A 57,171-nucleotide genomic window follows, 5' to 3' on the forward strand; every position below is an offset into this window, starting at 1 on the left:
GGGACATCGTCAAGCGCCAGCCGCTGCCCGGTTACCGGCTGACGATCGAGCAGTGCCTCGGCGGTCCGGAAATCCTCTCCTTCGTGCCGACCGATCCGGATTCCCTCGGCATCCCGCGCCGCCGTCGCCGCGCCAAATCGCACCCTGGGGATAAGCTGTGAATCGCCTCGTGCTATCAGGGACCGGCACTATCGTGCCATCGGGGACCGGACTCTCGTGCTATCAGGGACCGGAATCGTCGATTCCTCGCGCTGAATCAGCAGCTTGCGAGCCCCGTAACTTATCTAACCTAGATTCCTACGGAATCTTTCTAACGCGACCGCGTTTTTCGGCCGCTGTGGACGAGTCCCCGATCGCCGGGAGACCGTCATGATCGTGGCGCTGCTCAACCAGAAGGGCGGCGTCGGCAAGACGACGCTCGCCCTGCATCTGGCCGGTGAATGGGCTCGCCGTGGGCAGCGTGTCACACTGGTCGACGCCGATCCGCAAGGCTCAGCGCTCGACTGGTCGCAGCAGCGCGCCCGGGAAGGGCTGGAGCGGCTGTTCGGTGTCGTGGGTCTGGCCCGCGATACGCTCCACCGAGAAGCCCCGGAGCTGGCGCGCGATGTCGACCACGTCGTCATTGACGGACCGCCGCGCGTCGCCGGCCTGATGCGCTCGGCGCTGCTTGCTGCCGATCTCGTGCTGATCCCGGTGCAGCCGTCGCCGCTCGATGGCTGGGCGTCAGCCGAAATGCTGGCGCTGCTCGGCGAGGCGCGCATCTATCGCCCGCAGCTCGCCGCACGCTTCGTGCTGAACCGCTGCGCCGCTCGCACGATCCTGGCCCGCGAGACCGCCGAGACGCTGGCGGATCAAGACCCGCCTTTGCTCTCGACCACGATCGGCCAGCGCATCGTGTTTGCCGACGTCGTGCAAACCGGTCGGCTCGCCGCCGAGCAGGACGAGGATTGCCCTGGCGCGCGCGAGATCACCGCGCTCGCGGCGGAAGTGGCGAGGGTCGGTGCATGAGAGAGCGGTCCTCCAAGCGCAGCTTTGCGGCACGTCCTGCCGATCCCGAAGATTGGATCAAGGCGCCCGACCGCCATTCCCCCCGGTCTCACCCCATCGAGGATTTCTCGGCGCGGCTGACGATCGACGTCACCGCCGACATGCGGGGCCGCATCAAAATCGCCGCCTTCCAGCGCGGCCAGACCGTCGCCGACATGCTGCGCGCGCTGTTCGAGCGTGAATTCCCACCCCCGTCAGGAGAAGGACAATGACCGGCCTTGTCGCCGCGCCAATGCGCTTCGGCCGTGCTGCCGCCGAGCCGCCGCCCGAAGCTTTCACCCAGGTCGAACTCGTCTGGATCGAGAAGCAGACCGAGCACTGGATTCGCTTCGGTCGCGAGCGGCGCGAGCAGATCCTCGACCGCCGCCGCCGCATTCTCTTCTTCCCTCCAGGCAGCGTTCTCGCGCTGGTGCGCTGGGCGGCGAACGAGCACGGCACCGTGGTCTCGCGCCTCGACATCCTGCGCACGGTCGAGTGCGACGCGCCGTGTCAGACCGTCCCGACGGTGACGCCCGGCGCAGAGGTCCTGCTGCACGTCGATGGCTGGCCGAAGGTGGAGCGCATGCTCCAGCTCATCGACGCCATCGAGGCGCGCGGCATCGACCCGATCGAGGTCTCGCCGGACCATTGGCGCCATGTCCACAACCGAATGACCGTCGGCGAAACGCCGCGCACTTATGGTCCGCGCCAGCACCGCGCCTTTCTCCTGCGCCGGGAGATCGGCGCATGACCCGGCTCTCCTACGCCATCATCACGACGGCGGCCGTCTCGCTTATCGGCGTGGCTTCGATCGCCTCGTTCGCGCCGCGCCTGATCTGGAACGCGTCCGCCAGCACGCCGGTCGGCTTCTACACGATCGGCGATGTGGGCGCGGTCGACGTGACCGATCTGGTGGCCGTAGACGCGCCCGAGCCGCTCGCAACCTTCCTGTCCGATGGCGGCTACCTGCCGCGCGGCGTGCCGCTTCTGAAGCGCGTCGCTGCGGTCCCGGGTCAGCGCGTTTGCCGGACCGGGCTCGCCATCACCATCGACGCCGTGCCGATGGGCGACGCGCTCGATCGCGATCGTCGCGGTCGCCCGCTCCCGGTGTGGCAGGGCTGCCGCTCGGTCGCGGCCGGCGAACTGTTCCTGATGAACTGGCAAGTCCGCGACAGCCTCGACGGTCGCTATTTCGGCCCGCTCCCGGCCTCCGCCGTGATCGGCCGGGCCACCCCTCTCTACACCGACGAGGACGGCGATGGCCGCTTCGTCTGGCGCGCGCCGACGCGGTGACGGCACGCCCATGACCCTGTCCACCGCAATCTGAAGGAGACGACCAATGCCCGTGATCGGTCAATTCATACGCGAAAATGACGGCTTCATCGGCCACCTGACGACGCTGTCTCTGCACCAAGACATCATCATCGTCGCGGCCGAACCGTCCGATGCGGAGAACGCGCCAGACTTCCGCGTCCATGTGCTCGACACCAACAGCAACGAGACCGGCGCGGAGATCGGCGCCGGCTGGAAGCGCACCGGCGAGAAAGCTGGCGAGTACGTATCGCTGCAACTCGACGATCCGACCTTTGAACATCCGATCCGCGCCAACCTGTTTCAGTCGGCCGACGACAAATCCGCCTGGGGCCTGCACTGGAACCGCCCGCCGAAGCGCGGCGAGCGGGACTGAGCGATGTCCGCTGCCCGCATTCAACCTGTCGTCGGGGGGAGGATCGCCCTCCGACGTACAACCTTCCTCCTCCTTTCCGGCCTGTTACTAGCGATGCCGGTAACCGGCCCCGCCAGCGCGCAACAAACGCCGGCAGAGCGGTCGTCGCAAAGCGATCCGTACGCCACCTACATCACCGAGGCCGCACAGCGTTTCGGCGTTCCTGAAACGTGGATCCGTGCAGTGATGCGCGTCGAAAGCGCGGGCGATGTGCGCGCGATATCGTCGGCCGGCGCGATGGGTTTGATGCAGGTCATGCCCGCCACTTGGGCCGAACTCCGCGTCCGGCATCGGCTCGGCGGCAATCCCTACGACCCGCGCGACAACATCCTGGCCGGCGCGGCGTATTTGCGCGAGATGCACGATCGCTACGGTTCGCCCGGCTTCCTGGCGGCCTATAACGCCGGTCCCGGTCGTTACGAGGAGTATCTCGCCGGCCGACCATTACCTGCCGAAACGCGCGCCTATGTCGCCGCGCTCGCCCCCGTTGTCGGCGGCGGCGAACTCGCCGGGCCCGTCAGGGTGGCCGCGGCCGATCCGCTCGCATGGACACGGGCGCCGCTCTTCGTCGTGCAGTCGGCCAGCAGCGCGACTGCAACGCCAGTGCGTCGCGGAAGCGCGCCCGGCGACGCCGCAACGACCGATCCGGCGCGCGATCAGGGCGCGATCGCATCCCAACCCGATGGGCTTTTCGTGGCGCGCAATGCCTATGGAGGCCCCCGATGACGGCGTTCGTGCCGGATCGCACCATAGCGTGGTCTCGCGGACGGAAGGCGGTCCGGGAAGAAGGAGCAGTCAGCACAACCGCACGATGGCGAGATAAAAGCGCGCGAGGTGCGGCTGGGTGCGGTCGTGTGTTTTCAAAGACTTATTCCGCGTCCGCGCGAGGTGCGCCTGATCGGCACAGCCTGCGCTTTCGCGATTTCCGCAAGAATTTCGGCGGCTTCGCGCGATGTGCGGGGCCTCGGCCATGAGCGGCGAGGACGATTTCCGCATCCGGCCTGGTCGCATCCGCTCCACCCGGGCTCAGCAGGCGCGGCCCTTCATCGCGCAGGCCTTGGCGGCCGCGCAGCGGGCCGGCGGCAGCATCTCCCGCTCCGGCAAGATCAGCTCGGGCAACCGCTCGCGGTTCGGGCGCGGTCAGCGCGCGACCGTCCAGGCCAACCGGCTGCTCACCAGCCGATCGCGCAACACGGTGATCAAGACGCGAGTCGTCCGTCATGGCGCTCGGACCGCGCCGCTCAGCGCGCACCTCAGCTATCTCAAGCGCGAGGGCGTGACCCGGGATGGAGAGAAGGCGCGCCTGTTCGGTCCCGAGACCGAGGACGCCGACCCGAAGGCCTTCGCCGAGCGGACCCATGACGATCGTCATCATTTCCGCTTCATCGTCTCGCCCGAGGACGCCACGGAGATGTCCGACCTCAAGGCCTACGCCCGCGACCTGATGGGGCAGATGGAAAAGGATCTCGGCACGAAACTCGACTGGGTTGGCGTCGATCATTGGAACACCGACAATCCCCACGTCCACATTATCCTGCGGGGTCGGACCGACGACGGCCAGGACCTCGTCATCTCCCGCGACTACATCAAGGAAGGCATGCGCGCCCGCGCGCAGGAACTCGTCACCCAGGAGCTAGGGCCGCGGACCGACCACGAGATCCGCCGCAACCTTGAGCGGCAGGTCGGCGCAGAGCGCTGGACCAACCTAGACCGCCAGCTTTCGCGTGATGCCTATCGCACCGGCGTCGTCGACCTCGCCCCGCATCCCGACCGCCAGCCGGACGAATTCCATGCGATGAAGGTTGGCCGCTTGCGGAAGCTGGAGACGCTCGGCCTTGCAGATCAGATCGGCCCCGGCCAATGGGTCGTCTCGGATAACGCCGAGGCGACGCTGCGCGAGCTGGGCGAGCGCGGCGACATTATCAAGCGCATTCATCGCGGCCTGAGCGAGCGCGGTATCGAACGCGGGGCGGCCAGCTATGTGCTCGCCGGCGAGAGCCTCGACGATCCCGTCATCGGTCGGCTGGTCGATCGCGGCCTCGACGACGAGCTGAAGGGGACAGCCTACGCCGTGGTCGACGGCACCGACGGGCGCACCCATCACATCAAGCTTCCCGATCTCGACGCAGCCGGCGACAGCGCCCCAGGTTCGATCGTCGAGCTGCGCAAGTTCGACGACGCGCAGGGCCGTCGCCGCGTCGCGCTCGCCGTCCGCTCCGATCTCGACATCGAGCGGCAGGTTCATGCGACCGGCGCCACCTGGCTAGACCGGCAGGCGATTGCCCGAGACCCGGTCGCGCTTGGCGGCGGCGGCTTCGGCGCCGAGGTGCGTCAGGCGATGGACCGCCGGGCTGACCATCTCATCAGCGAAGGGCTCGCCGAGCGGCAGAGCCGGGGCGTCAGTTTCTCGTCGGGGCTGATCGAAGGGCTGCGCCAACGTGAGGTCGAAGCGCTGGGGCAAAAACTCGCGGTCGAGACCGGCCGGCCATTCTCGAAGGCTGGAGCGGGCGAGTATGTCGCGGGCACCTACCGCCAGCGCTTCGCGCTCGCCTCCGGCCGCTTCGCCATGATCGACGACGGCCTCGGCTTCCAGCTCGTCCCCTGGTCGCCATCCCTCGAACGCCACGTCGGCCAGCACGTATCCGGCATCTCGCGCGGGGCCGGCGGCGTCGACTGGAGCTTCGGTCGCAATCGCGGCCTCGGCATGTAGCCCAACCTAGACAAGGAGTGCCCGCCATGTCGGCGACGAAAATCCTCTGGGGCCAGATCCTCACCGTCTTCCTGATCGTGCTGATGACGACCTGGGGCGCGACGCAGTGGACCGCCTATCGTCTGGGCTTTCAGCCTCAGCTCGGCACCCCCTGGTTCGAGTTGGCGGGCTGGCCGATCTATTATCCGCCTTCCTTCTTCTGGTGGTGGTACTTCTACGACGCCTACGCCCCGCCGATCTTCGTCGAGGGCGCCTACATCGCCGCGTCGGGCGGGTTCATCTCCATCGCGGTCGCGATCGGCATGTCGGTGTGGCGCGCGCGCGAAGCAAAGAATGTCGAGACCTATGGCTCTGCCCGTTGGGCCCGGCCTGACGAGGTGAAGGCCGCGGGCCTGCTCGGCCCGGATGGCGTCGTGCTCGGCAAGCATGATCGCGACTATCTTCGTCATGACGGCCCAGAGCATGTGCTGTGCTTCGCGCCGACCCGCTCCGGCAAGGGCGTCGGGCTCGTCGTGCCATCTCTGCTGACCTGGCCGGGCTCGGCAATCGTTCACGACATCAAGGGCGAGAACTGGACGCTGACCGCCGGCTACCGCGCCCGCCATGGTCGCGTGCTGCTGTTCGATCCGACCAACGCGAAGTCAGCCGCGTATAATCCGCTGCTCGAGGTGCGGCGCGGCGAGTGGGAAGTCCGCGACGTGCAGAACATCGCCGACATCCTCGTCGATCCGGAAGGCTCGCTCGAGAAGCGGAACCACTGGGAGAAGACATCGCATGCGCTCCTGGTCGGTGCGATCCTGCATGTCCTCTATGCAGAGGCTGAGAAGACCCTGGCCGGCGTCGCCGCATTCTTGTCCGATCCGAAGCGGCCGATCGAGTCGACGCTCGCGGCGATGATGAAAACCGCCCATCTCGGCGAGGCCGGCCCGCATCCCGTCATCGCCAGCGCGGCCCGCGAGCTGCTCAACAAATCCGACAACGAGCGGTCCGGCGTGCTGTCGACCGCGATGTCGTTCCTGGGCCTGTATCGTGATCCCGTCGTCGCCGAGGTCACCCGCCGCTGCGATTGGCGCATCGCCGACATGGTCGGCGGCAAGCATCCGACCACGCTCTACCTCGTCGTGCCGCCTTCCGACATCAACCGGACCAAGCCGCTCATCCGTCTCATCCTGAATCAGGTCGGGCGCCGGTTGACCGAGGACCTGCACGCCAAGGGCCAGCGCCATCGTCTGCTGCTGATGCTCGACGAGTTTCCCGCGCTCGGCCGCCTGGACTTCTTCGAAAGCGCGCTTGCCTTCATGGCAGGCTATGGCCTGAAGGCCTTCCTCATCGCGCAATCGCTGAACCAGATCGAGAAGGCCTACGGCCCGAACAACTCGATCCTCGACAACTGCCATGTTCGGGTGAGCTTCGCCACCAATGACGAGCGAACCGCCAAACGCGTTTCGGATGCGCTCGGCACTGCCACCGAGATGAAGGCGATGAAGAACTATGCCGGCCATCGTCTGTCGCCCTGGCTCGGCCACATGATGGTGTCGCGCTCGGAGACCGCACGGCAACTGCTCACGCCGGGCGAGATCATGCAGCTCCCGCCGTCGGACGAGATCGTCATGGTCGCCGGCATTCCACCGATCCGCGCCAAGAAGGCGCGCTATTACGAGGATCGCAGCTTTCAGGAACGCATCCTGACGCCGCCCGCACTCACCAAGCCGACAACCGCGAGGGCCGACGATTGGAGCACGCTCGCTTTGCCCGAACGCCCTGTGCTGAACACGCCCGTCGCCGCGGAGGATGCAGGAGATGATGATCCCACGGATTCGGAGCGGAGGCACCAGCCTGAGCTGAGCCGCACCAAGACAGTCGAGCGTAAGCCGGTCATCGAGAACGAGTTCGAGATCGATCCTCGCGATGAAGTCGAGGAGGACGCCGCTCGCCTCAGCCGCATGACCCAGACCATGCGCCAGGTCGCTCGACAGGCGTCGCTGGATCCGGGCGACGGCATCGAGCTTTAGGAGGCGCCGATGAGCAAGCCTCCGAAGAAGCAGCGTCTGTCCGTCTATCTCGATCCGGACGTCATGAAGGCGCTCGCTGTCCATGCCGCGCGGCGCGACGTGTCCCTTTCGCTGGTCGCCGAGGCCGGCATCGCGTCTTTCCTATCACCCGACGCTGCGGAGCGGCAGGAAGCGGCGACGACAAAGCGGCTCGACCAGCTCGACCGGCGTATGGCGCGCATGGAGCGCGATCTCGGCATATCGGTCGAGACGCTCGCCGTATTCATCCGCTTTTGGCTGACGTCCAATCCGCCCTTGCCCGAGCCGGCCCAGCTCGCGGCGCGCGCCAAGGCGGGGGAGCGCTATGATGCCTTCGTGACCGCGCTCGGCCGTCGACTCGCAACAGGACCGAAGCTCAGACAGGAGATTTCGGAAGACATCCCGCCCGCGCGCGACGCGGAATAATCATTGACGCGCGCGCCGCAAGTATTCGAGCGTTCCGCCGTTCTCCTGTCTTTGTACGCCACAGTACGACTACCACATGACGGTTGTTGTCAGGCCATGATTTCTGCCTCTTCTACTCATCCCCGATCCAGGGCCGCACATCGCGGACCCGCAAGAGAACGGGGACGACGTGGCGGCAACTCACCAGAAATCGGAAGCGATTCTTCGCGGTGCGCGAATGCTGCGCACAGCCCTCGGGTCTGCGATCGCCACGTTTCTGGAAGATCCCGCGATCGTCGAGGTGATGCTCAACCCCGATGGGCGGCTCTGGGTCGACCGGCTGTCGGAAGGTCTTTCCGATACGGGTGAACGACTGTCGCCCGCCGATGGCGAGCGCATCATTCGCCTGGTCGCGCATCATGTCGGCGCCGAGGTGCATCCCGGCGCTCCACGCGTTTCGGCCGAGCTGCCCGAAACAGGAGAGCGGTTCGAAGGGCTGTTGCCCCCGGTCGTTTCCGCGCCGGCCTTCGCGATCCGCAAGCCCGCCGTCGCGGTGTTCACCCTGGACGACTATGTGGCGGCCGGGATCATGTCGGCTGGTCAGGCCGAAACCCTCCGTCAGGCCGTTGCCGACAGGCGCAACATTCTCGTCGCCGGCGGCACCTCGACCGGCAAAACCACGCTCACCAACGCTCTGCTTGCCGAAGTCTCGAAGACCTCGGATCGCGTGGTCCTGATCGAAGATACGCGCGAGCTGCAATGCGCTGCGCCCAATCTGGTGGCGATGCGGACGAAGGACGGCGTCGCCTCGCTCTCCGATCTGGTCCGCTCTTCGCTCCGCCTGCGGCCGGATCGCATTCCGATCGGCGAGGTCCGCGGCGCCGAAGCACTCGACCTGTTGAAGGCATGGGGCACCGGGCACCCAGGCGGCGTCGGAACGATCCATGCCGGCACCGCGATCGGAGCGCTGCGGCGTCTCGAACAACTAATCCAGGAAGCCGTCGTCACCGTCCCGCGCGCGCTGATCGCCGAGACGATCGATCTGGTCGCCGTGCTCTCCGGCCGCGGCGCCTCGCGTCGCCTAGCCGAACTCGCCCGCGTCGAAGGTCTCGGCCCTGAGGGCGACTACCGCATCACCCCCGCAAGCCAGCCCTCCGCAGGAGACCCGTCATGATCAAACACGCTTTGCGTATCCGCCGGCACATCGCCTCAGCGGTGTGCATGATTTTTCTTTCGCTCGCTTTGGCACCCGCCGCCCACGCTTCGGGCTCGTCCATGCCCTGGGAGGCGCCGCTTCAAAAAATCCTCGAATCGATCGAGGGGCCGGTCGCGAAAATCATCGCCGTTATGATCATTATCATCACTGGTCTGACGCTCGCGTTCGGCGACACGTCGGGCGGCGCCCGCAAGCTGATCCAGATCGTGTTCGGCCTGTCGATCGCGTTCGCGGCGTCGAGCTTCTTCCTGTCGTTCTTCTCGTTTGGCGGCGGGGCGCTCGTTTGATGGCTGACGGCGCGGATCATGGCGGCGAGCTGCCGGGCTTCTCCGTTCCCGTGCACCGGGCGCTGACCGAGCACATCCTGCTCGGCGGCGCGCCGCGTTCGCTCGCCATCCTCAACGGCACGCTGGCGGCCGCGCTCGGCCTCGGCCTTCGCCTATGGCTAGTCGGCCTCGGGCTTTGGGCTGTGGGGCATTTCGCGGCGGTCTGGGCGGCCAAACGCGATCCGCAGTTCGTCGACGTCGTGCGCAAGCATCTGCGCGTCCCCGGCCACCTGTCGGTCTGAGGGAACGACGCGATGATGAACCTTGCCGAATATCGTAATCGCAATACCCGGCTTGCCGATTTCCTGCCTTGGGTCGCCCTGGTCGGCGAAGGCGTCGTCCTCAACAAGGATGGTAGCCTGCAGCGTACTGCGCGCTTCCGCGGTCCTGACCTCGACAGCGCCGTGCCGGCCGAGCTCGTCGCAGTCGCGGGCCGGCTCAACAACGCTTTCCGACGTCTCGGCTCCGGCTGGGCCATCTTCGTCGAAGCGCAACGCCACGACGCCGCGACCTATCCCTCGAGCATGTTCGCCGACAGCGCCTCTGCGCTGGTCGACGCCGAACGCAAGGCCGACTTCGAGGAAGCAGGCGCGCACTTCGAGTCCAGCTATTTCCTCACCTTCCTCTATCTGCCGCCGGCCGAAGACGCGGCGCGTGCCGAAGCATGGCTATACGAGGGTCGCGACCATGGCGGCGTCAACGCGCGCGAAGTGCTGCGCGGTTTCGTCGATCGTACCGATCGTATCTTGAACCTGATCGACGCCTTCATGCCGGAATGCGCGTGGCTCGATGACGCCGAAACACTCACCTATCTGCATTCGACTATCTCGACGAAGCGTCATCGTGTTCGCGTCCCCGAGACGCCGATGTATCTCGACGCTCTTCTGGCCGATCAACCGCTGACCGGCGGACTCGAACCGCGCCTCGGGGAAACGCACCTGCGCATCCTCACCATCGTCGGTTTCCCGACCGCGACGACGCCCGGAATCCTCGACGAGTTGAACCGGTTGGCCTTTCCCTATCGCTGGTCGACGCGGGCCATCCTTCTCGACAAAACTGACGCGACCAAGCTGCTGACCAAGATCCGTCGGCAATGGTTCGCCAAGCGCAAGTCCATCGCCGCCATTCTCAAAGAGGTGATGACCAACGAGGCCTCGGCGCTCGTCGACACCGACGCGGCCAACAAGGCGGCCGACGCCGACATGGCGCTTCAGGAACTCGGCGCCGACTATGCCGGCCAAGCCTATGTCACCGCCACCATCACCGTTTGGGACGACGACCCGCGCATCGCCGCCGAGAAACTGCGTCTAGTCGAAAAGGTCGTTCAGGGACGTGATTTCACCGCGATGGCGGAGACCATCAACGCCGTAGACGCCTGGCTCGGCTCCTTGCCCGGCCATGTCTACGCCAATGTCCGCCAGCCCCCCATCAGCACACTCAATCTCGCCCACATGATCCCGCTGTCAGCGGTGTGGGCGGGACCGGAACGGGACGAGCACTTCGATGCACCCCCACTGCTTTACGGCAGAACCGAAGGCTCGACCCCGTTCCGGCTTTCCATCCATGTCGGCGACGTCGGCCATACGCTGGTCGTCGGCCCAACCGGCGCCGGCAAATCCGTACTGCTCGCGCTCATGGCGCTGCAATTCAGGCGCTATCCGCAGTCTCAGGTTTTCGCCTTTGACTTCGGTGGTTCGATCCGGGCCGCGGCGCTCGCCATGCGCGGCGACTGGCATGATCTCGGCGGCGGCCTCACCGAAGGGGCCGAAGACAGCGTGTCACTCCAGCCGCTTGCACGGATCGACGACATTGCAGAGCGCGCATGGGCCTCGGACTGGCTGATCGCAATCCTGGCGCGGGAGAGCGTGTCCGTCACGCCCGAGGTCAAGGAACACCTGTGGTCGGCGCTGTCCTCGTTGGCGTCGGCGCCGGTCTCCGAGCGCACGTTGACCGGGCTGTCCGTCCTGCTCCAGTCCAACGACCTGAAGCAGGCGTTGCGACCCTACTGCGTCGGCGGACCCTATGGTCGCCTCCTCGACGCAGAGGCCGAACATCTCGGCGAGGCCAACGTCCAGGCGTTCGAGACTGAAGGACTGATCGGAACCGGCGCCGCCGCCGCCGTGCTCGCCTATCTCTTCCATCGCATCGAGGACCGCCTCGACGGACGGCCGACGCTCCTGATCGTCGATGAAGGCTGGCTCGCGCTCGACGATGAGGGATTCGCCGGCCAGCTCCGCGAATGGCTGAAGACGCTGCGCAAGAAGAACGCCAGCGTCATCTTCGCGACCCAGTCGCTCTCCGACATCGACGGCTCGGCGATTGCACCGGCGATCATCGAGAGCTGCCAGACCCGCATCCTTCTTCCGAACGAGCGCGCGATCGAGCCGCAGATCACCGCCATCTATCGCCGCTTCGGTCTCAATGACCGGCAGATCGAGATCCTCGCCCGCGCCATGCCGAAGCGCGACTATTACTGCCAGTCGCGGCGCGGCAACCGCTTGTTCGAACTCGGACTATCCGATGTCGCGCTGGCGCTGTGCGCAGTCTCATCAAAGCAGCACCAGGCGCTGATCGCCGAGGTTCACGCCCGCAGCGGCACCGACGGCTTCCTCTCCGAATGGCTGATCTCGAGCCGGCTCGCCTGGGCTGCCGATCTCATTGCCAACCTCACCAACGTCATCCCCCAAGCCAATCAGGAGGTATTCTCATGACACGCTCATTCCGTTCGCGCTCACGCGCACTGCGTTTCGCCACGATCATCGCTGCGACACCAGTCGCTATCTCGATCTTTATCAGCACGCCAGCGGCGGCCCAATTCGGCGGCATCGTCTACGATCCGACGAACTACGCGCAGAATGTGCTGACGGCTGCGCGGACGCTCCAGCAGGTCAACCAGCAGATCACGCAGCTTCAGAACGAAGCGACAATGCTGATCAATCAGGCCCGCAACCTTGCGAGCCTGCCATACTCGTCGCTTCAGCAGCTTCAGCAATCGGTACAGCGCACGCAGCAGCTCCTGCAACAGGCGCAGGGCATCGCCCTCAACGTCCAGCAAATCGATCGCGCGTTTCAGACCACCTACGGCAATGCATCGATGTCGGCTTCCGATCAGGCGCTTGTCGCGCAGGCGCGTGAACGCTGGCAGAACACCGTCGGCGGCTTGCAGGACGCCATGCGCGTCCAGGCCGGCGTTGTTGGCAACATCGACACCAACCGTAGCGAGATGTCCGCGCTTGTCGGGCAGAGCCAGGGCGCGACCGGTGCGCTGCAGGCGACCCAGGCCGGCAACCAGCTTCTCGCCCTGCAGGCGCAGCAGCTTGCCGACCTCACCGCGGTCGTGGCCGCCAACGGCCGTGCGCAGAGTCTGTCCGAGGCCGAGCGTGCGGCCGCGGCCGAGCAGGGTCGTGAGCAACGCCGTCGCTTCCTGACGCCTGGCAGCGGCTACCAGCCGGGCAACGCCCGTATGTTCCCGAACGGCAACTGAGACCGCGGCCATGGACGGCAAGATGCTCGCCAGGATCGGCGCCGCGGTGTTCGTCGCCGTCGCGATCACCGCGACCGCGATCGAGATGACGCGGAAAGAGGAGGCGCCAGCGTCTTGGTCGTCAGGCCGCGCCGTTCAAGCGCGGGTCGATCCGCTGCGCGACGCCCTGATCCGCTGCCAGGCGCTCGGCGAAGACGGGCCGCGCGATCCGGCGTGCCGCCGCGCATGGGCCGAGAACCGAAACCGCTTCCTCGCGCCCGGTGCCCGCCCGGCCGAGCGTCTGCCGGACATGCCGTCCGCGCCGCGAGAGAGCCTCACCCCTCAGCCTGATGAGCGCAACCCTCCGATGCCGCCGCCCGCCGCGCCAACCGTCACCCCACAGCTCGACGAGGCTCGGTAACGTCATGGGCAACACCGGCGTTATCGACCATTTCCTCGAGGTCTTCACCCGCTACATCGATAGCGGTTTCGGACTGCTCAGCGGCGAGGTCGCTTTCATTGCGACCACGTTGATCGTGATCGACGTGACGCTGGCCGCGCTGTTCTGGAGCTGGGGCGCCGACGACGACATCTTGGCCAGGCTGGTCAAAAAGACGCTGTTCGTCGGTGTCTTCGCCTACATCATCGGCAACTGGAACAACCTCGCCCGCATCATCTTCGAAAGCTTCGCGGGCCTCGGCCTCAAAGCCAGTGGAACAGGCTTCACCACGGCCGATCTCTTGCGTCCGGGCAAGGTCGCACAGACGGGTCTGGACGCCGGCCGCCCGCTGCTCGATTCCATTTCCAGCTTGATGGGCTACTGGTCGTTCTTCGAGAACTTTATCCAGATCGCCTGCATGTTCCTGGCCTGGGCGCTGGTGCTTCTCGCCTTCTTCATCCTCGCCATCCAGCTCTTCGTCACGCTCATCGAGTTCAAGCTGACAACGCTCGCCGGCTTCGTGCTGATCCCGTTCGGCCTGTTCGGCAAATCTGCCTTCATGGCCGAGCGGGTGCTTGGCAACGTGATCTCGTCCGGCATCAAGGTCTTGGTGCTGGCCGTCATCATCGGCATCGGCTCGACGCTCTTCTCCGAATTCACGTCCGGTTTCGGCGGCCAGAACCCCTCGATTGATGAAGCGATGGCGATCGTGCTGGCCGCTCTGTCGCTACTCGGTCTTGGCATCTTCGGTCCCGGCATCGCCAGCGGGATCGTCTCAGGCGGTCCTCAACTCAGCGCCGGCGCCGCCGTCGGGACGGGCCTTGCCGCCGGTGGCATGGTCGCTCTCGGCGCTGGCGCCGTCGGCGCGGCCGCATCCGGCGGTGCCGCACTGGCTGGTGGCGCCGCCGCCGCCGCTCGGGGCGGCGCCGCGCTCGCGGGTGGCGCATCGACCGCATATAGCCTTGGCGCAGCCGGACAGTCCGGTGCAGCCGGCGTCGCTTCCGGGCTCAGCGGGGTCGCCCGCGCCGGCGGCAGCGCCGCCGTGTCGCCGCTGCGCCGTGCCGCGTTGCGCGCTGCCGAAAGCATGCGTTCCAGCTTCAGCGCTGGCGGCAAGGCGGCATTCGAAGCCACAGGCGGAACTTCCACCATGGGCTCGATCGGCGGTGATGCCGCCGGCGACGGAGCAGCGCCCGCGAGCGCTGGCGGCGCTCCGGCCTGGGCGCAACGCATGCGGCGCTCCCAACACATGACCCACGCCGCGCAGGCCACAGCCCATGCCGTTCGCTCAGGCGACGCACATGGCGGTGGCTTGTCCGTCAACCTGTCCGAAGGCGATCGCTGATGTTCAAACGACCCTCTACCCATTACGGCAAGGCCCCCGAGCCGGAGACGCCTTATCAGCGCGCCGCCCAAGTTTGGGACGAGCGCATCGGCGCATCACGCATCCAGGCCAAAAATTGGCGATTGATGGCGTTTGGCTCGTTGCTCCTGTCAGCCGGATTCGCCACCGCGCTCGTCGTACAGTCAGCCCGCGGGACCATCGTGCCCTGGGTGGTCCAAGTCGACCGGCTCGGCCAGGCGCAAGCGGTCGCCCCCGCTCAGGCAGACTATCGTCCGACCGATCCGCAAATCGCCTTTCACCTCGCGCGCTTCATCGAGCAGGTCCGATCGATTCCCGCGGACGCCATTATCGTCCGCCAAAACTGGCTGCGAGCTTACGATTTCACGACCGATCGCGGCGCTGCGGCCCTGAACGACTACGCGCGGTCGAACGACCCGTTCGCAAAGGTAGGCCGCCAGCAGATCGCCGTCGATGTCTCCAGCGTCATTCGCGCGTCACCCGACAGCTTTCGCGTTGCCTGGGTCGAGCGCCGCTACGAAAACGGCCAACTCGCCGAGACCACGCGCTGGACCGCGATCCTGACGATCGTGGTCCAGATCCCCCGCAACGCCGATCGCCTCCGAGCAAACCCGCTCGGCATCTACGTCAACGCAATAAATTGGTCACGGGAGCTTGGGCAATGAAGCCGTCTTTCCGTAAAGCCGGAAACCCGGCTTCACACAGTCTCGTATTTCCGGCTCTCCACAGAGCCGCAATTCCGGCGATCCTGCTGGCAACGACCGCCCTCGCTGGCTGCGCCACCACCACGCCGCCGCCCGAGATTTCCTACGACAACGCGGCTCCCGCCGTGCAGGCGGTCGACCCGCCTGCGCCCGTCACTGTGGTCGAGCTGCCGCGACCGCTACCGCTGCCCGGCCAGTTGCAGCGGGTCGAGCCATCGCGGCGCACGCCCGAACCCACCGATCCGACGGCGCGGGTAAATCAGGCCAACGCCGCCGCGCGCATCCAGCCGGTGCGCGACGGCTTCATCAATTCGATGCAGGTCTATCCCTTTACCCAAGGCGCGCTCTATCAGGTCTATACCGCCGTCGGTCAGATCACCGATATCGCGCTCCAACCTGGCGAGCAGCTTGTCGGCGCCGGTCCGGTGGCGGCCGGGGACACGGTCCGCTGGATCATCGGCGACACCGAGAGCGGATCGGGCGCCACGCGCCAAATCCACATCCTCGTGAAGCCGACGCGGGCCGACCTGATGACGAACCTGGTCATCAACACCAACCTGCGCACCTATCACATGGAGCTTCGCTCGACCGAGCGAACCTATATGGCCTCCGTGTCTTGGCAGTATCCGCAGGACCAGCTCATTGCGCTACGCCGGCAGAACGCCGAGGCCCAGGCGGCGCAGCCTGTGGCGAGCGGTGTTGATCTTGCCAACGTCAACTTCCGCTATGCGATCGAAGGTGATCGGGCACCCTGGCGTCCCTTGCGCGCTTTCGATGATGGTCGCCAGGTCTTCATCGAGTTTCCCCGCGGCATCGGTCAAGGCGAAATGCCGCCGCTCTTCGTCGTTGGCGCGGAGGGCGACACTTCGGAGTTGGTGAACTACCGCGTGCGCGGGCACCACATGATCGTCGACCGCCTTTTCGCCGCCGCCGAGCTGCGGTTTGGTTCCGGCGATCGGCAGCGGCGCGTTCGCATCACCCGCACCGACGGGAGGCCGACCTCGTGAGCGAGAACCCTCCCCGGAATGAGGGTGCGCCCGACGACGACGCGCAGCCGTTGACCGGCGAGCCGGCCAGCGCGGCGCCGATGCGGCTGCGCGCGGATCCACCCCGCGTCACCCGGCTATCGCGCAAGGTCCTGGCTGGCGTGGGCCTGGTCGCGAGCCTCGGCCTCGGCGGCGCCTTGATCTACGCGCTTCAAACCCGCGACAGCGGCCGACCCAATGAGGAACTCTACTCGACAGAGAACCGCTCGACGGCCGACGGGCTTGCGGGCCTGCCGCGCGATTACAGCGGCGTTCCTCGGCTCGGTCCGCCGCTTCCGGGCGATCTCGGCCGGCCGATGCTCAGCCCGGCGAACGGCGGACAGCCTGTTCCGGCTCCTGGCATCGCAACGCCGAATCCCGGGCTAAGTCAGGAGGAGCAGCGACGCCTTCAGGAAATCGAGACCGCCCGGACCAGCCGGCTGTTCTCCGGGTCGGAGTCCCGCGCCGGTTCCCCCGCAACGACGCCGACCCTCGTGCCTCCGCCGGCGCCGAACCTCGCCAGCCTCGGGCTCGCGCCGCCGCCTGCGACCCCTTCGGCCCAAGATCGTCAGAATGCCTTCCTGAATGCGGCCGCCGATCGCAGGACGGTAGCGCCCGATCGAGTCGTCGCGCCGCCGTCGCCGAACGTTCTGCAAGCCGGCGCCGTCATCTCAGCCGCGCTCATCACCGGAATTCGTTCCGATCTGCCTGGGCAGATCACCGCGCAGGTCACCGAGAACATCTACGACAGTCCCACCGGACGCATCCTTCTCGTGCCGCAGGGCACGCGCGTCGTGGGCCAGTACGACAACAGCGTCCAGTTTGGACAGAGCCGCGTGCTCTTGGTCTGGAACCGGCTGATTTTTCCGAACGGCCGCTCGATCGTGTTGGAGCGCCAACCAGGCGCAGACGCCCAAGGATTTGCCGGCCTTCAAGACGGCGTGGATTACCACTGGTGGGATCTCGCCAAGGCCGCTGGTCTGTCCACACTCCTCAACGTCGGTGCTGAACTTGCGGTCGATGATCAAGACCGGCTGCTGCGAGCCATCCGCAACGGTGGCCAGGACACGATCAACGATGCCGGTCAGCAGATCGTTCGCCGCCAGCTTAACGTCGCTCCGACGCTCACGATCCGGCCGGGCTTCCCGGTCAGGGTGATCGTGACGCGGGATCTGGTACTCGAACCATATGGAGGGTGATCATGGCGAAGCTCAAGCTTGGCGCGCTCTTGGAAGACAAGGCTGTCAAAGTGTCGCTCGAACTGCCGGCCTCGCTGCATCGCGACTTGGTGCTCTACGCGGAGGTCCTGGGGCGCGAACAGGGGCAAACCATTTCAGATCCGGTCAAGCTCATAGCGCCGATGTTGCAGCGTTTCATCGCGACCGATCGCGCGTTCGCAGCTGCCAGGAAGTCAGCTCCGGACTAACGGGGGCGACCCCGTCAGTATATTCCGTATATGACGCGAACGGCGGTGCTAACCAAAAGCAGCCACAGCGCCTCGTCCCAATGGTTGAACCCATCACGCCTCAGGAATTTCTCACCGAGCGTGATCGCAAAGACGGCGCTACAGATCGAGTAAAGCGAGAGTACGAGCGACACCATTGGGAAATAATGCGCCCGGCCGTATAGCCCAATAATAGAGGAGACGCAGAGTTTTGTAGCGAAGCGTCGAAGCGTCAAGCGCGACTCCGCGTCTAGATGCGGCATCATGAATGCTCGCTGCCATCATCGCGCCAACTATGCGTTCGCGGGTCCCATCGATCACCTCGCACGTGCGCGATAGCGCGGTGCGGCCTTCAAAAAAGTATGCCTGTCTCGATCAGCGCGCGCACCTGATCGCGTCGATCGAAGTCACGACCGAAGCCAAAGCCCGCCTCGAGGTTCCCGATCCGGGTGTACGACACCTCTCCTCGCGCGAAGAATATGCCTTTCTGATAAGTCGGCGTGAAGGTCAGCGACCAGGCACTGCTTCCGGGACCATAAAGCAAGTTCGTTGGCGCACACGACGCATCCGATCCGCATCTTCCCCCGCTAGTCTTCAGATATTCAGCCCGCGCGCCGAGCGACCACTCCTTGTCGATCGCGTATTTAACGAGCAGCGCCCCGCCGTAGGTATCTGCGGAACGATTGATGCCGAGCTGATCATCGCGGCCAACGTGGCTGTATTGGAGATACGGCGTCAGTGTGAGCGGACCGCTCGTATGGGTGTAAATGAGATTGAAAATGCTGCTGTTGTTCTGCGCCAAAGGCGTCGCGAAGGAGGATTTGTCATTACGCGATAGCGCACCAGCGCCGACGAAGCTCAGCGAATTCGAGGAATCAAACGCGTAGGAAAGCGTGCCCGAGAGCCAGTTCAGCTTTCCCGAAAAATAGCCGTCGTTAAGCGAGACCGCCGCACTGACGGCTCCCTTGGCGTAATTCACTTGGACGCCGCGACTGATGGCCGGCTCCTGATTCCACAGCAAGCCGCGCTCGATATTGACGTTTTGGAAGGTGAACGTCGACTCCGCGCCGACCATCGTTGGCAGTAATCCGGCAGACACGGATAGTTCGGGCGATATCACCGCTTTCGCGTACGCCACCGGAACCGGACCAAAAAGCTGCTCCGTCGCTTCGGTTGCCTTCAGGTAAGACGTACCCAGCGAAGGGATGGAGTAAATGCCCGTCTGTACATAGAACTGTAGCGGGCCAAGGGTCGTTTGAAACTGGACTTGCGCGTTGCTGATATCGACGAAGCCGTCGCGGTTGCCGATCCCGCCGGCGTGCGTTGCATTGGTCTGCGCGACGCCAATGCCCGTCACTTGGCCCGACACCAGAACCTGACCGAACGGTCCTGCCTCAAGCGCGATGGCGTCAGGATTAGGGACGAGGGGGCCAGCAAAACTCGGTGCCGGAACCGGATCTGCATATGCCGCGCTCGCGCCGAAGAGCGTAGCGCACGCCACTCCAAGCGCCAGGGTCGAGGGCGACGTCAACCACCATTTGTGTCGCGGCGTCGACTTGCGAATAGCAGAGAAATCGGCACGTTCGGGCATATATGCATCCCCATTTGATTGGGCAGATGCAGCGAAGCACTAATTTTACGCGTATAAAGTCGGCGCTTTATCTGACGTTGGGCCGTAAGGATTGCATATATATTTGAGCAGCGTCAGCCCTGTTTGACGCGGCTTAGACCGCCTGGCGGTAACGAACCTCAGCACGGGCGACTTTGACCATTATGCGGTAGCGGCTTGCCCGGCCGTCAAGCTCAGCAGCCGGCGAAAGGGCGGGTTATCGTTCTCGGTCGACCAAACCGCGGAGAAGGGCAGCGCGCAACCTTCGAGCTTCCGATAGGTGATGCCGGGGAACGACGTCTCCGCGACCGATTGGCTCGCTATCGAGATGCCTCTGCCGATCGCAACCAACTGCATCAGGGTTTGTGACGACACGCGGTCACGCTGTATCCGTGGCGAATATCCAATGGAGGAGAGGTGCCGGAAAACGAACGCTTCGATGTCGCGTCCCGGCGTAGCTTCGGTCACCAGAAACTGCTTCAGCCTGATGTCACTCCACGCGATTTCGCTCTTTTTCGTGAGTGCATCATTCTCCGACAAGACGACAAACACATCCTCGGTCCACAGCCGTTTGGTGGCGAGGCTGCCAGTGTCAAGCGGCGCGGCCATGAACGCGATATCGAGATTGCCGCGCTCTAAGTCCTCGAAGAGCTGTGTATGTGTGCCTTCCACAAACTCAAGCTGCACTGCTTCATGTTGCTGACAAAAGCGAATAAGCAGCTCCCCGAGGAACCCGGTTGCGAGCGGAGATGACAGGCCGACGCGAACCGTACCGGACCTGCCGCGGCCGATCGTGCCGACATCGCCTACCGCACGATCAATCTCGTTCAGCGCGGCTTGGGCATGCTCGACAAAAATAGACCCAGCTTGCGTTAGCGAAACGCCGGACCTTTTGCGAAGAAATAAGCTGGAGCCTAACCCGTCTTCCAAGTTTCTGACCTGCCGACTGATTGTCGACTCCCGCACGCCAAGGCGTGAAGATGCCTTGCGAAAGCTTCCGAACCGGGCGGCCGTCACAACGTATCGTATGTGCCTAAGCTCTAGCTCAAAGGCCTTCACCGCCAGAAGGGCCGGGCTACGCAGCGATGTCGGTGGGGATGGAAGCTACAGCGCATCTCGGCGTTACCTGTAATTGGAACGCGTCGAGCCGAACGCGATGCTATAGGACGCTGCTTACCCCGCGTGACATAAGGATCACGTAGAGTTTCGAGGGGCGACCGCAAAGATCGCGTAAAGCGCAGCCCTCATTCGCCAGTTCCAGAGCGTACTCCGCTTCACTCGCATTCATCTATTCATGGTCGGCCAAGAAACGTCGCGGGCGGTGGCTGTGACATGCTTCCTTACGCCATCCTTATACACGGGCGTAAAAACTCAGCGCCGCCTTTACGTGCAACGTCTTAAAGGCGTCCCGCAGACTGACACTAAACTGGAGCTGCAGCCAAAATGCTCAGCAACTTTCTGGCCGAGGAGCCGAGATCTGCGCGTCTACTGAGCCGCGTGCGTTCGCGCTCGCGCACGAAGAGACGATCGTTCGGCGTCGTCGCGCTGTTTGGAGAACCCTCGTGACCGCAACCCTCATGATTGTTCTGGCCGGCGCCTGCGCGGTCGGCCTCTTCATCTACCTTTTCTACGCCCTCATGAAGCCCGAGCGCTTCTGAGCGTCAACCATCCATTCTAACCGGCAGGTGGCAAATATGGGCGACCTCATCTTCGTAGCGGTAACGCTCGGATTCTTCGCAATCACAGCAGGGTTCATCGTGGCCCTCGATCGAATTTGAGGGGGCTCTGATGGGATACGATCTGAATCAATTCATCGTCGTTTTGGCGATAATGACGGGCCTCGTCTTTGTGGCTGGCCCGTGGCTCACGCGCATCTTCACCGCGCCTGGACACAATATTATCGAGCGCGGCACCTACCGGTTGCTGGGCGTCGATCCCGCCGAGGCAATGTCCTGGAAACGCTATGGCGCGGTGCTGCTCCTCAGCAACGCCGCCATGATGCTGCTCGGCTACCTGATTTTGCGCATCCAGCAACTTCTGCCCGGCGATTCGCTCGGTCGCTCTTCGCAGACACCCGACCTCGCGTTCAACACCGTCGCCTCCTTCATCACCAATACCAACTGGCAGGCCTATTCTGGCGAGACGAGCCTCTCGAACCTGTCGCAGATGGCGGTCATCACCTTCCTGATGACCGTCAGCGCCGCGACCGGCGTTGCCGCCGCAGGCGGCTTCATCCGGGGCCTTAGCCGCAAGAGCGCCGGCGACATCGGCAATTATTGGGTCGACTTCACGCGCGTCACCTACCGCCTGCTGCTCCCGGTCTGCTTCGTCTTGGCGCTCATCTATGTGTGGCAGGGCATGCCGCAGACGCTGACGGCCGACACGGTGGTCACGACGCTCGAAGGCGCTCGCCAGCAGCTCATCATCGGGCCGGTGGCCAGTCTCGAGACCATCAAGCACATCGGCACCAACGGCGGTGGCTTCTTCGGCATGAATGCCGCGCATCCGTTTGAAAACCCGACACCGCTCACCAACACGCTGCATATCCTGAGCATGTTGTTGATCCCGTCGGCCCTGACCTACGTCTTCGGATCGATGATCGCCAACCGCAAGCAGGGTTGGTCGTTCTTCGCCGCCTTCTTCGTCATGTTTCTCGGCTTCCTAGCGCTGGTCTACGGCGCCGAGCATGCGGGCAATCCGATGCTTTCGCCGCTGGGAATTGATCAGGCGCAGACCGCAACGCTCGGCGGCGGCAACATGGAGGGTAAGGAACTTCGCTTCGGCATCGCCCAGACCAGCCTGTTCGTGACCACCACGACGGCGGCGACGACGGGATCGGTCGACTCGATGCACGCCTCGCTGACACCGCTTGGCGGCCTCGTCCCGATCGCCCAGATGATGCTCAACAACGTGTTCGGCGGCGATGGCGTCGGCCTCATCAATCTCGTCACCTATGCAATCCTGACCGTCTTCCTGGTCGGCATGATGATCGGGCGAACGCCCGAATTCCTCGGCAAGAAGGTCGAGGCGCGCGAGATGAAGTTCGTGATGCTGGCTGTTCTGGCCCATGCCTTCAGCATCCTCGGTTTCACGGCGCTCGCATGCGTCATGCCCTCCACCGTCGACAGTCTGGCCAATATGGGGCCCCACGGTTTCAGCGAAGTGCTCTACGCCTATACCTCGGGCACCGCCAACAACGGTTCGGCCTTCGCCGGCTTCAACGCCAACACTCCCTTCTTCAACACAACCATTGGGCTCGCGATGCTGGTCGGGCGCTATCTGACCTTGCTGCCGATGCTGGCGGTCGCGGGCGTGATGGCGGCGAAGAAGACGGTGCCGGCCGGCCCAGGGACGCTCTCGACCGCAACACCGCTGTTCACAGGGCTTCTCGTGTTCGTGGTGCTGGTGGTCGGGGGTCTGACCTTCCTCCCCGCGCTCGCGCTCGGCCCGATCGTCGAGCATCTGCTGATGCTGTCTGGCACGACATTCTGAGGACATCGCCATGCACAACGATCAATCGACATCCGCCGACCTCTCTGCCGCCTCCGCCTTCAAGGGCATCGCCCGGCCGGTGCTTGTTTCAGCCCTGCTGTTCATGGTCGTGACAGGTCTGGCCTATCCGCTGGCGACGACCGGCGTCGCCAATCTGCTCTTCCCGAGCCAGGCTCAGGGAAGCCTGATCGAGAGAAACGGGCAGGCCATCGGGTCTCGCCAGATCGGACAATATTTCGCCCGTCCGGAATATTTCCATAGTCGGCCAAGCGCCACGTCGGGTCCCGACCCGCAGGACTCCTCCAAGACGGTCGACCAGCCGTATAACGCTGGAGCCAGCGCCGCGAGCAACCAGGGTGTTCTCAGCAAGAAGCTCCTCACCGCGGTCGAAGAGCGCGCCATCGCCTACCGTCAGGAAAACGGACTGGCGGCCAACGCCGCCGTTCCGGTCGACGCGGTGACCGCGTCCGCCTCAGGTCTCGACCCGCATATCTCGATCGCCAACGCCAACATCCAGGCGCAGCGGGTCGCTCGCGCCCGAGGGCTGGCCGTGGACCGCGTCCTGGCGCTGATCAATGAGAATGTCGATCGACCGCAGTTCGGTCTGTTCGGCGATCCACGCGTCAATGTCCTTGCACTCAATCTCGCGCTCGACGCGGCTGCCGCGCCGGCCCGTCCGGCTGCCCAATAAACCCGAGGTGGCATCATGTCCGATCTAGAGACTCCTACGGCGCAGAGCGCCGCCGTCCTCGGCGGAAACGTCAAGCAAGTGCCGTGGGCCTCAGTGGCCGCGGAAGCCTTCAAGAAGCTGTCGCCGCGCGTTCAGATCAAGAACCCGGTGATGTTCGTCGTGTTTCTCGGCAGCATCGTCACAACTTTGCTTTTCATTCAGGTCGTGACCGGCAAGGGCGAGGCGTCCGCTCCCTTCATCTTCGCGATCGCCGCATGGCTTTGGTTCACGGTCCTCTTCGCCAACGCTGCCGAGGCCATGGCGGAAGGGCGCGGCAAGGCGCAGGCCGATGCGCTGCGCGCCACCCGCCAGCGCGTTCTCGCCCGGATGCTCAAGGAGCCGCGACGTGACGCCGAATCCTGGCCTCAGGCGAGCGACGAATTGGGTGTGGGAGCATACGTGCTTGTCGAGGCCGGCGAGATCATCCCGGCCGACGGCGAAGTGCTGCAAGGCGCAGCTTCGGTGGACGAGTCCGCAATCACCGGCGAGTCCGCCCCCGTCATCCGCGAGGCAGGCGGCGACTTCGCATCCGTGACGGGCGGCACACGCGTGCTTTCGGACTGGATTGTTGTCGAGGTCACTGCCAAGCCGGGCGAGGCCTTCCTCGATCGCATGATCGCGATGGTCGAAGGCGCTAAGCGTGGCAAGACACCCAACGAGATCGCACTGACGATCCTATTGGTCGCACTCACGATCATCTTCCTGCTCGTCTGCGTGACCCTCCTGCCGTTCTCCAGCTTCAGCACGATCATCAACGGCTCGGGCACGGTGGTGACGATCACGGTGCTCATTGCGCTTCTCGTTTGCCTCATCCCGACGACGATCGGAGCACTGCTCTCAGCCGTGGGCATCGCCGGTATGAGCCGGATGATGAAGGCCAATGTGCTGGCCACCTCTGGCCGCGCGATCGAGGCGGCGGGTGATGTCGACGTCCTCCTCCTCGACAAGACCGGCACGATCACGCTCGGCAATCGCGAGGCGACGAAGTTCCATCCCGCGCCCGGCATCAAAGAGCCCGCGCTGGCCGACGCGGCGCAGCTCGCATCCCTTGCCGACGAGACGCCCGAAGGGCGCTCTATCGTGATCCTGGCCAAAAACGCTTTCGGCATCCGCGGCCGCGAGCTGCAGGGCGCGGAGACAATCGGTTTCACCGCGCAAACCCGAATGAGCGGCATCAACATCGACGGCCGCCAGATCCGGAAGGGTGCGGCCAGTGCGATCCGCGCCCATGTCGAGGCGATGGGCGGTGTCTTTCCCAAGGAAGTGACCACGACCGTCGAAGAAGTTTCTCGCCGCGGCAGCACACCGCTCGTCGTTAGCGACGGAACCAACGTCCTGGGCGTGATCGAGCTCAAGGACATCATCAAAGGCGGGATCAAGGAGCGCTTCGCCGAGCTTCGCGCGATGGGCATCAAGACCGTGATGATCACCGGCGACAACCAGTTGACGGCAGCGACCATCGCGGCCGAAGCCGGCGTCGACGATTACTTGGCTGAGGCGACGCCGGAGGACAAGCTTCGTCTTATTCGCCAGTACCAAGCTGAGGGACGGCTCGTCGCGATGACCGGCGACGGCACCAACGACGCGCCCGCGCTCGCCCAAGCCGATGTCGCCGTCGCGATGAACAGCGGCACACAGGCGGCCAAGGAAGCCGGCAATATGGTCGATCTCGACAGCAACCCAACCAAGCTGCTGCGCGTCGTCGAAGTCGGCAAGCAGATGATCATGACGCGCGGCGCGCTCACGACCTTTAGCGTCGCAAACGACCTGGCCAAGTATTTCGCGATCATTCCCGCCGCCTTCGTCGCGACCTATCCGCCGCTGGCCGCGCTCAACGTGATGGGACTGCACAGCCCGGCCTCGGCGATTCTCTCTGCGGTCATCTTCAACGCGCTGATCATCGTCGTGCTAATCCCGCTCGCCCTACGCGGGGTGAAGTATCGCGCCGAACCGGCGGCGCGGCTTCTCGGTCGGAACCTGCTCATCTACGGATTAGGCGGGATTATCGTGCCATTTATAGGTATAAAGCTCATCGACCTCGTGCTCACGCCGTTCTTTTAGACGAACGGCGTGCGGCACTGGCGTGAGGCAGTAGACGATGAACGATCAGCGACCTGATCCGGACGCTCTTCTGGAGGCCGTAAGAGGAAACGCAGAGCACTCCAAACGCGGACAGCTCAAGATTTTCTTCGGGGCCTGCGCTGGGGTGGGAAAGACCTTTGCGATGCTTCAAGCGGCGCGGCAGGCTCAGGCTGAGGGCGTGCGGGTCGGAATCGGCATCGTCGAGACGCACGGCCGCAAGGAAACCGAGGCGCTGATCGACGGCTTTGCCATTCTCCCGCGCAAGACGTTGCCGGGTAATGGCAGGCCGGTCACCGAGTTCGATCTCGATGGCGCCCTGGCGTCCGACTACAAGCTGCTGGTGGTCGACGAGCTTGCCCACACCAACGTCGCCGGCAGCCGCCATGCCAAGCGGTGGCAAGATGTCGAAGAGCTGCTCGACGCCGGCGTCGACGTCTACACCGCGCTCAACGTACAGCACCTCGACAGCCTCAACGACATCGTCGGCGGCATTATCGGCATTCGCGTCCGTGAAACCGTTCCCGATCGCATTTTCGATTCCGCGACCGATGTCGTGCTGGTCGACCTGCCGCCGGACGATCTGCTCGCCCGCATGAACGCCGGCAAGGTCTACTTGCCCGTGTCAATCGAGCGCGCGCGCCAGAACTTCTTCCGCCGCGGCAATCTGATCGCGCTACGCGAGCTTGCGCTCCGCCGCGTCGCCGACCGGGTCAACGCCGACGTCCGGACCTACCGCGTCTCGCACGCGATCAAGACGGTCTGGCCGACGCAGGAGCTGCTGATGGTCTGCGTCAGCGCGGACCGGTCGCAGGAGAAGCTTGTGCGCGAGGCCGGGCGCCTCGCGCAGCGGCTCCAGGCCAAATGGATCGTCGTCCACGTTGATCAGCCTTATCAAAACAACGACGCGCGATCCCGCGAGGCGCTGCTGGCCATCGCCAAGACCGCGCAATCGGCGGGCGCGGAGTTTGCCAACGTCCCTGGCCAAGACATTACCGAGGCGATCCTCGACTATGCTCGAAAGCGCAACGCCACCAAGCTCATCATCGGAAACACAGCTCGCCGACGCATATTTACGTTCAAACGTCGATTGCAGGAACGGCTTGCCCGCGCCAATCCGGAAATTGGGCTCCTGCTGCTGAGCGTTGACGAAGTCCGGGCGACCCGCCGAGTTCGCTGGATACCGGAGGAGCCGCAGACGCAGATCGCGGCGCTTGGCATCGCCACGCTCGCATGCGGCGCGGCGACCTTCCTCGCCTCCCAGCTCGTAGGCTTTTTCGATCTTTCCAACGTCGTCATGCTTTTCCTGGTGACGACCGTGTTCATCGCCTTGCGACTCGGCCGCCTCGCCGGGGCGTGGGCGTCCCTGCTTTCGGTGGGCTGCTTCGACTTCTTCTTCGTCGAGCCGAAGCTCTCGTTCGCGGTCACCGACACGCAATACATATTCACTTTCGCGCTTATGTTGGTAGTCGCGGTCGTGATCAGCCAACTCGCGGCGCGGCTCCGATCGGAAGCTCGTGTAGCGCGGGCCGGAGAACGAAGGGCGTCGGCCTTGGCCAGGATCGCCCGCGACCTCTCAAGCGCGACCAAGATAGACCAAGTTGTCGCGATTTGCCGGGAAGCGCTGACACCACTGTTCGAAGCGCGGATCATCCTTCTGGTTCCCGACAAGAACGAGCGCCTGATGCCTACCGAGGACCCCGGCCTTGTCGATACATCGACCGCACAATGGGCTTTCGATCATGGACAGCAAGCGGGCCTTGGCACTCAGACCTTGAGCGCCGCCCACGCCCTGTACCTTCCCTTGAAAGCGTCGATGGCCATGCGCGGAGTGCTGGCGGTCGTGCCGGTCGGCGCACCGCTGCCCGACGATCCAGACGATCGCCGTCTGCTGGATGCCTGCTGCTCGACCATTGGTCTCACGCTCGAGCGCATCCACTTCATGGAAGTCGCACAGGAAACCTTGGTCCGGATGGAGGGTGAGAAGCTCCGCAACGCGCTGCTGTCGGCCGTATCGCACGACCTCAAGACGCCGCTGACCGCGATCCGCGGCCTGGCCGAGACGCTGGAGCATCGCAAAGAGCTTGCAGTCGAAGATCGCAGTGACCTGGCACGCTCGATCCGGGTTCAGGCCGACGAGCTCAAGCGCCTCGTCGCCAACCTGCTCGACTTGGCACGCATGCAAAGCGAGGGCGTGCGGCTCAATAAGGAATGGAATTCCTTGAGCGAGATCGTCGGCAGCGCCGTGTTACAATCGCGCGCGATCCTCGAACCTCGCAAGGTTCGCACCAATCTGCCGGCTGATCTTCCGCTCATAGAGGCCGATGCCACGCTCATCGAGCGCGTTCTGATCAATCTGTTCGACAACGCCGCCAAGTATACGCCGCGCGATAGCACGATAAACGTTCGGGCCGGTGCTACGGCGGACACCATGTATCTCATCGTTGAAGATAATGGCCCCGGGCTCCCCGTGCGAGATCCGGAAACGCTGTTCGAGCCGTTCGCGCGCGGGCAGAAGGAGTCGTCGGTCGCCGGCGTCGGATTGGGCCTCGCGCTCTGCCGCAGTATCATCACGGCTCACGGCGGAACCATCCGAGCCGAACAGCGCAAACCAAACGGAGCCGCGTTCGAGATACGACTGCCGCTTGGGACGCCGCCTGCGATCGAAAGTGAACCGATCCATGATCAAGCCGCGCATTCTGATCGTTGAAGACGAAGCCGACATTCGGCGCTTTATCCGCATGGCGCTGGAAAAAGAGGGCATGAATGTCTTCGAGACGGCGACGGCCGAGGAAGCACGTCTGAATGCGGGCAGTCGAAAGCCCGACCTGATGATCGTCGATCTCGGACTACCCGACGGCGATGGCAAGACGCTGATCCGAGAAGTGCGCGGCTGGATGTCAGCGCCCGTTCTCGTACTCTCCGCGCGCGAGCAGGAAGCCGAAAAGGTGGAGGCGCTTGACGCCGGCGCCGACGACTATCTGGTCAAGCCGTTCGGCGTGCCCGAACTCCTGGCGCGCGTGCGGGCACAACTGCGGCGCGCGGGCACCGTATCGAACGGCGGCGCAGCGTCGCCCATAGCCAAGTTCGGGTTGGTCACCATCAATCTCGCCACGCACGAAGTTGCGCGCGCGGGCATACCCGTCCATCTCACGCCCAACGAGTTTCGACTTCTGACGGCGTTGGTCCGTGGCCACGGCAAGGTGCTAACCCACCGCCAACTGCTTATGGAGGTGTGGGGTCCCGGATACTCGGAACGCGCCCATTACCTTCGCATCTACATGGCGCAGCTCAGGCAAAAGCTCGAAGAGGAGCCGTCGCAACCCCAGCACCTCCTGACGGAATTGCAGGTCGGATACCGCTTGTCCGGCCTGGAGGCCGCCGAGACACGTCATAGCTGACGCTGAACAACCGGATCAATCCGACGATCCGCAAGGACCAGATCATGGCCGAGAAGCAGAATGAAACTGTCATTGAGTTGGCCACCGACGGCCGTATCGAGAAAGCTGACGTCGAAACCGCCATGCGGCAGCTTGATACGGCGCTTGAGCGCGGCGACACCGTCCATGTCTTCGCGGAAGTCCGCAACTTCAAGGGCATGTCCTCGGAGGCGTGGCGTAGCGATCTTGGCAACGCGTTCCGCTACCTGGCACGGCTCAGGCAATTCGGACGGATCGCCATCGTCAGCGACCAGGCTTGGATCCGTAACGCTGCCCGGATCGAAAACGCCTTGCTGCCCTATGTCAGGTATCAGGCCTATACGCCCGATCGTCGGGAGCACGCCCTCGCCTGGGTTCGAGGTGACGTCGATTCCGCGCATCCCGAAAGCCTGCGGGTCTTGGAGAACGGTGATTCCGATATTTTCACCTTCGAGATCGACGGCCGTATCACCAGCGCGGATGCGCGAAATCTCGCCGAGAGGCTTTCGGCCGCGTTCAGCGGCGGGGGCGGTCGCCGCCTCCTCGGCATCGTACGTCACTACGACGGCTTCGAGCCGTCGCTGCTCGTTGATACGAGACTCCTTGAACTGAAGATCGGGCTGTTACGCCATATCGAGCGATATGCGCTCGTCGGCGGGCCCGATTGGATAAGTCGCCTCACCAACCTCTTCGACCCGCTGCTCAAGATGGAAGCCCGTCATTTCGCGGCTGGCGACGAAGAGGCTGCACGGGCCTGGTTGCGCGGTCATGGCGGCTGAAGAAGAGCCCGTTCCCGCCAGCCCATCGGAGGCTGCTTCCTCGGTCCGGAGCACCGACGCGAGGAGCACCGATCCGGTATCGGACGAAGCATACTTCGCCCGCCGGGCGGCACAGGAACTGGAATTAGCGGCCAACGCTTCAGATGTAGCGGTCAAGAGACTTCATCTCGATCTCGCCGCGCGATATGCAACGCGCCGGGAGTTGGCTGCGCGCGACGTCGAGTCGAGTCATCCAATCGGTCGAACATGATTTTACCGCCGGCCGCCGAGAGCGAGACCAAGCCCCGACCAGAGGTGCTCCCCAAGCCGGCATCGACCGCAATGTCCGCGCCGCTCGGACCACGGCGAGCCAATCAGCCGCACGTCACAAGCGCTGTAGCCGCACACGATCGCCGGTCATGGCGATGACGACTGCAGGTCAGGCGACTAAGCGCGGGCCGCACCTCCTCATAAAGAAAGAGGACTGATGCCAGTCATCGCAGCGTATCTCTACCGCGACGGTCGTCGGGTTCGCGAAGTCGACATCGGCGAACGGGTTGATTGCCCGACGGATCGCTCCGAGTTCGTTTGGATAGGCTTGTCGGACCCATGCGCGGAGGACGTCATGGCGTTACAGGCCCTCTATAATCTTCACCCACTCGCGGTCGAAGACTCGCTCAAAGACGGCCAGTTGCCGAAGGTCGACATCTACGGCGATCAGTTGTTCCTGATCGCGCGCACCGCGCAACTGGACGACGGCGTCATTGCCTACGGACAGACCGCCGTGTTCCTCGGTCACAGTCACATCATCACGGTGCGCCAAGGCTCAACCCGATCACACCTTCCGCTGCGCAAGCACCTGGAAGAGTCGCCAGATCTCCTCGGCCAAGGCACGGACTATGTGTTGCACGCAGTGCTGGATTTCATCGTCGACGGGTACATTCCACTGGTCGAGTCGCTCGAGGAAGAAGTCTCGGCGATGGAGCAGCACACGCTCGACGCCTTCTTGGGTCGGACCGAGATCGCCCGAATATTCACGCTTCGGCGTCAGCTCACTCACTTTGGACACATCCTGATACCCATGGAGGAGGTGGCCCGTAAGTTGGCTCAGACCAACCTTCCTTGCATCGATGCCGAGGCTCGCCACTATTTCGGCGACGTGCTGGATCACGTGCGGCGGGTGGAGACGATGAACACTGGTCTCCGCGAGGTGTTGACTTCGGTTTTCGAGTTCAGCAATCTGATGGAGCAACAACGCACTGGCGCCATCACCCGCCAACTGGCGGCATGGGCGGCGATCCTGGCCGTGCCGACTGCCTTGGCTGGCATTTATGGGATGAACTTCGAGCATATGCCCGAGTTGCATTCCGTCTATGGCTACCCTGCGGTTATGTCGGTCATCGCCGTGATATGCCTCACACTCTATCGGCGCTTCCGAAAAACTGGATGGCTATAGCTCACACGAATTGAAGCCAAAGACGCGGCATACCTCACGGCTGCCGCCTTTGATTAGTAGGACGCATATATATACCATCTTTACGTCTAGCCCGAAAATCTGATCTCGAATCTTTATGATCGTGCCTTTAGTTGGATTGCCGCCATCATGGAGGGCGGCATGCCAATCGCAGCAACTGTTGCAAGGGATGCAGGGTTACGACTAGCGGGCTTGCTGGGCGTGATCATTGCCGCACTTGCGTTGAGCCGCCTCTACGCACTTGTCCATGCGCTTCCGCTGCATGAAGCCACGCTCTTTGAGATGCTTCTGGCGGCGTTGGGCTTCGTCGGCATGAGCGCGGGCAGCGCCTTGCTCGTGCTCGGTCGCCACATCTTTGATCAGATCGAGCTACCGAGGCGCTCCCCGGCGACACCTCTTCACATTCCCTCCGAGGAGGCCTCGGACGCAATGAGATGGACCGTGGCGCCTGCCAATCCATCATCGGTGTTTCCGCGCCCGCCGCGCGCCAGAAACCAGGTTCTGCTGCGGGGAGCACGATGAGGCACAATGATGAATCCAGAAGGCCTCCTGATGCTCCTGCTCATCATCGGCGGGTTGCTGTGGTTGAACATCTACCTCCGCGTAAAGCTGTTTCTGGCGAGCCGCCGGGACAGGCGCAAAGCAACAAAAGACCGCGGATCGGAGGAACGCTCCGCCTGAAAAAATCGCAAACATGATTGGAGCAGCCGCGATCAACCTGAGAGCAAGCGAACTTCGATCAACGTCGCGGCTTCGATTGACCGTCCGCTCGATTACACGGAATGACCAATGTCTGGCGCGTCCGTCTTCATCATCTTCTTGGCAGTGCTCTTGATTGCAGCACGCCTGTTGCTTCGCCCGGAGCGCCGACCGCCGGTCCCCGCGAGCCAAAAAGCCGAAGGCATTCCACGTATGGATAGACCAGTTGGAACACGCCCTACAACGTTTGAGCCAAGCAACAATCGCCGCTTTCTCAAGTTGTCCGCCCCTTCCGGTGGGCCTCAAAAGAGGCTCTCACATAGCCTGCGCGACGCTTGCAGTCATTTCACCGGCGGCAGCACATCGGCATCGCTTCGGATCGGACTGGACGCCTCCCTGAGCCATGGCCCGCTTCGAAACGTGCTCGCTCGGCTCCAAAAAACAGAACCAGCGATAGATGTACGTTTTGTCGAGGGTGACGACGACGATATCGTCGATCAAGTTGCGCGCGGAACAATTGACGTCGCTTTCATACAAGAGCGGGTGGATAACGCTTCCATCGTGTCCGAGCACTGCTGGAACGAGACGATAGTAGTGGCCTTGCCGGAGGGTCATCGGCTCGCCGGTCACCACGCCCTTCATCGCGAAGCACTCAGATGCGAAACGTTTCTGATGGCGATCGATGAAACACGCGTCATCCGCACGGCGAACGAAATAGCGACAATACTCGAAGGCCGGCCACGGTTGATCATTCCAACCCAGGTCCATCGCGACACTCTCATGCATCTCGTAGGATTGGGGTTCGGGATCGCGCTGACACGCTCTTGCGCACTAGGCGTTTATTATCCCGGCGTCATCTACCGACCGATCAGCGCTCCGGAGCCTCACGCTGCGGTCTACGCAATTTGGCGGCCGGAGACCCTCTCGCCAGAGGCCTCAGTTCTGCTCGCCTATGCCCAGGCCGAAGGCCGTCAGGGAGCGGTGGAGTGATCGCCCCGTCAATCCATGCTGCGCGCTGCCGCCTGAGCTTCCTTCGGCTCATAAGGGCCTTTGCACCGACCCCGCCCAGGGTGCTCTAGGGTCAGGACTCGTTGATCACAGCCAGAAGATGACGGTGGCAGCGAGGGCGATTGCGGAGAAGAAGGCGGTGGGGCAGCGGTCGTAGCGGGTAGCGACCCGGCGCCAGTCCTTGAGGCGGCCGAACATGATCTCGATGCGGCTGCGACGCCGATAGCGGCGCTTGTCGTACCGGATCGGTTCGTTGCGCGACCTGCGGCCTGGGATGCAGGGTTGGATGCCTTTGGCCTGGAGGGCGTCCCTGAACCAGTCGGCGTCGTAGCCGCGATCACCAAGCAGCCACTGCGCCTTCGGCATGTCATCGAGTAGCGCTGCCGCGCCGGTGTAGTCGCTGACCTGGCCCGCGGTCATGAAGAAGCTCAAGGGGCGCCCGTTCGCATCGGCGATGGCGTGAAGCTTGGTGTTCATGCCGCCTTTGGTGCGGCCGATCAGGCGGCCGAGATCCCCTTTTTAACCCGCAGGCTCGATGCCGTGCGGTGCGCCTTCAGGTAGGTTGCGTCGATCATGACCGTCTGCGGCTCGGCGCCAGCTGCAGCCAGACCTTCCATCATTCGCGTGAACACACCGGCCTCCCCCCAACGCTTCCACCGATTGTACAGCGTCTTGTGCGGGCCGTACGCGCCAGGAGCATCGCGCCAGCGCAGCCCGTTGCGGTTGACGAACACGATGCCGCTCAGCACCCGCCGGTCATCCACTCGAGGCTCGCCGTGGCTCTTGGGAAAGAACGGCCGCAGCCGCTCGATCTGCTCGTCCGTCAGCCAAAACAGGTCGCTCATCCCGGTCTCCTTGCGGAGCCTGAATCAGATCGCGACGCTCACATCAATGGGTCCTGACCCTAGAATGTCGCCCCTCAGCATTCTTTCCGCGGCCGTTAAGATCATCGGCGTCTCAGGCCTGATCGGCCTGCTCGTGGCGGCTCATCATATACCAGCGGCCGCGCCGCCGTTGCGCGCGGTCGCCTTGCTTTGGTTTCTTGCGCTCGGGATCATCTACGTTCTGATCCCGGGGAAACGAAGCGGGCGCTCCTTCCTTGGTCGCCGTCCATGGCGTTGAACAGCTTTCACGCTGATATCGGCGACTGGATCCTCATGCTCGCGCGCTTCGCTTTACTCGTGTCGCTAATGGCGTTGTTCGTACGGCGGCGCCAAGTCACCCGAGGCATAATGGCGAAGCTCGACACGCTCGCGAAGTCTCGGCTCATCAACAAAGCCAAAGACCGGTCGGTAACCGAGGCTCCAAAAGAACCTCTAGCTGGAGATCGAGGTCGACTTAAAGGATCTCAGGACGAGAAAGACTGAAAGCGAAGGTCTTAGACGAAGCTAATCTGCCCTAACGCAATATTTGCGCGGTTTGGCCCGATCATACGCCATCCTGATGTCGGTCGAGCTACCGTTCGTTGCATTGGCCTCGCGCGGCCGTGACCGGCGAGCCTTGGAGCAATGATAGGGCACTCGCCGACCATGTGGGAAGCGGTCACGCGATTCCGGTGGATGAGGTTGTTGCGTGAGCAGGACAGCCGCTCGCGGATACATCTCCGCGCGTTTTGCGGGCAAGTCGGATTGATCCTTGTAGCGCGACATCGTCGGTGACTGGTCAGCGACATTGATGGTGATGTGTCAGCGGTGACGTTGGGGATAGTGTCACACGAGGTTGGCCTGGATCAAGAGGCGTTGTCGCGCAGCGATGTCGCTGGCATGGTTTCGATGTCGCTGGGCGATGTCGCTGGATCAGGAGCACTGTCGCGGAGCGATGTCGCTGAGGCCAGGGCGGATCGCCTGCGATAGCTCTCGACGTTCATTTCCAGGATAGTGGCGTGGTGAACGAGCCTGTCGATGGCAGCGACAGTCATTGCCTTATCCAAAAAAATGGAATCCCAACCGCTGAATGGTTGGTTGGCGGTGATCATGATGGAGCGCCTTTCGTATCTGGCAGAGATGAGTTCGAACAGGACGCTGGTCTCTGCCTGGTCCTTGCGGACGTAGGACAGGTCATCGAGGATGAGCAGGTCGAAGCGGTCGAGCCTGGCGATCTCCTGGGTCAAGGTCAGGGACTGACGTGCGGCCTGCAAACGCTGGACGAGATCGGTGGTTCGGGTGAAGAAGACCCGGTATCCGCGCGCGACGAGCTCGTTGCCGATGGCGGCTGCGGCGTGGCTCTTGCCGGCACCGGGCGGACCAAATGCCAGAAGATTGTGGCCCGCCTTGAGCCAGGCATCTCCTTGGGTCAGAGCCATGACCTGGGCCTTGCTCAAGGTGGGAACGAGGCTGAAGTCGAAGGCATCCAGGGTCTTGCCGGGAGGCAGCCGTGCTTCTGTAAGATGGCGCTGGATCCGGCGTTGTTCGCGTTCGGCGAGTTCCAGTTCGGCCAAGGCTGCCAGCAGGCGCGAAGCCGGCCACCCCTCCTTGTCCGCTCGTGAACAGAAGTCCGGCCAGAGACGGGCAATGGTGGGCAGACGCAGCGTGCCAAGCAACATGGGCAGCTGGGCGGTGTCGACAGTGATGCTCATGCGGCCATCTCCCTGGCGGTGAGCAGATCGTCGTATGTGTCAGGCTGGGGAATATCGACGACCACATCGGCCGGCTCTTTGCCGGGGCGTTGGAAGCGCTCCTGCAGATCCCTCAGATCGGGTAAACCCTGGCCATCGAGTATGCCGGTCAGGGTCGCGGCGAGCTCAGCCTCGCAGGCCTGGTCATGCGCAAGCCACAGCAGCCCCACCATGCTGCGGCATGCGGCGGCTTTGGGAAGCGCACCCTCCAGAGCATCCCAGCAGCGGCGATATTCGCTGCGAGGGAAGAGCTTGTCGCGATAGACAAGGTTTGCCAGCGCGTGGGGCTTGGTACGCAGGCTGTGGATCACGTGCCGATAATTGACTACGTGGTCATGACCGCCCCGTCCGCGATCGGGCGCCCTCCCGCGTGGCAGGGTCTCGATGGGCTGCCCGGCCAGATAAAGGTCGATCCGGTCATCGAAGATCCTGGCTCGCAGGCTATGGCCGATGAGCCGGGAAGGCACGGTGTAGAAGACCTTGCGCAGCACGAAGCCGCCCGATGAGGTGACGAGCACCGTAGCTTCATCATAATCGCAGCTGCGGCGTGAAGGTAACGGGCGCAGGTGCTCAGCTTCGATGCGCAAGGCATCGCGCCGCCGGGCATTGTGGCGGCCCACGATCTGGGCGAGGAACGTGCGCCAGTCCTCGATGGAGGCGAAGTCACGTGTCCCGCGCAACTGGAGTGCCTGATCGAGCCGATCCTTAAGGTGACCATGACGGCTTTCTATGGACCCATTCTCATGGGCGACCCCGCGATTGTTGCGGGTGGGCTCCATCTGGTAATCGGCGCACAGGGCGGCATAGCGGGTCCGCAGATCTTCCTGGGCATCTTGCTCCAGGTTGGCGAACGCCGCGGAGAGGCTATCGGTGCGATGCTCGTGCGGCACGCCGCCAAGCTGCCACAGCGCATTCTGAAGGCCGCAGGCCAGCGCCGTGAAGCTTTCTCCTCCCAGCACGACCTCGGCATGCTCCCACCCGGAATAGACCAGCGCGAAGTGATAGATCAGGTGCGGGCTCGGATTGCCGGAGATGGTGACCTTCAGATCGCGGGCGTCAAAGAAATCCGACATGCCCTGTCGGCCTGGCGGATGGTCCTGCCGGAAGATGACCTCACGCTCTGGTCCATACTCGGCCTTCCATAGCCGTATCCGGCGTTCCAGGGTCCTGCGGGCTGGTGTTAGATCGAGACCGGGGTGGCGTTGCTCCAGCTCCCCAAGAATAGAGATGGGCTTCAGGCCCGGCGTGCTCTCGAGCAAAGGCACGATTTCTTTATCCCACAGTTCGGCGAGCGGATCTGGCCTGCCGCCGCCATGACGTCGCTCCCGGCGACGCTCCGATGGCGACCGGGGATCTTTCTCTGTCCGGTAGCCCGTGCTGGTGGAAAAGCCCGCCATGGCGGCGGCCGCTTTTTGCGGGTGTTTTTGACGAAGGGACATGTAGTACCTCTGCTGTTGGTCGGTGATGGGACGGCCAGGCATCCGATCCTCTTCTTGGCGTTGAAGATCGGACCATCCTGACCGCTGTCGCCGCCAACGGCACGGGGAAACCCGCGCCCGTGTGGGGGGAAGCTACGTCCGGGCTACGCCCGGCCTCCGCTTCCCCCCACACGTCATCTACGATGTCGCTGACCCTTCAACTGCGATGTCGCTGTGCATTGATCCTCCTACTCTGCGCACCTACCTTTGCGCTCGATCATCGGCCGCCCTTTCTTTTCCTGTTCTTCGTGCATTTATTGTTTGCTGCATCCGCACTTGTTCTCGTTGGTGTCGCGCTGGTCACGCGACAGCCAGTTTCGCGTACAAGCCTCTGCATGTGGGATCACGTCTTCGCCATGCTGCTCCTGATGCTGATCAGTTCCGCGGCGCTCAGAATGCTTGTCAGCTAAGGCTGTGCGCTCGCCGTTCTCAGCCAAGCCGGGTTCACCGGGTTACGTAACACATCGCTCTGCGCCTCGCGGGGCGATTGACGGGGCTTTGGCCGCAGCCCATGGTCGCTTGGTTATGCAAGCGCCGAAGGCTCACGTCCGATTCTGCAATCGCGGGTGCCAGCTCATGTCGGGCTGTTAGCCCCGGGTCCGGACGTTCGCGTGCTGGGTTCGGGGTAAGGGCATAGCCCGATCCGCCACGCCTCGCCAGCGTTCGCAACCCTCACACTACGAGCCTTCGTGATGACCATCGTTAAAGCTGCCGCGCGCCCTCCCATTCATATGATCGACACCGAAGCCGATGCCCTGGCCGATCTCGGAATGCGTGCCCACGCCCGCCAGTCAGATGTTAGCCGCCTGTTGATGGCCGAGATCGAACGCGCCAGGATTCACACCGCCGAGGACATTCCTCCGGATGTCGTGACCATGCATTCGACGGTCGAGTTTGTCGATCAGGCAACCGGCACCCGTCGCACCGTCGAACTCGTCTACCCTGCCGAGGCCGATATTGCTGCGAACCGGATCTCCGTAATCACTCCTGTCGGCGCCGGGCTCATCGGCTTGCGCGAAGGTGACTCAATACTCTGGCCAGATCGCGATGGACACGAACGCACGCTGAGCGTCGTAAAGGTGATCCAACCGGCACGAGACACGACAGCAAAAAGTCGCTGATCGCGAACTTACGAACCTGCCTGAAATCTCTCCGTCTTAGCCGACACTGGGGAGCTTCGCTCTAACCCATTGCGCCAGCCCTGAGGGGCGTGGCGCCCCACCCTGGATAAAGATAACGAATACGAATCGCCGTTTGCACTACCTTAGAGCCGTCTCGGACCGACAAGCCGCGCATAACGCCGCCGTCACCGCCTTTGACCACTACTGCAGGGGTGCAAGCGGGCTCCGTCAAGGGGGCGGCCATATTGATCTATTAAGCAGCGATTTGTCCGTACCGTCTCCCGCTTCCCATGGCCTTGACGTCATATAGTCTGCTACCGAAGGCCGTGACGAAATCGTCAGCTTCCAGCGCCCACATTTTAAAGCGATTTGCCGAGCGCTGGAAAACCAGAACCTTGCCGTCATAGAGATCGAGACCGTGGGTTTCGGGGATCGGTAGAGTGATCTTCTCCATCAGATTGTTGCCGAGTCTGAGGTCTCGCGAAACAAGACCGCCACTCGGCGGGTCAAAGGTGATGGTTCCAATCACTGAGTTTTTGGCCAGATCGTCAGGTGGATTGAAGCCGAAATACCGGCTCATGCCTCTCGGGAAATCAATCTGATTGCCAGGATGATCCGGCCCGCGATTTTGCGTGACGTAACCAGCCTCAATCCAGAAAATATCGGAAGCTGGCTGGTCGGCTTGCGCTTCTTCCTCCGCCGTTACTGCCGCAAAGTCTGCCTTCCAGCGTTCCTCGTAAACATCAAGAATATCGGCCAAAGGCGTCGCTTGCGCCCAAAGGTCAGTTGCCATCGTCTCGATGTTGCGGATTTTGCTTTCGTATTCAGCCTGAACGTCGGTGCGAAGAGTGGCACCCGCCTCGATGCTCTTACGCAGGCCATTCGAGGAAAAGTTTCCGGAACCGACGATCATGCCAAACCGCCCGTTGGTCCGGTTCGCTAATATCGATGATTTCGCGTGAAAATCCCGGCGCGGTAGAAATCCGTTCTGCTCGACGATCCAGGCACCATCATAAACGCGAACCTCGGCATTCGGTTTTCCGCTAATGATCCTGAGAGCTTGAGGCTGGGTCCGTCCGTAATCTAGTCCGAACAGCCAGCGCGATTGCGTTCCGACCCAAAAGGCAGGCGCCATGGCGATGCTGAATGAGGAAGCTCCGGATTGGGTGGCGTACGCGAATATCCCGAAAAATTCCTCAGAGGCGATCCAATCGTGCGCTCTTTGTATCTCCGACAAGGTCGTCGGCGAATTCTGATCGCTATGAAGGAAAGTGCGTAGCTTCATGCCCCGTCCCCCGATGGAACGAGCGCGGCTTTGCTCGGGTCGTAAACGAACCCCGTGATCGAGCCGTCTTTGATGCGCTCGACCGCTTCGTCGATTACGAACAGCGGCACGAGGAACCATTCTTGCGGCACGACAGGATTTCCAAAGCGATCGGTGATGGTGATGTCCAGCCGCGCGGGATTGAAAACGCGGTGGATGAGACGCTCCAGCTTCGCACGGTTGATGTTGAAGAGGTCGTAGGTGGCGACGATCTTCACGTCGGCCATGATGAATGTGGGTTGCAAACGCGCGCCCGCGATGCGCTGTTCGACGCTCATATTCGTCACGCCGATCTTGTGAACCAGATCGCGATTGGCGGCGACGGTGGGATGATCGGACTTGCTCCGGAGAACGTAGATGGTGCCGGAAGCCAGATCATCGCCGGCGTGCTCACCGGAAAACAGCGGCCCTGCAACAGGGTCGGTAATGCGCCTTCCGGCCTCGTCCTTATGGAGCGCCCGCTGGAGCGAGCGCATGAGCATGTTGCTCTCGGTGCCGTTGTCGAAAATTACACGGAGCCGCGCATCGGTCTTGCCCTGCGCGTTGATGAAGACCTCCTCCATATCGGCGACATAGGCCTTTTGCCCGCTGACGATGAACCATGCGCCAGAGCCGATCTCCGCTTTCATTTCGAACGGACGCGTTTCGCGCAGGCCGGAATCGATCTCGGCCTGAATGGCTTCGAATAACGGTCTGAACCGATCAAAATCGTCACACCGCTCGCGGTGAGCAATTTCCTCTGCTGCACGCTTTTCGGCGGTCGTTCGCACATGACGAAGCTCGGTGATGTCCGCCGATCCTGCCGCGCCTTTCAGCTCGGCGAACAGCTCGTCCTCGTCCATTTCCTCGACGGGCGAAGCGGAAGTGTTCTCCCCGCCAGACAGCAATCCTTGATGGTCGAGCGGCGCTAGAAGGGAGCGGCACTCTTCCAGACCGCGAAGGCGATCGAGCCGGACGGCATAGAGCCGCTCAAAGACATCCCCGTCTTCGCCGTGTTTCGGAGCGCGGCCATGCTCCTCAGTGAATCGCTGGATTTCCTCGAAACCCGCAATGATGCGCTCCTCGCGCGGGGTGCGCCCGCCCTTCTTTTCCGGCTGGGCAAACTCCGCCAGTTCTTCGCGCAGCTCATCAAGGTCGAGATCACTCATAGCGTCCCTCATCCTTGAAGCGGACAAAGGCGGCCGCGCCCTCGGCCATGCGCTTTTCCCACGCATCGGTCGAACTGATAGAGGGAAGCCGTCCGCGCTCATTCTTGAACTTCACGGCGCGCACGGCCAGTTCCTTGGCCTCTTCGGGCGTGAGGGTCGTGCGTTTGGCGGCGATGGCGGCGGCGACCTGCTTGAGGCTTTCCTCGCTCATCGTTTTGGCAAGGATGGCGTAGGCCTCGCCGAACGGGTTGATCCGGTCGATAAGATCGATGTCGAGTTCTGTGACACTGAGCGCGAACTTACGCACGCCGTCGATCAGGGCGGTGTTGGCGCCCGGCTCGCCATCGGTTTGCTTCTTCGCTTGCTGCGTCAGGGTAAGCGCGGCGATGGCGTGCTGGCGCACGGCCTCCTGGTCCTCGTCGCTCAGCTCGGGATACCTATCCTTTATGATCTTGCCGAGACGCACCTGCGTAAGTTCCTCGGGCACAAGCTCCTCGTCGAACAGGCCTCTCTCGATCGCGGTCTTGTCCTGCACGAAGGCCGCGATCACCTCGTTGAGGTCTTCCTGACATATGCGCGCGGCTTCGTTGGATTTGGGCTCGGCAAGCCCGTTGATCTCAATCTGGAAGTGGCCGGTCTGCTCGTTGAAGCCGACATTGCACTTCGCGGGATCGTACCCGCCTTCGCCATAGTCGAAGCCAGGCGTAGGGCCGCTTGCCGGATTCTTCGGCTTGAACTCGAAGCGCGGCGCAAGCACCTGTTCCATGAGAAGGCTGGCGGCGATGGCCTTGAGCGTGTCGTTGACCGCTTCGGTAACAGCCGCCTCCGAAGCGTCGGGTTCCGCGATCAGATTGGTAAAGCGCGCGCGGGTCTTATTCGGCGCGTCTCTCGTCGCACGACCGATGATCTGGACAATCTCGGTAAGGCTGGAGCGGTATCCGACTGTCAGCGCATGCTCGCACCAAATCCAGTCGAAGCCTTCCTTCGCCATCCCGAGCGCGATGATGATGTCCACGAAATCGCGGTTGTTCTTCTGCGCGGGATCCTTGAGCGCCAGCGACACGCGATCCCGCTTGGCCGGATCGTCATCGACGAGATCGGCAATGCGCAGGATGCGCCCCTCGGGCGTTTTGACGAGCTGGAAACCTGTGAGCGGATCGGCTCCCTGCCATTCGCCCAACTCGCCGATGATGTGTTCCACCTCCTTGATCTTATCCTTCGTACTCTCACGCGAATTGACGTTCGGAATGTGGATGATGGTCTTCTCAGCAGGGTCGAGGACGCCGAGAATGTCGTCGGCATACGAGCCGGAGTAGAAGAAGTATCCGATGTCGAGCTGCTTGAGATACTCGTAGCCGTTGAGCTGCTCGTAATAGGTATAGGTGACGCTTTCGAATTTGGTCTCGTCGTGGGGGGCGAGAACAGCTTCGGCATCTCCGCGAAAATATGAGCCCGTCATGGCGACGATATGCACGCGGTCACGGGCCATGAACTGACCAAGGTGTTGACCGAGTTTGTTGTCGGGATTGGCGGACACGTGGTGGAACTCGTCCACTGCGATCAGCCGGTCGTCGAATTTCTCGACGCCGTACTCGTCCACAGCGAAGCGGAACGTGGCGTGGGTACAAACCAGCACCTTGTCGTCGCTTTCGAGGAAGGCGGCGACGGATTTGACCTTCCCGCCGTTGTCCCCGCCTGGCGCGTTGCAGAGGTTCCACCTCGGCTCGACGTGCCAGTCGGCCTCGAAGCCGTATCTGGTGAGGGGCTCGTCGTTGAAGCTTGAGCCGATCGATTTTTCCGGCACGACGATGATGGCTTGCCTCACGTCCTGATGCGCCAGCTTGTCGAGCGCGATGAACATGAGCGCGCGGCTTTTTCCCGATGCGGGCGGCGATTTGATAAGAAGGTATTGCTCGCCGCGCTTTTCGTAGGCGCGCTCCTGCATGGGCCGCATGCCGAGTGCATTGGCTTTTGTCGAAGCACCGTTGCGGGCATAGGAAACCGAAACGGAGGGTACGGATTTCTTCTCGTCGGTCATGCGCTTGCCCCCGCCCTGCGTTTTCTGGTTTCGCCCTGCGCGGTGGTCATCTTGGTGTAAAGATCGAACAGCTTCTCCAGCCGCTCCGTATCGTTGCGAAATCTCCGCCCGATATAAATGCGCTCCAGAACCTCGTCGTTGTGCTCATGCGCCTCCCGCAGGTCAGTCGGCATGTGCTCAGGGTCGTAGAGATCGGCGATCGTTGCAGGAAAATGAGCCTCACGGGCGAGGAGAATATTTTCCGCGCATCGTGTCAGGTCGGCCTTGTTTTTGTTGGTGAGGATCGGAACCGGAAAGGTATTCCAGCCGATCGTATTGGAGTATCGGAAGTCTGTTTTCAGCTTTCCGCAGACGGTAGCGACCCAGACCAGGTGAAGCCGCGACGCCACGATAGACATATTCCACAATGGTGCATCGTAGAGGGCGAACAACAGATCGCTTACGATCGTCTCCCGATCGAATAGGTGGACCGGTAGGTAGGACCGTCGTTCGGACGACACTTTCGCCACGGCCAGTGTGTAGCGCTCGGCTGTGCCCGCGATCTGGACAAAACGATAGGGCTTGGAAGCGAAATCCCGCGTCGATGCGGCTGCACTGCTGGTACGGAAATCGCGCACTCGGCCTAATAACGCTTGCAAAAAAGGGTGCTCGGCCGCGAACTCTGAATCTTTAGCCTCGATCCACACGCACCAGCGGGGCTTCCCCTGGATCATCTGCTCGGAGCCCAGATACGGCCGAACGAACCGAGCCAGCTCGGGATATTGGTCGAGGACCTGCCTCCGCTCATCTGCGGACAAAATGAAGTGGCCGCCGTCTCGTGGCATGTTCCCAAAGAGCATCGGAGATAGCCCTCCGATCGGGCTCCGTGCCGCCTCGACCGAAGTGTTGGAGCCTGCCGCAAGGTAGGCGTTGATGTTGCTTACCTGCCGTTCGATCACCGCACCATCATCGGCAATGGAGAACAGCCGCTTGGAGGCTGGCGCATCCCGTGAGATGGCGACGATGGCCACAATCACACCGGCGTTGTGGCTTGCCAGATTGGCCCATTTGAACGAGGTATGGGCGAAGGAAATCTGGTGGCCCGTCTCAAAAATCAAGGGCCACAGGATCGGAACCTGTTGTCCTTGGCACACGGAATTGGTGGAGACGAATGCAGCAGAGGCATTCGATCTCAGACCGTAATCTGCCGCCTTCATGAACCAGCCGGCGACATAGTCGAGGGACTTCCATGCCGGCGTGCGGCTATCAAAAATCGCTTTCAGATCGTCCTTTTGATCGTCGTTCTGCCACTTGCTTCCGAGGTAAGGCGGGTTTCCGCAGATGTAGGTTTCGCCGCCCTCATTCTCGAAGTCTATCTGGGCTTGATCCAGCGGCGTGCTGAAGAGGTCATCGCCTACCAGGTTCACGCCCGTGCCGGTCGGCGGGCAGATGCTCAGCCAATCCAGTCGCAGGGCATTGCCTCGGAAAATCCAGTTCTGGGCGTCAAGCGGCAGTAGGTCCGCAAGTGCCAGTTTCTGGCCGCGATAGAGCACGTCACATTGGTATTCCGCGATTATGAGCGCAAGCCTCGCGATTTCCGCTGGGAAGTCGCGCAGCTCGATCCCCCGAAAGTTCGTCACGGGAATTTCGGACGGTCGATCGGCTTCGTCCCGCAGCTTGTTGATCTTCGCTTCAATGGCGCGCATTTCCTTGTAGGCGATCACGAGGAAATTTCCGCTGCCACAGGCAGGATCGAATACCCTGATCTTCGACATGCGCTTGCGCAGGTTGAGAAGCGTCCGCGGGTTTTCACCCGCTTCTTCAAGGCGCTCGCGCAGGTCGTCGAGGAACAGCGGGTTAAGCACCTTCAGGATATTAGGAACGCTGGTGTAGTGCATCCCGAGCGCGCCGCGCTCCTCGTCGTCGGCGACGGCCTGGATCATCGAGCCGAAAATGTCGGGATTGATCTGTTTCCAGTCGAGCTTGCCGATATGGATCAAATAGGATCGTGCGATACGGCTGAAACGCGGCACGTCCATGTTCCCCGAGAACAGTCCGCCGTTCACATAGGGAAAGGGCTCGGCCCAACGGGGCAGCGACGCCGAACTCCTGTCTTCGCTCTTGATGTTCATAGCGCGGAAGAGCGTGCCGATCACCTCATGGGTGTTCGAGGAGTCCTTCGCGCTCATCTGATCGATGGTGTCGGTGAATAGCCCTGTCTTGCTGAAGATGTCCGTGTCTTCGGCAAAGAAGCAGAAGATCAGGCGCGCCATGAAATGATTCATGTCGGGGCGGCGCTCGGCCGTACCCCAATCGGGATTGTCCCTCAGAAGCTCTACATAGAGGCGATTGAGGCGGCTAGTCGCCCTGATGTCGAACGAGTTGTCGCGGATTTGCTTGACGGTCGAAATTCCCGCCAACGGCAGGAAGAAGCCGAAATGGTCAGGAAACTCGCCATAGGCGGATGCAACAGTCTCGCCACTCTCGAGGTCTTCCGCCTCGAACGTGTCTCCATCGGTCGCGAGCACAAACCGCGCCTTGGCCCGCAAGGTGGTGGAACTCGCCTTGAGCGTGGAAAGGGTATGTGTGACCTCACCCGCAGCGCAGGTGACGATATGGATGTTGTTGGTTTGAAGGACGCCGCCGAGGTCGGATTTATTCGAAACGCCGCTTCGCAGGCGCTTGATGGTAGTTTCCTTGTTGCCGAAGGCTTGCAGGAACGCGAACGGAAACTCGGCTGGGTCGAACGGACGTTCGGCCAGTGCGCTGACAGCTTCCTCGATCTCGACCGCGTTCATTTCCTTTCAAGCCCGCCACTTGCCGCACCCGCATCACTACCGTGGGCGCTGATATAGCCCTTCATGAATTCGCGAATGACTTGCGCGGCGGGTCGGTCCTGATCGCGGCAGACTGCAAGGAATTTCTCCCTTAGATCGCGTTCGATGCGGATGCGAAGCCCCGTGTCCTTCATGGCGCCACGTGTACCCGATGGATACACATGGCGCCATCGCTTTCCAGCGTGGGGGTGGCAACTTGTTGCTCGCTCACGCGCAACATACTGAAGTTTAAGGCGTCCACGCCTCATCCGCCGCGGTCACGCGTCACCTACCAGAACAGCGAGATGTCAGGTTATCGATCAATCTATATTGACAATGTCAGAAGGTCGTTTCATTTAAGGTGCGGGGAGCACGATTCGATGAGCGATGGCCCGTACAAATCTCTTCCGATGAAGCCTCGTTGGCGGCATGCAGCAAAGTGCGCTTACAAGGAGGCGTTCTCTCAAGACGAGATCGTCGAAAGCGTGACGCGCGCGTCACACGCCGACTGGCGCGCCGAAGTCCGGCAGGCACTTGTTGGGTCAGTCACCTCCGTTGTTGCTCCTTTGGGGCAGCAGGCCCTCTTCGCGGACCAGGTTCTGGCAGATCTCGGTGCGCTCCGGCGCGGCTGCGCCTCGCCGCTGGAGGCGTCGTTCGTTCGCAACGCGATCGATGCCGTAGTAACCGGACGCACTGGCGCCGATGCCGTCCAGTTCGCCGCCGAGGAAGCACTCTCCGACCGCCTGCTCTGCAATTACCGTCAGGTCGAAGAGCATGTCCGCCGTGACGACAGCATCCGCAACGCGGAGTTTGTGCGGAACCGCTTCGAGGCGGCGCACGGCCAAATCGATCTGTCTGGTCTTGCGCGTGCCGCACTGCGGACGGGCGAGCCGCTGACGCGCCGCACCCGCGCCCAATTCACCGATCTCGACGCTGGAGTTCCGCTATGACCGCCCGCACCTATCATGCCTCACGCGAGACCGCGTTCGTGGTCGATGCGGTTGAGCTTGACGCGGCCGTTCGCGACGGCGCGATCGCCGCCAACCTCGGGTCCGCGATCAATCTCTCAATCGCTGGGCTGGAGAGCTATTTCTATACCGGCTGGCGTCCAGAACTTGTCGACCTCCTCGTCATCGCGGCCGCTGTCGAATATTGCGATCTTAGCGTCAAACGCCCGGCGTGGGGCTGGGCGCGGTCCTTCGACCTACGTGTTGGCGTCCATTCGCTCGATCGTTGGGAGGATTCCGCAGTCCACAATGCACTCGAGGATGCTCTTTCGTTCCTAACGGGCGATCAGTGGATCGTCAGCTTCGTGCAACGCATGCGCGACATTGAGCGCGTGGGACAGGGCTCCCTCGGCTTCGACGTTCGCGACCGCGTGATCATGCCGTATAGCGACGGTGTGGACTCCCGCGCTGTTTCGGCGCTCGTCGATGAGGCCGAAAAGGGCGGGCTCGTGCGCGTCCGCCTTGGCACCAAGGGCGGCGACACTCACTCAAAGGATCCCCGCGAACGCCGCTTCATGTCGGTGCCCTATCAGGTGCGGTTCGATGTCGGCCAAAGGGTCGAATCGTCGGCGCGGTCGCGGGGTTTCAAGTTCGCAGTGATTACAGGCATCGCTGCGGCGCTCGCCAATGTAGAGCGGATCGTAGTGACCGAGAGCGGTCAGGGCGCCCTTGGTCCGATCCTCGTCACCTTGGGGCAAAGCCACCCTGACTATCGGGTCCATCCCGCCTTTACCCGTCGGATCGAAGCGCTGTTCGCAGCCTTGACCGGCAAGGCGCCGCACTACGAGTATCCCCGCATCTGGTCGACCAAGGGCGAGACCGTCACAGCGGCGCAGAACCTCGCGCAGCCGCCCAACTGGGCGAACACCCGCTCGTGCTGGCAGGGTGCTCGGCAGGTAAGCTTTGAGCACAAGCGCCGGCAATGCGGTATCTGCGCTGCCTGCATGTTGCGCCGCCTCAGCATGCATGCGGCCGGCGTTGAGGAGCCTGCCGCCAACTACATCTGGGAGGACCTGTCCGCCCCCGAGATCGAGAAAGGCGCGGTCGCGGGCTTCACGCTGATGACCCCGTCGCTCCGCGAACATGCCATCGCCGGCGTACTCCACCTCGACCATCTGGCCTCGCTCTCCGGTTCTGCTATCCATAGTCGCGCGGTTGCCCGCGTCGCCCGTGAAACCGCCGATGCTCTCAGGATGTCGTCGTCCGAGGCGGAGGCGAACCTCTTGGCGTTGCTTGCGCGTCATCGCGCCGAATGGCTCGCGTTCCAAGAGAGTCTCGGGCCGAATTCCTTCGTCGCCAAGCTCGCGCAGGTCTCGCCGTGGCAGCGGTGACAGGCAGCCTGACCTCGGAAGCGCTTGGAGAGCTGCTACGCGACGCCAGGGAGAATGCGAAGCTGACCCAGGCCGCGGCGGCCCAGGCGCTGAATGTCGCGCGCACCACGCTAGTCGCCATCGAGCAAGGGCAGCGCCGCGCGCGCCTCGAAGAACTTCAGAAGCTCGCTGCCCTGTATCGCGTGTCACTCAACGTGCTGCTGCGCCAGGGCAGTGCGAAGGTCGATTTGCGCCCCCGCTTCCGGCGGGCCGGTGAAGGCGATGCAGAAGTCGAAGAGGCCGTCGCTTTGCTTAACAGCCTCGTCCAGGCGGAGCTGGAACTGGAAAACCTGCTCGGTATCAAGCGCGCGCGCAACGACCCGCCGGAGCGCCCCCTGCTGCCCGGCAACGTCTTGCTCCAAGCCGAGCAGGACGCGAGCGAACTGCGCCAGTGGCTAGGGCTTGGCATGGCACCGGTCCACGATATGGTCAGCCTGCTGGAAGTCCAACTGGGCGCGCGCGTCTTCGTCCGGCAGTTGCCGGCCCGGATTTCGGGACTCTATGCGTTCGACGAAGTTGCCGGTGCCTGCATTCTGTTGAACGCGTTGCATCCTCGCGACCGGCGCACGCAGACCGGGGCCCATGAGACCGGCCACTTCATTTCCACCCGCCGCGCACCGGATGCGCTTTATGCGGATTCGCCTGAAGCTTCGCGGGAAGAGCGCTACGCTAACGCCTTCGCGCGCTGCTTTCTGACGCCCGCCCGAGCGGTTGCCGCCCGCTTTCAGGATGTCACCGCCGGTGCCGCGCGGCTCACTCGCCGCCATATCATTATTCTTGCACACGCCTTCGGTGTGTCGCGCGAAGCAATGGTGCGGAGACTCGAGGAACTCGGCCTTACTAAATCCGGCACTTGGGACTGGTTTAAGGAGCACGGCGGCATCACGGACGAGCAAGCACACGAAGTGCTCGGCGACGCGATACCGCCCGATCCAGCTAAGACCGATGCCGCTCGGCAAGTGTCGATGCGCATGAGCCTCCTTGCGAGTGAGGCGTGGCGGCGTGGTCTTCTGAGCGAGGGGCAGTTGGCGCGCCTTCTTCATATCGACCGCGTCGAAGCACGCGAGATGATCGATGAATTTGAAGCTGAAGGAGCGGTCGACGATGAGTCGCCAATCCTCCTGGCTTGAGCGGGCGGCATCGCTCGTCGGCGATGCCAGCGTCTGGATCAACCTCGTCGCGACAGGCTGCGCCGAGGACATTCTCCGATCGTCGCCGGCGGAACTCGTCATCACGACGACTGCGCTCGGCGAGCTTGAGAATGGGCGCGCGAAAGGTCGGCAAACTGCCGCCGAGGTTGCAAGGCTGATCGAGGTAGGTTTGATCCGCGAGGTTTCGCTCAGTTCTACCGACGAAGCTGTGTTTCTGGACCTCGTCGCTGGTCCGACGAGCCTCACACTTGATGATGGCGAGGCGGCAACAATCGCATATGCGCTCGGTTCGGGAGCGGGCGCGCTGATCGATGAGCGTAAAGCCACCGACTTGTGCGCCGACCGCTATCCCGCGCTTATCGTCATGAGCACGACGGATCTGCTTCTTGCCGATCCGATCGTGTCGTCCTTTCAGGCCGATGGTCTCAGCAAATGTTTGTTCCTGGCGCTGACGGTCGCACGTATGCGTGTCCCCGAGCGCCATCTTGCTGGCGTCTGTGAACTCCTAGGACCGGATCGTTGCCGAGAGTGCCGCAGCCTGCCCGGGGCATGGCGGCAATCGGCAGCTTCGCGCTTGACCGGCTAAGAACCATTAGAGAACAAAATCTGCTAGCGAAGGCTTGTGGATCGGTTAGGCAGGTCGAATGGAGAGCATAACGAGCCCGAGCGAGCTATCGAGCGATGATTTTGCGCGGCGCTTCGCGCTGCGCCCCGGCCAATTAATGTGGCTCCTTGGCGCGGGTGCGTCGGTTTCAGCCGGCATCCCCAGCGCTTGGGATATGATCTGGCAATTCAAGCAAACGTTGTTCGTTGCCCAACGCAAGGCGTCGCCGCAGAGTGTCGCCGATCTCGGAAATCCTGCGATCCGCGCGCTGCTAGACTCGCACATTGCGAGTTCCGAGCGACTACCGTCGCCGGGCTCGCCGGATGAATACGCGGCGCTCTTCGAAGCAACCTACCCGGTAGAGCGCGATCGCACGACTTTTATTCAAGGCATGATTAGCGGCGCGAAGCTGGCCTATGGCCATCTTGCCCTCGCCTCGCTTCTAAAAGCGGGCCACACTCAGCTCGTCTGGACGACCAATTTCGACCACTTGATCGAAGATGCCTGCGCGAGAACGTATGGCACAACTGGCACGTTGAGCGTCGTTGCACTCGACGCTCCGGAACTGGCGGGGCAATTGATCGGCGCGCAAAAATGGCCGATCGCAGTGAAGCTGCACGGCGATTTCCGCTCGCGTCGGCTTAAGAACACGACCGATGAGCTGCGTCAGCAGGACGCCGCGCTTCGTCAGCAGCTCGTGGATACCTGCCGACGATCCGGCCTCGTAGCCGCCGGCTACAGCGGACGCGACGATTCAGTGATGGACGCGCTTGAAACGGCGCTCGATCAGCCGGGCGGTTATCCTGGCGGACTGTTCTGGCTGCATCGCGGCAGCGATCCACCGCTCGGACGGGTCATCCGACTTCTCCAGCGCGCCAGCGACGCGGGCGTTGAGTGCGGGCTGGTGCGGATTGAGAGCTTCGATGAGATATTGCGTGATCTCGTGCGGCTGCTGCCCGCGCTCGACACATCCGCTCTCAACGCACTGGCAACAGGACGGTCGCGCGTGTCGGGCGCTCCCGAGCCCTCCGGCCAGCGGGGCTGGCCCCTCATTCGGCTCAACGGGCTTGCCGTCACCATCCCGGCCAATTGCCGCAAGCTGGTATGCACGATCGAGGGTGTCGCAGCGGCGCGCTCCGCTGTCGCCGAGGCGAACGCACGCCTGATCGTGACGCGCACGCAAGCGGGCGTGCTCGGTTTCGGCAGCGATGCCGAGTTCCGTCGAGTGTTCGACCCGTTCGGAATCACTGCGTTCGATCTGGCCACCTTCGAGAAGCGGCGCCTGCGCTATGAGTCCGGCGAACGTGGCCTGCTACGCGACGCCTTGGTAGAGGCGCTGTGTGCCGCCAAGAATGTTCGTGCGATCCGCCGCCGCAGCGCTGATTTGCTCGTGCCAGTAGATGCCGCCGACAGCGCATGGGATGGGCTTCGCGCGATAACTCGTCAGACGACTGGCACCATGCCCAAACACCCGGACCTGAAATGGCACGAGGGGGTCGGGGTCCGGCTTGACTGGGCGGACGACGGTCTTTGGCTGCTGCTTGATCCAAAGATCGTGTTTGAGGGTGTCACGGACGCGACCAAAGCGATCACCGCCGATTTCGCGCGCGAACGGACGGTGAAACGCTATAATCGTGACCTCGATCGGCTTATCGATTTTTGGGCAAAGCACCTTGCCGGCGAAGCGCTTCCGGCGCTGTCGATTGGCGACGGGATCGATGCTCGCTTCGCAGTCGGGAAAAACACGGCCTTCTCTAAGCTGGTACAGCCATGACGAGCGAGATCGCCCCGACCATATGGTATCCGGAACCCGAGCTGGTGTTTCATCCCGAGCGAACGAGCGAGCGGGACATTCATCCGCTGCGCGGGCTCAAGCGGTTCGGCCCCCATTCGCGCGGTTTGGTGCAATCGCCGATCCGCGTAGCGACGCTGGCCCCGAAGGGCGAGTCCGAGCGACTGTTCGCATTCATGCGTGAGCTGAGCCAGAGCGTGCGCCCGGTCGAGCGAACCGACTATCTGCCGGATTGGCCGGGCTTCAATACCGTGTTCGACATGCGCGTGACGGCGGCAACCAAGAAATGCCGTGTCGAGCTGGACGGATCGTTTGAGAGCGAGATGGCGCAATCGGCGATGCCGCACGTGTTGCTCGCCGAACAGCTCGTTCGTGCGATCCAGCCGCTTGAGGCGTTCCGCAGCGAGTTCGACGTCTTGTTCATCTACCTACCGCAGCGATGGGAGCGTGGCTTCTATGGCACGGGGGACGATTTCGATCTCCACGATCATCTCAAAGCCTATACGGCCGCGCGCGGGATGCCGATCCAGATCGTTCGCGAAGACAAGGCGCTCGCTTATCGCTGCCGTGCGAGCGTGATGTGGCGAGTCGGGCTGGCGCTGTATGCCAAGGCCGGCGGCGTTCCCTGGAAGCTAGCCGACGTGGATCCAGAAACAGCCTATATCGGCATTTCCTATGCGGTGCGGTCGAACGGTGCCGACAAACCGCGATTTGTGACTTGTTGTAGCCAGGTGTTCGACGCGGAGGGCGCTGGCCTGGAATTTATCGCCTACGACACGGCAGATGTGCAGGTGCAACGCGATAATCCCTTTTTGTCACAGGCCGAGATGTTCCGTGTCATCACGCGGTCGATGACGCTGTATCGCCACCGACATGGCGGACGCTCGCCGCGCCGGGTGATGGTCCACAAATCAACCGAGTTCAAAGATGCCGAAGTGCTCGGCTGTTTCGAGGCGCTACCGCTGTGCGAAGCGGTCGATTTGATCCAAGTGGTCGAGGATGTGGGCTGGCGCGGCGCGCGTTGGGAACGCGACCAGGCCAGTCCCGGAGGTAAGGCGGCGGCGTTTCCAGTCAAGCGTGGCTCACTGATCGGGCTTGGCGAGCGCGAGGCACTACTGTGGATGCACGGCGCCGTGGAGACTTTGGGATCGAAAACCTATTTTCAGGGTCAGCGCGGCACGCCGCGTCCGATCCGACTTGTCCGCCATGCCGGGCACGGCACGTGGGACGACAGCGCCCGCGCGGCGCTCGCCTTGTCGAAGATGAACTGGAACAATGATGGGCTGTATGATCCGCTACCCGTAACGATGAGTTATGCGAAGGTGCTTGCGCGTGTCCTCAAGCGCATGACGAATCTTGGCAGCACACCCTACCAATTCCGATTCTTCATGTAATGAAAGTTCGTTGCACCCCACAGGACTCGAACTTTTTTCCCGTCGATGACCGCCGTGCCTACGATCATGCAAACACTGAGTTTGCGCCGATCGTAGCCTGTGCGGCTTACGCGCATAAACGGCGCCCGGCGGCGGAATTTGGTGCACCCGACACGATTCGAACGTGTGGCCTCCACCTTCGGAGGGTGGCGCTCTATCCAGCTGAGCTACGGGTGCATTATGCTTACGCGGTGCTTACGCGAAAAATCTGAGAGTTGAAAGCGCCAACCTCGGTGCTCTCAAAGCGCTGTATTTCAAGTGTTTTTCGACCTCCTTCTCACATTCGTTCCGCTTGACATCAGCCTTCGGAGGGCAGCGCTCTATCCAGCTGAGCTACGGGTGCGTGGGAAGGCTCGCCTAGCAAAGCGCGAACGCGGGCGCCAGCCCTGATTAACGTCGCGGGTCGACCAGCGTCACCGGCTGGAAGGGGCCGAGCCCGCAACGCGCGCCCGGCATAACGTCCGGCGACTGCAGCACGGTGATCAGGTCCGCGGCGCACAACTGGCTGAGGCTGGTTGCATAGGCGAAGCGCCGTTCGAACCCCAGGCCCGGGCACGCGGCAGGCAGGGTGTTGCGATAGATGCGGGCGCGATTGGCGACGAAGTCGATCGTGCGGTCGTCGCGGACGCGGGTTTCGCGGATCTGGGCCAGCGGGATGCAGGCGAGCGGCGGACCCGCAGGCGTCGCCACGGGAACGGTGTCGCGCGCCATGGGCGCAGCGGCGGTGGCGACAAGCGACAGGGCGAGCAGGATCCGCATCGGCATCACTCCGGTTCCGCAGCAGCCTTGCGCGCGTTCGTGCCAGGCGGCGGCGTCTTGGGCTTGAACGCGCAGAGGTCGGCGACGATGCAGCGCCAGCACTCGGGCGTCCGCGCCTTGCAGACATAGCGCCCGTGCAGGATCAGCCAATGGTGCGCGTGCAGGCGGAAGGGCTGCGGCGTCGCCTTGTCGAGACGCGTCTCTACGGCGAGCGGCGTCTTGCCCTTGGCCAGCCCCGTCCGGTTGCCGACGCGGAAGATATGCGTGTCGACCGCGAACGTCTCCGCGCCGAAGGCGACGTTCATCACGACATTGGCGGTCTTGCGGCCGACGCCCGGCAACGCCTCCAGCGCGTCGCGATCCGCCGGCACCTCGGAGCCATGCGTGGCGACCAGCGCCTCCGACAGCGCGATGACGTTCTTTGCCTTGGTATTGAACAGGCCGATCGTCTTGATGTGCTGCTTCAGCCGGTCCTCGCCCAGCGCGACCATCTGTTCCGGCGTCTTCACCGATTCGAACAGGCGGCGCGTCGCCCTGTTGACGCCGGCGTCGGTCGCCTGCGCCGACAGCACGACGGCGACGAGCAACTGAAAGGGATTGCCCGATTCGAGCTCGGTCTCGGGATGCGGGTTGGCTTCGGCGAGCCGGCGGTAGAATTCGAAGACGTCGGCTTTCTTCATGGCGTCTTCGTCACAGGCCGAGCACGTCCGCCATCCGGTAGCGGCCCGGCCGCCGGCCGGCGAGCCAGAGCGCCGCGCGCACCGCGCCCCTGGCGAAGATCGATCGATCCTGCGCAAGGTGCGCCAGCTCGATCCGCTCCCCCTCGCTCGCGAAGATCACGTGATGGTCGCCGATCACAGAGCCGCCGCGCAGCGACGCGAGGCCGATCGTCCCTTCGGTCCGCGCGCCCGTCAGCCCGGCGCGCCCGTCGACGCGAACCTCGCCCAGCGTGGTCCCCCGCCCCGCTGCCGCCGACTCTCCCAGCAGCAACGCGGTACCGGACGGCGCGTCGACCTTGTGCCGGTGGTGGCTTTCGACGATCTCGATATCCCAGTCGGTGCCGAGCCTCTCCGCCGCCTCGCGGACCAGCTGCGCGAGCAAGGTGACGCCCAGCGAGGTATTGCCCGTCTGGAGCACCGCGACATCCCGCGCCGCCGCGTCGATCAGCGCGTGCTGCGCCGCGCTGAGCCCCGTCGTGCCGATGACGATCGGCGTCCCCGCCTCCCGCGCCGCCGCGACATGCGCCTCCAGCGCCCCGGCGATCGAGAAATCGACCAGAACGTCCGCCCGGCGCGCCAAAGCGAGGGGATCGCCCTGCGCGTCGATGCCACCGGCGAAGGTCGCCCCCTCCGCCTCGATCAGATCGGCGATGGCGCGGCCCATCCGCCCGTCGCGGCCGTAGATGCCGATCGCGGTCATGCGCGATTCCCCGACGGAGCAGGATGAAGCGACGACGGCACGGCCACATGGCGGGAGGATCGGTCAGGACAGCTCATCCGCCGACTGTGCCACGCTTTGCCGCGACGCGACAGGGGCCGCGCCGGATCAGAACGCCTTCGACACCCCGACGAAGACCCCGCGCCGCGGTCCGAACTGCGGCGCGCCGACCCCGACGCCGGTCCCGTCCCGGATTTCGTAGACATGGTCGAGCAGGTTGATGACGTCGAAGCGCAGGTCCAGGTTCGGCCCCGCCAGATGCTGGCTCGCGGTCAGATTGACCTGCGCATAGGGGGCGAGCTTCGCGCCGTTGGGCACGTTGTTGACGTCGTCGTCGCGGCGCAGGCCGGATCCGTAGATCATGCTGGCCCCCAGCTTGGTGCCGCCATGGAAGGCGTAGGACACGCCCGCCGAACCGGTGAACGTCTGGTCATGGTCGAGATAAATGTAACGGCCGGCGATATAGGCGAGTTCGTCGGGCGAGAAGCTGAACTGGCTGGAGACGATCCCCCTGCCCTTCGCCTTGGCCGCGGCGAAATTGGCATAGGCGAGCAGGCCGCCGCGCGCATAGCTGGCGTTCGCCTCGATGCCGCCGATCCGCCCCTGGCGGTAGTTGAACGGCGTCAGGATGATCGGCGCGCCGAACTGCCCCTCGTCGATCAGGTTGCGCGAGATGCGGTAATAGGCATCGACGCCATAGGTGAAATGGCGGCCGACCTTGGCCTGGAACCCGGTGTCGAAATAATCCTGCCGTTCGGCGAACGGCACGATATCGTCCGTCACGGCCGGATAGGCGCTGGTGCCGACGAACTTTCCGATGCTCGCCGAGGCGACGAGCTCGAACGGCGGCGGCACGAAATAGCGCGAATAGCCGGCATGGACGGTGTAGGTCGCGTCCGGTTGCCACACCAGGTTGGCGCGCGGCGACAATTGCCCCTCGCGCCGATAGCCGTTGTAGAGGTCGTAGCGCGCGCCATAATTGAAGGTCAGCGTCGGGGCGAGCTTCCATTCGTCCTGCAGATAGGCGCTGACGCTGGTCGCGGTCTTCCCGCCATTGTCGACCACGACGACCGGCTGGCCTGCCTGGTTGCCGTCGCCATCGACCGGGAACACGCTGGTCGTCGTGTCGCTCGTCGACCGATCGCGGCTGACGAGCAGGCCGCCACGCAGCGTATGCGCCGCGCCAAGGTGATAGACCGCATCGACCTGGGCGCCGATCGCGAAATCCTGCTTGTACGCCTGCTGTGCCTGGCCGTTGTAGAGCAGCTCGCCGACGAGGTCGGGACGATAGCGCAGTGACGAATAGCGGGCGAACAGCGACGCCTGCACCGTCAGCGGCTCGTCGTCGTGGAGGAAGGTCAGCTGGCCGAACCCGGTCTTTTCCAGCTGCGTCTCGTTGAGCGCCTCGCTCGGGAAGCTCGTCTGCCCGCCGACGTTCCAGCCGGCCGAGGGCTGCTGGCCGACGGGATCGGGGATCTGGAACCACTGGTTCGAATAACCGCCGACGAACGACACCCGGTTATTCGCATCGAGGATGTGATCGATATAGGCGAAGCCTTGGTACTGGTCGGTATCGTCATGCACCGGATTGGATCGGCCATCGACGCTCTCGATGCCGAGGCCGCTGTGGCGATAATCGCCCGACACGAAGTAGTTGGTGCTGCCGGTCGAGCCGCCATAGGTCAGGCTGGGCTCGATGGTGTCATGGCTGCCTCCGTAGAGCGACGCGGTGCCGCCGTTCTGGAACAGGCCGCTCTTCGTGGTGATGTCGATGATGCCCGCGGTGCGCAGGCCGTATTGCGCGGGCAAAGCGCCCGTCAGGATGTTGACCTTGTCGATCAGCCGCGGCGACAGGGTCTGGCCGAACACCGCGAGCCCTTCGGGCAGCACGGTGCCGTTGATCCGATATTGCAGGCCGTTGTGGTCGTCGCGGACGTGGAACTGGCCGAAACCGTCCT

53 protein-coding genes and 1 tRNA gene (2 of these 54 running past the window's edge) are annotated in these 57,171 nt (G+C 63.2%); 39 read left to right on the forward strand and 15 right to left on the reverse strand.

The genetic code is table 11. From position 1 onward, the window contains the following. The 21 genes from IQ292_RS12875 to IQ292_RS12975 form a co-directional block, all read left to right on the forward strand. Nucleotides 1-161, forward strand: partial view of a replication initiator protein A gene (locus IQ292_RS12875; protein WP_203310702.1) — the 3' end only. It extends 730 nt beyond the left edge of the window; only the last 161 of its 891 coding nucleotides appear in the window; its start codon lies beyond the left edge, outside the window; the stop codon is at nt 159-161. 208 nt (nt 162-369) lie between these two features. Then, a complete protein-coding gene (gene parA / locus IQ292_RS12880; protein WP_168073994.1) occupies nt 370-1,008 on the forward strand; it encodes a ParA family partition ATPase in 639 nt (212 codons plus the stop codon). Continuing rightward, nucleotides 1,005-1,259, forward strand: coding sequence for a hypothetical protein (locus tag IQ292_RS12885; protein ID WP_203310703.1), 255 nt, complete (start codon nt 1,005-1,007; stop codon nt 1,257-1,259). The genes parA and IQ292_RS12885 overlap by 4 nt, the downstream gene beginning before the upstream one ends. After that, on the forward strand, nt 1,256-1,777 hold the full coding sequence (locus tag IQ292_RS12890; protein ID WP_203310704.1) for a DUF2840 domain-containing protein: 522 nt from the start codon (nt 1,256-1,258) through the stop codon (nt 1,775-1,777). Before IQ292_RS12885 ends, IQ292_RS12890 begins: the two co-directional genes overlap by 4 nt. Beyond that, nucleotides 1,774-2,319 carry a S26 family signal peptidase gene (locus IQ292_RS12895; RefSeq protein WP_203310705.1) on the forward strand — a complete coding sequence of 182 codons (546 nt, stop codon included), beginning with the start codon at nt 1,774-1,776 and terminating at the stop codon, nt 2,317-2,319. Before IQ292_RS12890 ends, IQ292_RS12895 begins: the two co-directional genes overlap by 4 nt. 46 nt (nt 2,320-2,365) lie before the next feature. After that, a complete protein-coding gene (locus IQ292_RS12900) occupies nt 2,366-2,713 on the forward strand; it encodes a DUF736 domain-containing protein (RefSeq protein ID WP_099957438.1) in 348 nt (115 codons plus the stop codon). A 3-nt stretch (nt 2,714-2,716) separates the two neighbouring features. Further along, nucleotides 2,717-3,478, forward strand: coding sequence for a lytic transglycosylase domain-containing protein (locus IQ292_RS12905; RefSeq protein WP_203310706.1), 762 nt, complete (start codon nt 2,717-2,719; stop codon nt 3,476-3,478). A 244-nt stretch (nt 3,479-3,722) separates the two neighbouring features. Beyond that, on the forward strand, nt 3,723-5,462 hold the full coding sequence (locus tag IQ292_RS12910) for a relaxase/mobilization nuclease domain-containing protein (protein WP_203310707.1): 1,740 nt from the start codon (nt 3,723-3,725) through the stop codon (nt 5,460-5,462). 26 nt (nt 5,463-5,488) lie between these two features. Further along, nucleotides 5,489-7,474, forward strand: a complete 1,986-nt coding sequence (locus tag IQ292_RS12915; protein WP_203310708.1) for a conjugal transfer protein TraG — start codon at nt 5,489-5,491, stop codon at nt 7,472-7,474. Between the two features lie 9 nt (nt 7,475-7,483). Then, nucleotides 7,484-7,918 (forward strand): CopG family transcriptional regulator, encoded by a 435-nt coding sequence (locus IQ292_RS12920; protein ID WP_203310709.1) that lies wholly within the window; start codon nt 7,484-7,486, stop codon nt 7,916-7,918. Nucleotides 7,919-8,135: 217 nt separating this feature from the next. Beyond that, on the forward strand, nt 8,136-9,071 hold the full coding sequence (trbB, locus tag IQ292_RS12925) for a P-type conjugative transfer ATPase TrbB (protein WP_217352833.1): 936 nt from the start codon (nt 8,136-8,138) through the stop codon (nt 9,069-9,071). Continuing rightward, nucleotides 9,071-9,400, forward strand: a complete 330-nt coding sequence (locus IQ292_RS12930) for a TrbC/VirB2 family type IV secretion system protein (RefSeq protein ID WP_427736593.1) — start codon at nt 9,071-9,073, stop codon at nt 9,398-9,400. Before trbB ends, IQ292_RS12930 begins: the two co-directional genes overlap by 1 nt. After that, nucleotides 9,400-9,681 (forward strand): VirB3 family type IV secretion system protein, encoded by a 282-nt coding sequence (locus IQ292_RS12935; protein ID WP_099957431.1) that lies wholly within the window; start codon nt 9,400-9,402, stop codon nt 9,679-9,681. Before IQ292_RS12930 ends, IQ292_RS12935 begins: the two co-directional genes overlap by 1 nt. Nucleotides 9,682-9,693: 12 nt before the next feature. Continuing rightward, nucleotides 9,694-12,150, forward strand: coding sequence for a conjugal transfer protein TrbE (gene trbE / locus IQ292_RS12940; protein WP_203310710.1), 2,457 nt, complete (start codon nt 9,694-9,696; stop codon nt 12,148-12,150). Beyond that, entirely contained in the window at nt 12,147-12,923 is a 777-nt protein-coding gene (gene trbJ, locus IQ292_RS12945; RefSeq protein WP_203310711.1) for a P-type conjugative transfer protein TrbJ, read from the forward strand. Before trbE ends, trbJ begins: the two co-directional genes overlap by 4 nt. Nucleotides 12,924-12,933: 10 nt before the next feature. Then, a complete protein-coding gene (trbK-alt, locus tag IQ292_RS12950) occupies nt 12,934-13,323 on the forward strand; it encodes a putative entry exclusion protein TrbK-alt (RefSeq protein WP_203310712.1) in 390 nt (129 codons plus the stop codon). Nucleotides 13,324-13,327: 4 nt separating this feature from the next. Further along, nucleotides 13,328-14,683, forward strand: a complete 1,356-nt coding sequence (gene trbL, locus IQ292_RS12955; protein WP_203310713.1) for a P-type conjugative transfer protein TrbL — start codon at nt 13,328-13,330, stop codon at nt 14,681-14,683. After that, complete coding sequence (gene trbF / locus IQ292_RS12960) at nt 14,683-15,366, forward strand: conjugal transfer protein TrbF (protein WP_099957426.1); 684 nt, start codon at nt 14,683-14,685, stop codon at nt 15,364-15,366. Before trbL ends, trbF begins: the two co-directional genes overlap by 1 nt. Beyond that, nucleotides 15,363-16,412: a P-type conjugative transfer protein TrbG gene (trbG, locus tag IQ292_RS12965; RefSeq protein ID WP_203310714.1), complete on the forward strand. Its 1,050-nt coding sequence runs from the start codon at nt 15,363-15,365 to the stop codon at nt 16,410-16,412. The genes trbF and trbG overlap by 4 nt, the downstream gene beginning before the upstream one ends. A gap of 80 nt (nt 16,413-16,492) precedes the next feature. Beyond that, nucleotides 16,493-17,629, forward strand: a complete 1,137-nt coding sequence (locus IQ292_RS12970) for a TraB/TrbI/VirB10 family type IV secretion system protein (RefSeq protein WP_238941086.1) — start codon at nt 16,493-16,495, stop codon at nt 17,627-17,629. 2 nt (nt 17,630-17,631) lie between these two features. After that, nucleotides 17,632-17,856, forward strand: coding sequence for a DUF2274 domain-containing protein (locus IQ292_RS12975; protein ID WP_203310716.1), 225 nt, complete (start codon nt 17,632-17,634; stop codon nt 17,854-17,856). 370 nt (nt 17,857-18,226) lie between these two features. Here the strand turns inward: IQ292_RS12975 and IQ292_RS12980 are convergent, their stop codons facing one another. Both IQ292_RS12980 and IQ292_RS12985 read right to left on the reverse strand, forming a co-directional pair. Further along, nucleotides 18,227-19,465, reverse strand: coding sequence for an outer membrane beta-barrel protein (locus IQ292_RS12980; RefSeq protein WP_203310717.1), 1,239 nt, complete (start codon nt 19,463-19,465; stop codon nt 18,227-18,229). 180 nt (nt 19,466-19,645) lie between these two features. Then, a complete protein-coding gene (locus IQ292_RS12985) occupies nt 19,646-20,542 on the reverse strand; it encodes a LysR family transcriptional regulator (RefSeq protein WP_294047206.1) in 897 nt (298 codons plus the stop codon). Nucleotides 20,543-21,045: 503 nt separating this feature from the next. On the opposite strand from IQ292_RS12985, the gene kdpF reads away from it, so the two are divergent. The 11 genes from kdpF to IQ292_RS17925 all read left to right on the forward strand — a co-directional run bounded on the left by kdpF (nt 21,046) and on the right by IQ292_RS17925 (nt 33,124). Next, a complete protein-coding gene (kdpF, locus tag IQ292_RS12990) occupies nt 21,046-21,141 on the forward strand; it encodes a K(+)-transporting ATPase subunit F (RefSeq protein WP_194246536.1) in 96 nt (31 codons plus the stop codon). Between the two features lie 130 nt (nt 21,142-21,271). Next, nucleotides 21,272-22,975, forward strand: coding sequence for a potassium-transporting ATPase subunit KdpA (gene kdpA / locus IQ292_RS12995; protein ID WP_203310719.1), 1,704 nt, complete (start codon nt 21,272-21,274; stop codon nt 22,973-22,975). Between the two features lie 10 nt (nt 22,976-22,985). Further along, nucleotides 22,986-23,666, forward strand: a complete 681-nt coding sequence (kdpC, locus tag IQ292_RS13000) for a potassium-transporting ATPase subunit KdpC (RefSeq protein WP_203310720.1) — start codon at nt 22,986-22,988, stop codon at nt 23,664-23,666. A gap of 15 nt (nt 23,667-23,681) precedes the next feature. Beyond that, on the forward strand, nt 23,682-25,766 hold the full coding sequence (kdpB, locus tag IQ292_RS13005; protein ID WP_203310721.1) for a potassium-transporting ATPase subunit KdpB: 2,085 nt from the start codon (nt 23,682-23,684) through the stop codon (nt 25,764-25,766). Between the two features lie 37 nt (nt 25,767-25,803). Continuing rightward, nucleotides 25,804-28,494: a sensor histidine kinase gene (locus IQ292_RS13010; RefSeq protein WP_203310722.1), complete on the forward strand. Its 2,691-nt coding sequence runs from the start codon at nt 25,804-25,806 to the stop codon at nt 28,492-28,494. Beyond that, nucleotides 28,466-29,185 carry a response regulator gene (locus tag IQ292_RS13015; RefSeq protein WP_203310723.1) on the forward strand — a complete coding sequence of 240 codons (720 nt, stop codon included), beginning with the start codon at nt 28,466-28,468 and terminating at the stop codon, nt 29,183-29,185. Before IQ292_RS13010 ends, IQ292_RS13015 begins: the two co-directional genes overlap by 29 nt. Before the next feature lie 44 nt (nt 29,186-29,229). Further along, nucleotides 29,230-29,982, forward strand: coding sequence for a SpoIIAA family protein (locus IQ292_RS13020; RefSeq protein WP_203310724.1), 753 nt, complete (start codon nt 29,230-29,232; stop codon nt 29,980-29,982). Nucleotides 29,983-30,448: 466 nt separating this feature from the next. Next, nucleotides 30,449-31,417: a magnesium and cobalt transport protein CorA gene (locus tag IQ292_RS13025; protein ID WP_203310725.1), complete on the forward strand. Its 969-nt coding sequence runs from the start codon at nt 30,449-30,451 to the stop codon at nt 31,415-31,417. A gap of 159 nt (nt 31,418-31,576) precedes the next feature. Then, a complete protein-coding gene (locus tag IQ292_RS13030; protein ID WP_203310726.1) occupies nt 31,577-31,957 on the forward strand; it encodes a hypothetical protein in 381 nt (126 codons plus the stop codon). A 30-nt stretch (nt 31,958-31,987) separates the two neighbouring features. Further along, nucleotides 31,988-32,116: a hypothetical protein gene (locus IQ292_RS17810; protein ID WP_275298328.1), complete on the forward strand. Its 129-nt coding sequence runs from the start codon at nt 31,988-31,990 to the stop codon at nt 32,114-32,116. A 231-nt stretch (nt 32,117-32,347) separates the two neighbouring features. After that, nucleotides 32,348-33,124 (forward strand): LysR family substrate-binding domain-containing protein, encoded by a 777-nt coding sequence (locus IQ292_RS17925; protein WP_420853694.1) that lies wholly within the window; start codon nt 32,348-32,350, stop codon nt 33,122-33,124. A gap of 105 nt (nt 33,125-33,229) precedes the next feature. On the opposite strand, the gene IQ292_RS13040 is transcribed toward IQ292_RS17925, so the two are convergent. From IQ292_RS13040 to istA, 3 genes are all read right to left on the reverse strand, one after another. Next, nucleotides 33,230-33,987 (reverse strand): IS5 family transposase gene (locus IQ292_RS13040; protein ID WP_203310728.1). Its coding sequence is split into 2 segments (ribosomal slippage): nt 33,230-33,654 and nt 33,654-33,987, totalling 759 coding nucleotides; the frame shifts between segments, so codons are not numbered across the junction. An 884-nt stretch (nt 33,988-34,871) separates the two neighbouring features. Further along, nucleotides 34,872-35,717 (reverse strand): IS21-like element helper ATPase IstB, encoded by an 846-nt coding sequence (istB, locus tag IQ292_RS13045; protein WP_006949666.1) that lies wholly within the window; start codon nt 35,715-35,717, stop codon nt 34,872-34,874. Further along, complete coding sequence (istA, locus tag IQ292_RS13050; RefSeq protein ID WP_081628012.1) at nt 35,714-37,237, reverse strand: IS21 family transposase; 1,524 nt, start codon at nt 37,235-37,237, stop codon at nt 35,714-35,716. Before istA ends, istB begins: the two co-directional genes overlap by 4 nt. 689 nt (nt 37,238-37,926) lie before the next feature. On the opposite strand from istA, the gene rnk reads away from it, so the two are divergent. Then, on the forward strand, nt 37,927-38,355 hold the full coding sequence (gene rnk / locus IQ292_RS13055) for a nucleoside diphosphate kinase regulator (RefSeq protein WP_203310772.1): 429 nt from the start codon (nt 37,927-37,929) through the stop codon (nt 38,353-38,355). A gap of 253 nt (nt 38,356-38,608) precedes the next feature. Here rnk and IQ292_RS13060 read toward each other — a convergent pair whose 3' ends face one another. Genes IQ292_RS13060 through IQ292_RS13080 form a run of 5 tightly spaced genes read right to left on the reverse strand, consistent with a single transcriptional unit; the run spans nt 38,609 to nt 45,815 of the window. Next, nucleotides 38,609-39,640, reverse strand: coding sequence for a hypothetical protein (locus IQ292_RS13060; protein WP_203310729.1), 1,032 nt, complete (start codon nt 39,638-39,640; stop codon nt 38,609-38,611). Continuing rightward, the gene (locus IQ292_RS13065; protein WP_203310730.1) at nt 39,637-40,827 is read right to left on the reverse strand and encodes a GIY-YIG nuclease family protein; all 1,191 of its coding nucleotides are present in this window, start codon (nt 40,825-40,827) and stop codon (nt 39,637-39,639) included. The genes IQ292_RS13060 and IQ292_RS13065 overlap by 4 nt, the downstream gene beginning before the upstream one ends. Further along, a complete protein-coding gene (locus tag IQ292_RS13070; RefSeq protein ID WP_203310731.1) occupies nt 40,820-42,865 on the reverse strand; it encodes a pseudomurein-binding repeat-containing protein in 2,046 nt (681 codons plus the stop codon). The genes IQ292_RS13065 and IQ292_RS13070 overlap by 8 nt, the downstream gene beginning before the upstream one ends. Then, on the reverse strand, nt 42,862-45,642 hold the full coding sequence (locus IQ292_RS13075) for a class I SAM-dependent DNA methyltransferase (RefSeq protein ID WP_203310732.1): 2,781 nt from the start codon (nt 45,640-45,642) through the stop codon (nt 42,862-42,864). The genes IQ292_RS13070 and IQ292_RS13075 overlap by 4 nt, the downstream gene beginning before the upstream one ends. Next, nucleotides 45,639-45,815 carry a hypothetical protein gene (locus tag IQ292_RS13080; RefSeq protein WP_203310733.1) on the reverse strand — a complete coding sequence of 59 codons (177 nt, stop codon included), beginning with the start codon at nt 45,813-45,815 and terminating at the stop codon, nt 45,639-45,641. Before IQ292_RS13080 ends, IQ292_RS13075 begins: the two co-directional genes overlap by 4 nt. A 225-nt stretch (nt 45,816-46,040) precedes the next feature. Here IQ292_RS13080 and IQ292_RS13085 point away from each other — a divergent pair, with 225 nt between their 5' ends. Genes IQ292_RS13085 through IQ292_RS13110 form a run of 6 tightly spaced genes read left to right on the forward strand, consistent with a single transcriptional unit; the run spans nt 46,041 to nt 52,978 of the window. Beyond that, complete coding sequence (locus tag IQ292_RS13085; RefSeq protein ID WP_203310734.1) at nt 46,041-46,610, forward strand: hypothetical protein; 570 nt, start codon at nt 46,041-46,043, stop codon at nt 46,608-46,610. Continuing rightward, on the forward strand, nt 46,607-47,998 hold the full coding sequence (locus IQ292_RS13090) for a 7-cyano-7-deazaguanine synthase (protein ID WP_203310735.1): 1,392 nt from the start codon (nt 46,607-46,609) through the stop codon (nt 47,996-47,998). The genes IQ292_RS13085 and IQ292_RS13090 overlap by 4 nt, the downstream gene beginning before the upstream one ends. Further along, nucleotides 47,986-49,167 carry an ImmA/IrrE family metallo-endopeptidase gene (locus IQ292_RS13095; RefSeq protein WP_203310736.1) on the forward strand — a complete coding sequence of 394 codons (1,182 nt, stop codon included), beginning with the start codon at nt 47,986-47,988 and terminating at the stop codon, nt 49,165-49,167. The genes IQ292_RS13090 and IQ292_RS13095 overlap by 13 nt, the downstream gene beginning before the upstream one ends. Further along, entirely contained in the window at nt 49,142-49,774 is a 633-nt protein-coding gene (locus tag IQ292_RS13100; RefSeq protein ID WP_203310737.1) for a PIN domain-containing protein, read from the forward strand. Before IQ292_RS13095 ends, IQ292_RS13100 begins: the two co-directional genes overlap by 26 nt. 58 nt (nt 49,775-49,832) lie before the next feature. Next, nucleotides 49,833-51,566 (forward strand): SIR2 family protein, encoded by a 1,734-nt coding sequence (locus tag IQ292_RS13105; RefSeq protein ID WP_203310738.1) that lies wholly within the window; start codon nt 49,833-49,835, stop codon nt 51,564-51,566. After that, a complete protein-coding gene (locus tag IQ292_RS13110) occupies nt 51,563-52,978 on the forward strand; it encodes an argonaute/piwi family protein (RefSeq protein WP_066514271.1) in 1,416 nt (471 codons plus the stop codon). The genes IQ292_RS13105 and IQ292_RS13110 overlap by 4 nt, the downstream gene beginning before the upstream one ends. A gap of 139 nt (nt 52,979-53,117) precedes the next feature. Here IQ292_RS13110 and IQ292_RS13115 read toward each other — a convergent pair. The 5 genes from IQ292_RS13115 to IQ292_RS13135 form a co-directional block, all read right to left on the reverse strand. Then, nucleotides 53,118-53,194 (reverse strand) — tRNA-Arg (locus IQ292_RS13115). Between the two features lie 213 nt (nt 53,195-53,407). Beyond that, nucleotides 53,408-53,782: a hypothetical protein gene (locus tag IQ292_RS13120; RefSeq protein WP_420853693.1), complete on the reverse strand. Its 375-nt coding sequence runs from the start codon at nt 53,780-53,782 to the stop codon at nt 53,408-53,410. Next, nucleotides 53,782-54,456: an endonuclease III gene (gene nth, locus IQ292_RS13125; protein WP_203310739.1), complete on the reverse strand. Its 675-nt coding sequence runs from the start codon at nt 54,454-54,456 to the stop codon at nt 53,782-53,784. Before nth ends, IQ292_RS13120 begins: the two co-directional genes overlap by 1 nt. A 10-nt stretch (nt 54,457-54,466) precedes the next feature. Continuing rightward, nucleotides 54,467-55,195 (reverse strand): 4-hydroxy-tetrahydrodipicolinate reductase, encoded by a 729-nt coding sequence (gene dapB / locus IQ292_RS13130; protein WP_203310740.1) that lies wholly within the window; start codon nt 55,193-55,195, stop codon nt 54,467-54,469. A gap of 126 nt (nt 55,196-55,321) precedes the next feature. Then, nucleotides 55,322-57,171 carry the 3' portion of a TonB-dependent receptor gene (locus IQ292_RS13135; protein WP_203310741.1) on the reverse strand. Its footprint extends 334 nt past the window's final position, so 1,850 of the gene's 2,184 nt are visible here — the last part of the coding sequence; its start codon lies off the right edge, out of view — the gene reads right to left on this strand; it ends in the stop codon at nt 55,322-55,324.

The sequence above is a fragment of the Sphingomonas beigongshangi genome (assembly GCF_016820445.1).
Taxonomy (GTDB): Bacteria; Pseudomonadota; Alphaproteobacteria; order Sphingomonadales; family Sphingomonadaceae; genus Sphingomonas; species Sphingomonas beigongshangi.

Excerpts from the sequence above, each read along its gene's own strand:
- IQ292_RS12885 (WP_203310703.1), top strand. The coding sequence starts at position 1,005 with ATGAGAGAGCGGTCCTCCAAGCGCAGCTTTGCGGCACGTCCTGCCGAT.
- IQ292_RS12980 (WP_203310717.1), bottom strand. The coding sequence starts at position 19,465 with ATGCCCGAACGTGCCGATTTCTCTGCTATTCGCAAGTCGACGCCGCGA.
- IQ292_RS13100 (WP_203310737.1), top strand. The coding sequence starts at position 49,142 with ATGAGTCGCCAATCCTCCTGGCTTGAGCGGGCGGCATCGCTCGTCGGC.
- IQ292_RS12890 (WP_203310704.1), top strand. The coding sequence starts at position 1,256 with ATGACCGGCCTTGTCGCCGCGCCAATGCGCTTCGGCCGTGCTGCCGCC.
- IQ292_RS13065 (WP_203310730.1), bottom strand. The coding sequence starts at position 40,827 with ATGAGTGATCTCGACCTTGATGAGCTGCGCGAAGAACTGGCGGAGTTT.
- IQ292_RS12920 (WP_203310709.1), top strand. The coding sequence starts at position 7,484 with ATGAGCAAGCCTCCGAAGAAGCAGCGTCTGTCCGTCTATCTCGATCCG.
- IQ292_RS13025 (WP_203310725.1), top strand. The coding sequence starts at position 30,449 with ATGCCAGTCATCGCAGCGTATCTCTACCGCGACGGTCGTCGGGTTCGC.
- IQ292_RS13085 (WP_203310734.1), top strand. The coding sequence starts at position 46,041 with ATGAGCGATGGCCCGTACAAATCTCTTCCGATGAAGCCTCGTTGGCGG.
- IQ292_RS12910 (WP_203310707.1), top strand. The coding sequence starts at position 3,723 with ATGAGCGGCGAGGACGATTTCCGCATCCGGCCTGGTCGCATCCGCTCC.
- IQ292_RS13060 (WP_203310729.1), bottom strand. The coding sequence starts at position 39,640 with ATGAAGCTACGCACTTTCCTTCATAGCGATCAGAATTCGCCGACGACC.
- trbG (WP_203310714.1), top strand. The coding sequence starts at position 15,363 with ATGAAGCCGTCTTTCCGTAAAGCCGGAAACCCGGCTTCACACAGTCTC.
- IQ292_RS13080 (WP_203310733.1), bottom strand. The coding sequence starts at position 45,815 with ATGAAGGACACGGGGCTTCGCATCCGCATCGAACGCGATCTAAGGGAG.
- IQ292_RS13105 (WP_203310738.1), top strand. The coding sequence starts at position 49,833 with ATGGAGAGCATAACGAGCCCGAGCGAGCTATCGAGCGATGATTTTGCG.
- trbF (WP_099957426.1), top strand. The coding sequence starts at position 14,683 with ATGTTCAAACGACCCTCTACCCATTACGGCAAGGCCCCCGAGCCGGAG.
- trbL (WP_203310713.1), top strand. The coding sequence starts at position 13,328 with ATGGGCAACACCGGCGTTATCGACCATTTCCTCGAGGTCTTCACCCGC.
- IQ292_RS12935 (WP_099957431.1), top strand. The coding sequence starts at position 9,400 with ATGGCTGACGGCGCGGATCATGGCGGCGAGCTGCCGGGCTTCTCCGTT.
- nth (WP_203310739.1), bottom strand. The coding sequence starts at position 54,456 with ATGAAGAAAGCCGACGTCTTCGAATTCTACCGCCGGCTCGCCGAAGCC.
- IQ292_RS12895 (WP_203310705.1), top strand. The coding sequence starts at position 1,774 with ATGACCCGGCTCTCCTACGCCATCATCACGACGGCGGCCGTCTCGCTT.
- rnk (WP_203310772.1), top strand. The coding sequence starts at position 37,927 with ATGACCATCGTTAAAGCTGCCGCGCGCCCTCCCATTCATATGATCGAC.
- IQ292_RS13110 (WP_066514271.1), top strand. The coding sequence starts at position 51,563 with ATGACGAGCGAGATCGCCCCGACCATATGGTATCCGGAACCCGAGCTG.
- IQ292_RS13015 (WP_203310723.1), top strand. The coding sequence starts at position 28,466 with ATGATCAAGCCGCGCATTCTGATCGTTGAAGACGAAGCCGACATTCGG.
- IQ292_RS13020 (WP_203310724.1), top strand. The coding sequence starts at position 29,230 with ATGGCCGAGAAGCAGAATGAAACTGTCATTGAGTTGGCCACCGACGGC.
- kdpC (WP_203310720.1), top strand. The coding sequence starts at position 22,986 with ATGCACAACGATCAATCGACATCCGCCGACCTCTCTGCCGCCTCCGCC.
- IQ292_RS12975 (WP_203310716.1), top strand. The coding sequence starts at position 17,632 with ATGGCGAAGCTCAAGCTTGGCGCGCTCTTGGAAGACAAGGCTGTCAAA.
- IQ292_RS13090 (WP_203310735.1), top strand. The coding sequence starts at position 46,607 with ATGACCGCCCGCACCTATCATGCCTCACGCGAGACCGCGTTCGTGGTC.
- IQ292_RS17925 (WP_420853694.1), top strand. The coding sequence starts at position 32,348 with ATGGATAGACCAGTTGGAACACGCCCTACAACGTTTGAGCCAAGCAAC.
- IQ292_RS12915 (WP_203310708.1), top strand. The coding sequence starts at position 5,489 with ATGTCGGCGACGAAAATCCTCTGGGGCCAGATCCTCACCGTCTTCCTG.
- IQ292_RS12900 (WP_099957438.1), top strand. The coding sequence starts at position 2,366 with ATGCCCGTGATCGGTCAATTCATACGCGAAAATGACGGCTTCATCGGC.
- trbB (WP_217352833.1), top strand. The coding sequence starts at position 8,136 with ATGCTGCGCACAGCCCTCGGGTCTGCGATCGCCACGTTTCTGGAAGAT.
- IQ292_RS12970 (WP_238941086.1), top strand. The coding sequence starts at position 16,493 with ATGCGGCTGCGCGCGGATCCACCCCGCGTCACCCGGCTATCGCGCAAG.
- kdpA (WP_203310719.1), top strand. The coding sequence starts at position 21,272 with ATGGGATACGATCTGAATCAATTCATCGTCGTTTTGGCGATAATGACG.
- IQ292_RS13070 (WP_203310731.1), bottom strand. The coding sequence starts at position 42,865 with ATGACCGACGAGAAGAAATCCGTACCCTCCGTTTCGGTTTCCTATGCC.
- kdpB (WP_203310721.1), top strand. The coding sequence starts at position 23,682 with ATGTCCGATCTAGAGACTCCTACGGCGCAGAGCGCCGCCGTCCTCGGC.
- IQ292_RS13120 (WP_420853693.1), bottom strand. The coding sequence starts at position 53,782 with ATGCCGATGCGGATCCTGCTCGCCCTGTCGCTTGTCGCCACCGCCGCT.
- IQ292_RS12905 (WP_203310706.1), top strand. The coding sequence starts at position 2,717 with ATGTCCGCTGCCCGCATTCAACCTGTCGTCGGGGGGAGGATCGCCCTC.
- parA (WP_168073994.1), top strand. The coding sequence starts at position 370 with ATGATCGTGGCGCTGCTCAACCAGAAGGGCGGCGTCGGCAAGACGACG.
- trbK-alt (WP_203310712.1), top strand. The coding sequence starts at position 12,934 with ATGGACGGCAAGATGCTCGCCAGGATCGGCGCCGCGGTGTTCGTCGCC.
- trbJ (WP_203310711.1), top strand. The coding sequence starts at position 12,147 with ATGACACGCTCATTCCGTTCGCGCTCACGCGCACTGCGTTTCGCCACG.
- IQ292_RS13010 (WP_203310722.1), top strand. The coding sequence starts at position 25,804 with ATGAACGATCAGCGACCTGATCCGGACGCTCTTCTGGAGGCCGTAAGA.
- IQ292_RS13030 (WP_203310726.1), top strand. The coding sequence starts at position 31,577 with ATGCCAATCGCAGCAACTGTTGCAAGGGATGCAGGGTTACGACTAGCG.
- dapB (WP_203310740.1), bottom strand. The coding sequence starts at position 55,195 with ATGACCGCGATCGGCATCTACGGCCGCGACGGGCGGATGGGCCGCGCC.
- IQ292_RS13075 (WP_203310732.1), bottom strand. The coding sequence starts at position 45,642 with ATGAACGCGGTCGAGATCGAGGAAGCTGTCAGCGCACTGGCCGAACGT.
- istB (WP_006949666.1), bottom strand. The coding sequence starts at position 35,717 with ATGAGCATCACTGTCGACACCGCCCAGCTGCCCATGTTGCTTGGCACG.
- trbE (WP_203310710.1), top strand. The coding sequence starts at position 9,694 with ATGATGAACCTTGCCGAATATCGTAATCGCAATACCCGGCTTGCCGAT.
- IQ292_RS17810 (WP_275298328.1), top strand. The coding sequence starts at position 31,988 with ATGCTCCTGCTCATCATCGGCGGGTTGCTGTGGTTGAACATCTACCTC.
- istA (WP_081628012.1), bottom strand. The coding sequence starts at position 37,237 with ATGCCTGGCCGTCCCATCACCGACCAACAGCAGAGGTACTACATGTCC.